Source organism: Aliiglaciecola sp. 2_MG-2023, from assembly GCF_030548145.1.
GTDB lineage: Bacteria > Pseudomonadota > Gammaproteobacteria > Enterobacterales > Alteromonadaceae > Aliiglaciecola > Aliiglaciecola lipolytica_A.
In genome coordinates this window covers 1-57,671 of the sequence record NZ_JAUORY010000001.1, presented here as the reverse complement: position 1 = coordinate 57,671, position 57,671 = coordinate 1, and the positions used below count along the sequence as shown (strand labels likewise).

General features: G+C 37.4%; 46 protein-coding genes (1 of these 46 running past the window's edge). 5 read left to right on the top strand and 41 right to left on the bottom strand.

What is annotated here, in order from left to right:
• The 38 genes from Q4567_RS00230 to wecA form a co-directional block, all read right to left on the bottom strand.
• Window positions 1-281, bottom strand: partial view of a hypothetical protein gene (locus Q4567_RS00230; RefSeq protein WP_303498860.1) — the 5' end (the start) only. 664 nt of this gene lie to the left of the window's left edge; the window shows 281 of its 945 coding nt (coding positions 1-281); the start codon lies at window positions 279-281; its stop codon lies off the left edge, out of view.
• Between the two features lie 91 nt (window positions 282-372).
• A complete protein-coding gene (locus tag Q4567_RS00225) occupies window positions 373-1,341 on the bottom strand; it encodes a hypothetical protein (protein WP_303498858.1) in 969 nt (322 codons plus the stop codon).
• 473 nt (window positions 1,342-1,814) lie between these two features.
• Window positions 1,815-3,056, bottom strand: coding sequence for a glycosyltransferase family 4 protein (locus Q4567_RS00220; RefSeq protein ID WP_303498856.1), 1,242 nt, complete (start codon window positions 3,054-3,056; stop codon window positions 1,815-1,817).
• On the bottom strand, window positions 3,053-4,504 hold the full coding sequence (locus tag Q4567_RS00215) for a glycosyltransferase family 2 protein (protein ID WP_303498855.1): 1,452 nt from the start codon (window positions 4,502-4,504) through the stop codon (window positions 3,053-3,055). The genes Q4567_RS00220 and Q4567_RS00215 overlap by 4 nt, the downstream gene beginning before the upstream one ends.
• A 49-nt stretch (window positions 4,505-4,553) precedes the next feature.
• Window positions 4,554-6,410, bottom strand: coding sequence for a hypothetical protein (locus tag Q4567_RS00210; RefSeq protein WP_303498853.1), 1,857 nt, complete (start codon window positions 6,408-6,410; stop codon window positions 4,554-4,556).
• A 39-nt stretch (window positions 6,411-6,449) separates the two neighbouring features.
• On the bottom strand, window positions 6,450-7,379 hold the full coding sequence (locus Q4567_RS00205; protein WP_303498852.1) for a hypothetical protein: 930 nt from the start codon (window positions 7,377-7,379) through the stop codon (window positions 6,450-6,452).
• A 121-nt stretch (window positions 7,380-7,500) separates the two neighbouring features.
• Complete coding sequence (locus tag Q4567_RS00200; protein WP_303498850.1) at window positions 7,501-8,196, bottom strand: acyltransferase; 696 nt, start codon at window positions 8,194-8,196, stop codon at window positions 7,501-7,503.
• Window positions 8,197-8,201: 5 nt separating this feature from the next.
• Window positions 8,202-9,407: a glycosyltransferase family 4 protein gene (locus Q4567_RS00195; protein WP_303498849.1), complete on the bottom strand. Its 1,206-nt coding sequence runs from the start codon at window positions 9,405-9,407 to the stop codon at window positions 8,202-8,204.
• A gap of 10 nt (window positions 9,408-9,417) precedes the next feature.
• Entirely contained in the window at window positions 9,418-11,418 is a 2,001-nt protein-coding gene (locus tag Q4567_RS00190) for a glycosyltransferase family 2 protein (protein WP_303498848.1), read from the bottom strand.
• Window positions 11,411-12,463, bottom strand: a complete 1,053-nt coding sequence (locus Q4567_RS00185; RefSeq protein WP_303498847.1) for a glycosyltransferase family A protein — start codon at window positions 12,461-12,463, stop codon at window positions 11,411-11,413. The genes Q4567_RS00190 and Q4567_RS00185 overlap by 8 nt, the downstream gene beginning before the upstream one ends.
• Before the next feature lie 100 nt (window positions 12,464-12,563).
• Window positions 12,564-15,341, bottom strand: coding sequence for a glycosyltransferase (locus tag Q4567_RS00180; protein ID WP_303498846.1), 2,778 nt, complete (start codon window positions 15,339-15,341; stop codon window positions 12,564-12,566).
• Window position 15,342: 1 nt separating this feature from the next.
• Window positions 15,343-17,415, bottom strand: a complete 2,073-nt coding sequence (locus Q4567_RS00175; RefSeq protein ID WP_303498845.1) for a glycosyltransferase family A protein — start codon at window positions 17,413-17,415, stop codon at window positions 15,343-15,345.
• Window positions 17,412-18,290, bottom strand: coding sequence for a hypothetical protein (locus tag Q4567_RS00170; protein ID WP_303498843.1), 879 nt, complete (start codon window positions 18,288-18,290; stop codon window positions 17,412-17,414). The genes Q4567_RS00175 and Q4567_RS00170 overlap by 4 nt, the downstream gene beginning before the upstream one ends.
• Before the next feature lie 212 nt (window positions 18,291-18,502).
• Window positions 18,503-20,173: a hypothetical protein gene (locus Q4567_RS00165; protein ID WP_303498842.1), complete on the bottom strand. Its 1,671-nt coding sequence runs from the start codon at window positions 20,171-20,173 to the stop codon at window positions 18,503-18,505.
• A gap of 192 nt (window positions 20,174-20,365) precedes the next feature.
• Complete coding sequence (locus tag Q4567_RS00160; protein ID WP_303498840.1) at window positions 20,366-21,307, bottom strand: hypothetical protein; 942 nt, start codon at window positions 21,305-21,307, stop codon at window positions 20,366-20,368.
• Window positions 21,308-21,332: 25 nt separating this feature from the next.
• Window positions 21,333-21,989, bottom strand: a complete 657-nt coding sequence (locus Q4567_RS00155) for an acetyltransferase (RefSeq protein WP_303498839.1) — start codon at window positions 21,987-21,989, stop codon at window positions 21,333-21,335.
• Window positions 21,982-22,671, bottom strand: coding sequence for a WbqC family protein (locus tag Q4567_RS00150; RefSeq protein WP_303498838.1), 690 nt, complete (start codon window positions 22,669-22,671; stop codon window positions 21,982-21,984). Before Q4567_RS00150 ends, Q4567_RS00155 begins: the two co-directional genes overlap by 8 nt.
• A gap of 16 nt (window positions 22,672-22,687) precedes the next feature.
• On the bottom strand, window positions 22,688-23,809 hold the full coding sequence (locus tag Q4567_RS00145; RefSeq protein ID WP_303498837.1) for a DegT/DnrJ/EryC1/StrS aminotransferase family protein: 1,122 nt from the start codon (window positions 23,807-23,809) through the stop codon (window positions 22,688-22,690).
• 314 nt (window positions 23,810-24,123) lie between these two features.
• Window positions 24,124-24,315, bottom strand: a complete 192-nt coding sequence (locus Q4567_RS00140) for a hypothetical protein (protein WP_303498836.1) — start codon at window positions 24,313-24,315, stop codon at window positions 24,124-24,126.
• 198 nt (window positions 24,316-24,513) lie between these two features.
• Window positions 24,514-25,428, bottom strand: coding sequence for a hypothetical protein (locus tag Q4567_RS00135; RefSeq protein WP_303498835.1), 915 nt, complete (start codon window positions 25,426-25,428; stop codon window positions 24,514-24,516).
• 185 nt (window positions 25,429-25,613) lie between these two features.
• Window positions 25,614-27,521 carry a right-handed parallel beta-helix repeat-containing protein gene (locus Q4567_RS00130; protein ID WP_303498833.1) on the bottom strand — a complete coding sequence of 636 codons (1,908 nt, stop codon included), beginning with the start codon at window positions 27,519-27,521 and terminating at the stop codon, window positions 25,614-25,616.
• Window positions 27,522-27,847: 326 nt separating this feature from the next.
• Window positions 27,848-28,723, bottom strand: a complete 876-nt coding sequence (locus tag Q4567_RS00125; protein WP_303498832.1) for a hypothetical protein — start codon at window positions 28,721-28,723, stop codon at window positions 27,848-27,850.
• The gene (locus Q4567_RS00120) at window positions 28,716-29,762 is read right to left on the bottom strand and encodes a lipopolysaccharide assembly protein LapB (protein WP_303498830.1); all 1,047 of its coding nucleotides are present in this window, start codon (window positions 29,760-29,762) and stop codon (window positions 28,716-28,718) included. The genes Q4567_RS00125 and Q4567_RS00120 overlap by 8 nt, the downstream gene beginning before the upstream one ends.
• Window positions 29,763-29,777: 15 nt before the next feature.
• Window positions 29,778-30,719 carry a hypothetical protein gene (locus Q4567_RS00115; protein ID WP_303498828.1) on the bottom strand — a complete coding sequence of 314 codons (942 nt, stop codon included), beginning with the start codon at window positions 30,717-30,719 and terminating at the stop codon, window positions 29,778-29,780.
• On the bottom strand, window positions 30,720-31,559 hold the full coding sequence (locus tag Q4567_RS00110) for a hypothetical protein (protein ID WP_303498827.1): 840 nt from the start codon (window positions 31,557-31,559) through the stop codon (window positions 30,720-30,722). It lies immediately after the preceding gene.
• Between the two features lie 28 nt (window positions 31,560-31,587).
• Window positions 31,588-32,535, bottom strand: coding sequence for a hypothetical protein (locus tag Q4567_RS00105; protein ID WP_303498825.1), 948 nt, complete (start codon window positions 32,533-32,535; stop codon window positions 31,588-31,590).
• Window positions 32,532-34,568: a hypothetical protein gene (locus Q4567_RS00100; protein ID WP_303498824.1), complete on the bottom strand. Its 2,037-nt coding sequence runs from the start codon at window positions 34,566-34,568 to the stop codon at window positions 32,532-32,534. The genes Q4567_RS00105 and Q4567_RS00100 overlap by 4 nt, the downstream gene beginning before the upstream one ends.
• Before the next feature lie 97 nt (window positions 34,569-34,665).
• Window positions 34,666-36,423: a hypothetical protein gene (locus Q4567_RS00095; protein ID WP_303498823.1), complete on the bottom strand. Its 1,758-nt coding sequence runs from the start codon at window positions 36,421-36,423 to the stop codon at window positions 34,666-34,668.
• A 75-nt stretch (window positions 36,424-36,498) separates the two neighbouring features.
• A complete protein-coding gene (rfbB, locus tag Q4567_RS00090) occupies window positions 36,499-37,593 on the bottom strand; it encodes a dTDP-glucose 4,6-dehydratase (RefSeq protein ID WP_303498821.1) in 1,095 nt (364 codons plus the stop codon).
• 16 nt (window positions 37,594-37,609) lie between these two features.
• Window positions 37,610-38,473: a dTDP-4-dehydrorhamnose reductase gene (gene rfbD, locus Q4567_RS00085; RefSeq protein ID WP_303498819.1), complete on the bottom strand. Its 864-nt coding sequence runs from the start codon at window positions 38,471-38,473 to the stop codon at window positions 37,610-37,612.
• Window positions 38,474-38,501: 28 nt separating this feature from the next.
• Window positions 38,502-39,050 carry a dTDP-4-dehydrorhamnose 3,5-epimerase gene (gene rfbC, locus Q4567_RS00080; RefSeq protein ID WP_303498818.1) on the bottom strand — a complete coding sequence of 183 codons (549 nt, stop codon included), beginning with the start codon at window positions 39,048-39,050 and terminating at the stop codon, window positions 38,502-38,504.
• Entirely contained in the window at window positions 39,050-39,931 is an 882-nt protein-coding gene (rfbA, locus tag Q4567_RS00075; RefSeq protein WP_303498817.1) for a glucose-1-phosphate thymidylyltransferase RfbA, read from the bottom strand. Before rfbA ends, rfbC begins: the two co-directional genes overlap by 1 nt.
• Window positions 39,932-40,016: 85 nt before the next feature.
• Window positions 40,017-41,471, bottom strand: coding sequence for a lipopolysaccharide biosynthesis protein (locus tag Q4567_RS00070; protein WP_303498816.1), 1,455 nt, complete (start codon window positions 41,469-41,471; stop codon window positions 40,017-40,019).
• A gap of 2 nt (window positions 41,472-41,473) precedes the next feature.
• On the bottom strand, window positions 41,474-42,124 hold the full coding sequence (locus Q4567_RS00065; protein WP_303498813.1) for an ABC transporter ATP-binding protein: 651 nt from the start codon (window positions 42,122-42,124) through the stop codon (window positions 41,474-41,476).
• Complete coding sequence (locus Q4567_RS00060) at window positions 42,121-42,906, bottom strand: ABC transporter permease (RefSeq protein ID WP_303498811.1); 786 nt, start codon at window positions 42,904-42,906, stop codon at window positions 42,121-42,123. Before Q4567_RS00060 ends, Q4567_RS00065 begins: the two co-directional genes overlap by 4 nt.
• 22 nt (window positions 42,907-42,928) lie before the next feature.
• Window positions 42,929-44,698: a polysaccharide biosynthesis/export family protein gene (locus Q4567_RS00055; RefSeq protein ID WP_303498809.1), complete on the bottom strand. Its 1,770-nt coding sequence runs from the start codon at window positions 44,696-44,698 to the stop codon at window positions 42,929-42,931.
• A complete protein-coding gene (locus Q4567_RS00050) occupies window positions 44,698-45,057 on the bottom strand; it encodes a DVU3141 family protein (RefSeq protein ID WP_303498808.1) in 360 nt (119 codons plus the stop codon). The genes Q4567_RS00055 and Q4567_RS00050 overlap by 1 nt, the downstream gene beginning before the upstream one ends.
• A gap of 123 nt (window positions 45,058-45,180) precedes the next feature.
• The gene (gene wecA, locus Q4567_RS00045; RefSeq protein ID WP_216048035.1) at window positions 45,181-46,251 is read right to left on the bottom strand and encodes a UDP-N-acetylglucosamine--undecaprenyl-phosphate N-acetylglucosaminephosphotransferase; all 1,071 of its coding nucleotides are present in this window, start codon (window positions 46,249-46,251) and stop codon (window positions 45,181-45,183) included.
• Between the two features lie 778 nt (window positions 46,252-47,029).
• On the opposite strand from wecA, the gene Q4567_RS00040 reads away from it, so the two are divergent.
• The 3 genes from Q4567_RS00040 to galE all read left to right on the top strand — a co-directional run bounded on the left by Q4567_RS00040 (window position 47,030) and on the right by galE (window position 50,020).
• The gene (locus tag Q4567_RS00040) at window positions 47,030-48,547 is read left to right on the top strand and encodes a peptide MFS transporter (protein ID WP_216048034.1); all 1,518 of its coding nucleotides are present in this window, start codon (window positions 47,030-47,032) and stop codon (window positions 48,545-48,547) included.
• A 149-nt stretch (window positions 48,548-48,696) separates the two neighbouring features.
• Window positions 48,697-49,002 (top strand): DUF6170 family protein, encoded by a 306-nt coding sequence (locus tag Q4567_RS00035; RefSeq protein ID WP_216048033.1) that lies wholly within the window; start codon window positions 48,697-48,699, stop codon window positions 49,000-49,002.
• Between the two features lies 1 nt (window position 49,003).
• Window positions 49,004-50,020, top strand: coding sequence for a UDP-glucose 4-epimerase GalE (gene galE / locus Q4567_RS00030; RefSeq protein WP_216048032.1), 1,017 nt, complete (start codon window positions 49,004-49,006; stop codon window positions 50,018-50,020).
• A 471-nt stretch (window positions 50,021-50,491) separates the two neighbouring features.
• On the opposite strand, the gene Q4567_RS00025 is transcribed toward galE, so the two are convergent.
• Window positions 50,492-50,698, bottom strand: coding sequence for a cold-shock protein (locus tag Q4567_RS00025; RefSeq protein ID WP_216048031.1), 207 nt, complete (start codon window positions 50,696-50,698; stop codon window positions 50,492-50,494).
• Window positions 50,699-51,257: 559 nt separating this feature from the next.
• Here Q4567_RS00025 and pulA point away from each other — a divergent pair.
• Both pulA and Q4567_RS00015 read left to right on the top strand, forming a co-directional pair.
• Window positions 51,258-54,086: a pullulanase-type alpha-1,6-glucosidase gene (gene pulA, locus Q4567_RS00020; protein ID WP_303498804.1), complete on the top strand. Its 2,829-nt coding sequence runs from the start codon at window positions 51,258-51,260 to the stop codon at window positions 54,084-54,086.
• Window positions 54,087-54,114: 28 nt separating this feature from the next.
• Window positions 54,115-54,777, top strand: coding sequence for a YceH family protein (locus tag Q4567_RS00015; RefSeq protein WP_303498802.1), 663 nt, complete (start codon window positions 54,115-54,117; stop codon window positions 54,775-54,777).
• Window positions 54,778-55,087: 310 nt separating this feature from the next.
• Here the strand turns inward: Q4567_RS00015 and Q4567_RS00010 are convergent, their stop codons facing one another.
• On the bottom strand, window positions 55,088-56,185 hold the full coding sequence (locus Q4567_RS00010) for a glutathione S-transferase family protein (protein WP_303498801.1): 1,098 nt from the start codon (window positions 56,183-56,185) through the stop codon (window positions 55,088-55,090).
• 7 nt (window positions 56,186-56,192) lie between these two features.
• Window positions 56,193-57,218 (bottom strand): carboxylesterase, encoded by a 1,026-nt coding sequence (locus tag Q4567_RS00005; protein WP_303498800.1) that lies wholly within the window; start codon window positions 57,216-57,218, stop codon window positions 56,193-56,195.
• Between the last annotated feature and the right edge of the window lie 453 nt (window positions 57,219-57,671).

The following is a 57,671-nucleotide window of genomic DNA, read 5'->3' as shown; positions in this document are numbered from 1 at the left end:
TAATTAGCTTGTTTTGTTTGGGTAAAGTTTTCGGACGAAATAATTACTTGGTTAACGTCATCCTTGGCTAGTTCTGAACGCACGAAGTCTGCCACCATTTTCACCTGATGAGGCTGTTTATTCTTGATCATCGCTGGAACCCAGTGGACTCCCGCCTTACCTTTTCGGGTATAAACTGCGGTTCCCTGTTCTTTTAGTATCTCAATATTCTTCATTAGGAAAGATTGAATGGAAGATGTTCCGGTTTTATGTAAACCGACATGTAAGATTAATTGTTTCATTGAAAACTCGATTATTGGCGAGTGCGAAACGCACTTCTCGCAGAAAAAGGCTAGCGAATGAATGTGTCGCTAGCAATGAATATGAAAAAGACTAATAATTAGGCACTAACCTTAAAAACCTTTCTATTGATTGCCCAATGACAATATCAGGTTGAAATTTATCGATAAGTTTATTGTTAAAATCACCAGACCACACAAATTGACATTCTGAGAAATATTGTGAAAACCACCAAGTTAAGTGATGTTGTTTAGTTCCCATTTCACAAAATGAGTTTCCAAAAATCAACACCTTTTTTTCAAAAAGGGCATCTGGATTAACCCAATGTATATGTCTTCCCATATGGGCTTTGTTAGCAGGAATAAATTTATATTTCACTTGGCGATCAAACTTTGGTACATCACTAGTTGTCTCAAACTTCTCCCAAAATGTAACAGGATAGTACTTTCTACCTAAGTCACCACTAAGTTGCTTTACAACATTAAACTGAGGTTCAAAATCTAAAGACAACCCAAAGTAATTAACAAGCTCTTTGAACAGATAATACGTACCTTTTGCATTTAAGTGGCTATCTGTTTTAAAAAACAGATCGCTTGCTTCGTATTTTGAAAAAGCGTCTAAGATAGAAAAATAAAAACTGCGATCTGATTCTTCTATTGTTTTAAGCAATTGAGATGGGCCGTCAATATTTCGATAATAATGCTGGGCCAATAAAGTTTGTTTTTCAGGGATGACAAATTGAACATATCGATAATTATTGCTTATTGCTCTTTCTTTTCTTGCAGAAAATAACGCTAACCACTTAGGCACTTTTTCTAAGTGAATGTCATTATTGTGAAACAACTCATCAACCTTGTTAGAGCCACCATGAAGGAAAAGGTGACCTGACTTCCCCGTGATCGCAATACCACTTTTAGATTTTAAACCAGCTTGCAGATGAAAAGCTGAAATATCATCACAAAGCAATTCCGTCATCTTTTCTTCGATGTTTTCTTTAGCGCCCGATTCTAACGAACTTAGAAGATTAACCGCGTCCTTAGAAGGCAAAGGTTCGCCATTCACTTTCTTCTGAGAGATCATTTGGTTAAGGAAATAAATTGAAGTTGACGGCTCAGATAAGCTAACGTTAACCTGAGGAAGTAAATTAGGCTCCTGTCGATTTAGGCCATCAATGTAGAAAAAATTAGTTGCAGATAAATCCATAAGTTGTTGTTTGAAATTTATTCTAAAACCAAACAAGTTATGGGCACTCTGCACAGCAAAGTTAGCTCGATGAAACAATCGCACATTTATATCGATTACCTGACCACTTTCTATAACCTGAAAATTACACTCCTTTGGGTTTCCACCATTCAACGGAACTATCCAGCCCGATATCTGATTGCAATCTAGTCTTTCAACAATAAAACCTGAATTTATTTGAGTCGTAAACTTGTTTACGATTGCTTTTTTAATTTTTTGAAGCATTGTGCTCTAGAACCCTAAAATACATACATAATCCATTAAAATGCAAAACACTTCTAATAACGATCCAACTATTCATATAATGACAAATGCTTCTCAACACATTCTTGGATACTCATTGGAGCGTTAATATTTGCAGCAAGTGTATTCCGTAAGCTTCGATCACTTACACACAGGCTTATTTTATCGGCTAAATCAAATGCGCTACCATGCCTGAAGTGCAATCCATCAATGCCATTTCTAACTTTCTCTTGCATGCCACCAATATCACTAACAATAAGAGGTACGCCGTTATTGAACGCCTCTTGAATCACCATAGGAGAGTTTTCCCACCAAACCGATGGAACAACAGCCCAATCGACCGACGCTAAAATAGAGGGCATTTCCTGAGGTTCATAGGCGCCATGAAAATGTACTCGTGCACCGTACTTTTTCATCAGTTCCTGAACTTTCTCTTGGTAACTACCTGTTTGATGTTCTAAGTTAGCGCCATGGATTTCTATCATTACCTGTCGCTTTACGTTTTTAGACAAGCCAGCCAAGGCGCCAATCAAAACATCAATGCCTTTATAAGGGTTTATCTGACCAAAAAATGCAAATCTAACTGCTCGAAATTCACTATCATTCAGGTTTGTAACAACATTTCTTTCGAAGTAATTTTGACCATTTTCAATCACGGAAATTTTTTGCTCATCGATTCCCCATTCTACGTATCGTTTAGCTAAAAATGCTGAAGGCGATACAAAATAGTCAACATTTTCAAACATACGCTTAATGTATTGCTCTCGAAGGAAAAAATCCCCTGGCTGCTTTTCGGGGAAACAGCTATGACAATCACGAGCAGTGGCTTGGTAACATAGTTTTCCGCTGGTTTTGACCATCAAACCTTTGTTGTGACAAATCGCTAAATACTCATGCAGAGTGAGAACAACTCTAGCGTTAGGTAAAGATCGTTTTATTTCTTCAAGAATCTCAATACCTAATAAAAAGTAATGATGCAAATGAACCACATCGGGTTTTATAAGTAGCAACAGGTCTCGAAACTCTTGCCACATATGTCTGGTTTTTATATTTGAAAATAAAAAGCCATCATCCATAGTAGTATGAAATAAGATTTCACGAGAACTATTGCGCTGCGAAAAAGCAGCTCCACCATGGGGAGTCTGAGCAGTACGAGCGAGGAAATATGCATCGACACCTTGATTCAAGTTTTCTTTAAACATATTGTAGGCGGCCATCTCAGCACCGCCTTTATTCAGGTCTGGGTGACCATGAGAGACAATTAATAGGCGTTTACCCTCTAAACTACTCATGCAGACACCTCCTGAATCAAATTACGCCACTTATTTGCTTGGTATGCACCATTAGCCAAGGTCAGTTTAAATTTCCAATCACCACTATCAACTAAATCTTGAGATAAACGTTCTAAATGGTAGAGCCTAATTTTTCCCGAGACATACACTTTGAAGCCGCGATCTATCACTTTTAAACATAGATCTGAATCCTCAAAATCCCCCAACACATACATTGGGTCAAACCCTTCCAATTCTCTGTATAGTTTTGCTGTCATCAGCATACAAGCCCCCGTTGTAATTGGAGCTTGAAATGCATCATCCAAAGGCACTAAATCCACAGGTACGCCTTTGTAGGGATGATGATTCATCCAAATCCCTGGATAGTGCGAATCTTCTCTAAATTCCATACCTGCGTGTTGTATCGTTTCATCTTCATAGGTAAGTGTTGCTCCCATAATCCCGACATCTTCTAAAGAAGTGAACTGTTCAAGATAAACACCAAGCCAACCGTTTTCTTTAGGCAAAATATCAGAGTTAAGTAACAGTAAATGCTCAGATGTCGCAAATTCCACACCTAAATTATTGGCACCAGCAAAGCCTCTATTACGTTCAGATAAGACCAATTTAAATGGATATCTAAAGGTTTTGAATAAACCATGAGCGGTAATTAATACTTCTCGTTGTAACGCGGGATCATCTAACACATAAATGACTTCGACTTCATGCATAAAAGGATCAGCAGAGAAATCAGCTAACTGATGCTGCATAAAATCGTAACGACCATAAAGAGGTATTATGATGCTTACTTTCGGCACTTCAATTTCATTACCAAATACTTTTAGTTCACGATTATTATTCTTAGATTGTTTGGATTTCCAAATACGATGAATCTCTGGTAACGCCTCAGCATGTAAAATCTCTAGTGCACCGACTTTAGCAATATCAACACCTTGCAATATGCCTTTAATTTTCTCAACGTCTTTGTCCTTGTTTCTAATAACCACTTGGCTAGGTATACTTGAACCGGCTAAACTAATTCCGTGCTGCTCAACGAATTTTCTAGACTCATCTTGACGCTCAGGCACATGGCTAAGAATTTCCGCTACATTAGAAGCTTGCCTAAAACGTTGCTTGGCTAACTCAAATTTAGTTCCGGAAACGTTGATAGAAATATCATCTAAGGTACCTGAAAAACCATCTACAACTAATAGAAAACCGAAACAGTATGCTTCGTTTTGAAGCTGGTGTCGTTGGATTACATCTGGCCGGCTAAAGCTAAAAATAGAATGGGATAAATTTACGCCTTTCAAATGTACGTCAATAGAGGACGAATCTATTTTCCTATTTTGGTTAGCCACCCAGCCAAATAAAATGACATTTGTTCCTTGAATAGATACTAAATCAATATTTAGTAATTCATCTTTTGATAAAAATTTTTTTAATTGTCTTTTGAGTTTGTAAAACAAGCCACTCTCCAATTCTTCCACAGATTATTCAATTCGTTAAAATTGCTGCTCAGTGGCTATTCTTATGATTTAAATTTTCAAACGCACTAAAGTATTCCTGTTCATTCTCATTAGCATTTGCAGATTTTTTTTCACTAAACATACTTTTAAACCACAAAAATTTTTTCTGTTTAAAAGATTTAATAGCATTAATAAATGAACTTTCATCGGTTACTCGAATTATGTTTTCTCCACTCATGTCTACTCCAGGAAGCGTCAAGACAACAGTAGGCAATTGCATAACCTCGTACATTAAAACTTTAAGAGGGTTCATATATCTCGAAACTGAATCAACTTTATGCGGCACTATTGCTAAATCGTGATTCTGCATAAGTTTTAGGCAATCCATTTCAGTCAGAGGCCCCCAATATTTTACATTACCAAATTTCAATAACTGTTCAATTTTATCAGATACCTCAGCAGCGTTGCCTACTATTGAGAACTCAGCGAAACCAATATTAGATTGAATAATAGTAGATAATAAGCGCCAATCTATCCTGTCATTCAGATTGCCAGAATAGAATACTTTCGTTTTAGCGTTTTTTCTTAGTTTAGTTTTCTGTTTAAAATCAGGCGGTAGTGTGTACCAGTTTTCAATAACCAAATGCTTATTAGAGTCGCACAACCCACTTTCAATAAAACTATTCGCGTTGTCTTTTGAATTGAAAAAGCAGGTTTTAGATTTTAAACACAAGGCTTTATACTGCGCAATATATTCAATTTTTAAACCATCATCCCGACACCAAGATAGCTCATTGTCAACGATATCAGCGTAACACTCATAATCGCCGAACGAGCTTAGGAATATATGCCAAAAAGGTAGAATGGGAAAAAATACAATTTGGGCGGCATCTGACTTTATCTCTTTTTCTATAATAAAAGTATTAAGCTGACTCTCCAGTTCTCTATCATCAATTGCATCAATCGCTAAATACTCAATACCAGAAACAATACAATTTGCTTGCTTAGCATTGAAGGATTCTAAAATTAAAGAGGCATCTGAATTTTTATTAGAAAGGTTTTCATTATAAATTTGATTCAACGCCGGAGTCATAACTTCAACGATAAAAATGCGGTGATTTGGATACAGACGCCTGTATGACCTAGCAACTTGATCGATTCTTCTGCCATAGACACCAGCGTCAGGCATTTTCCATATTAAAACCAATGTATTCTGGATTGCAGCCTCATGAGAATTAATAGACAAACTATCGATAAGCTCGTTACTGTCAGAACCTATCCCTTTAACAGTAGAAAATCCGACGCACTCTGCATTTAATTTAAAACAAAAGTTCTCCCACTTTTCTTTGTTTACAAATCGTAAGTTGGTTTTAGCTAGATCATCAAAACCGGCTAGAAGAGAATTAGACTCATCTCCAATAACAAAAGTAATCAATTTATTCGATAAAAAGCTACCGTTGACTTTAGAAGTTGTAATTTCTCGCTCGGTTGCAGAGTCCAAATCGATGATTTGAGCGGCAAGTTTTGGTCGTTCTGGAGTCCGCTTAGTAAGCTCTAAAATTTCAGAAACATTAGCTTTGGTCATCAAATTTAAACTATGCCAACTCTTATAGACGTCAATGACACCTAACGGCGTAATCGCATAAAGCTCTACATAATTATTACTATCTAAAGTTGACAAAGACATAGGCACACTAAAACCGAAATGTCCCTCAACGTTGACAAACTTATTTACGTCATCTCTTAGAATAGAAGATTCATTGCCAAAGAAGGCTTTTCCATTAACCACAACTAAGGGTCTGAAAAATTCATGATTTACATAAAGCCAACCATTAACGGAGTTGCTATCAACGCTGTCAATTTGTCCTTGAGCATGCAGTTCAGCAACTGACGTATCAGATGTCATATATATCTCTTAATAAAGTGACAGGCGTTGCAATTTACTTTATTTTTTCAATAAAGCCTCAAGGCGCGCTATTTTAACATTCGCTTCTGCTAATTTTTCGATCAATACGTTACAGATACCAGCATAACTCTCAGCAGGTAAGCCTTGTTCAATGTTTTTAGCTCTAATTTGTTGGCTAATAGCGTCTATTTCTTTCCCTGCTTGAATAACAAACTGCTCCTGGGAAACTTGGTTATTGGCCGCCTGTATTTCATTAGCCGATAGCTTAAAATCATGTATCGACGAGTCTACTTTTAAATTATTTACAAATAATTCAAGCTGAACATCTTGAGTTGGAAGAAGAGCCACATCATATTGAATATTGTAAGCGACGCGGCCATCCTTGATTCCTGCTTCAGCAAGATCATGCCTGTATTGATCAGACTTTACTTCTGATAATGTCACGCCATTCAACTTTAACACCACAACTGGAGCAGGACTAGATTCATCTAAAGGTTGAATCCATCCCAAAACCTCACCGGGTTGAAAAACATCAACAACTACATTGTAATTATCAGCTAAAGTTGGGGAAGCCTGAGCTGTTACAGGAATAGATTCAGATTGCTTTGTGGATTCATAGAAGTCGGTGTTGCTTGATAAAACAATACTATCATCATTTAATTTCACACCATCCACAAAGATATCAAACGATTTTGAACCACCATTTGGCAACAATTCAGATGTTTCAATGTGAAAACCATGGCAACCACTACCAATATTTGCATCTAAAAGATCTTGACGAAACCCACTCGCTTCAATCCTGTAGATCAGTTTATCGTTAGATTTAACGTCCACAAAAAGTAATCTTGATGGGTGTTTGTTATCAATCACCCATCCTGCCAAAGCTTCGCTATCACTTTTGTCTATCGAAAACTTATAGGGTAAGTTTTTTAATTTTTTTGCTACTTTATTTAAAATTCCTGAAGACATTATTTCACTCGTTAAACATTCAAATATTATTTTTAGGTGGTCCAGACATTAACTTAATGGCAATTTTATCACACATAATATAGTTATTTTGTCGCTTCATTTAGTTGATAGAGCATTTTGCTCAACTAATCAACCTAATGACGGAATCCATTTCTGACTCGGTACATAAAGCGCTTCGGCACCAAGATGTATCATTTTTTATTAATTTAGCAGGGTTTCCTGCAATCGCTACTGATTTAGGAAAACTCTTAGTGACAACACTAGAAACACCAACAATACTTCCATCACCTATGCTAGTGTTCTTACAGATAACACTGCGTCTACCTAACCAAACATGATTTCCAATACAAATTTCGGGTGATTTTAAATTAATTTGCTTTTTAGTACTAATTTCAAAAATTCCATGCATATCGCCACACATAATGACTACATCATGGGCGAACATACAATCAGCCCCAACTTCGACAGACCCATTTTCTTGCACCCAAATTTCAGTAAAATTTGAAGTTGTACGTTCATTAAGGTTGAGGCTTGTGTTTCCCCACAACTTTACTAAGTATGCGCCACGAACTTTCTGCCCAATGGTAACATCGCAGTTATCTTCATGAATATGAAGCACCAACCTTGATTCGATCTTACCTTTTATTTTTATAACAATATTATTAACTTCGGGTTTATTGTCAGGAACTCTAATTTTCAGACCCGATAGATTCTCTAATGAAGCATCACCTTCTAGTATCAACTTTCCAAATAACGCACTATTAGAATGGTCATTTTCGAAAATCTGAGCTTGTAGTGTATTCAACTCAAATTCCATTTCAATTAACCTCCCTTTCTTTTAGATTTAAGGTTTTCGAATAAGTTGGAATAATGCTCAATCATGACTTTATCCGAAAGTAATCCTTTTTTTGATGGCATAGCCTGTTCTAAAACTGTATTTTTTTCACCAACAATTTGGTTGATAGATTCAGCAAGCTTTTCAGGCTCACCAACAGAAAAACAAGACATTCGATTGTTAATTTTATTAAAGTTATGTTCTTCTAAAAACGCTGAATACTGAGGGAGATCAGAAACCAACACCTTCGTATTTGCGGCTAAAGACTCCAATATGGTTAAATCGAAACCGGACAACCTAATCGTTGGGTTAATAAACAGATCCATCAACTTGTAGGCTGAAGGCATTTGTTTGTGATCTAATCTTAATTTAGTGACCTTTTGTGAAACATCATCATACAAAGCGGCTTCAGAGCCAGCGCCAACTAACAAGACTTCATACTTTTCCGAATCTAACAAACTTAATGCTTTGACAAAGATTTTATGACCTTTTTCGGGAATCGCTCTACCTACAACACCTAAAACAATTTTCTCCGATTTCACAAAATTGATATTTTCTTTTGTAGGAGAATTATGATTTTCAAAAAAATTATCACTAATCGAATTAGGAATTGTCGTTATGTTACTTTGAGGTACTCCGTACAACGTTAAAATATCTGACATATAATTAGATATGCCAACATGATGAGTATAAGAACAATAATGCTTACGTGTTTTATTTAATTTAGGCAATATTGTCGAAATAATTAATCGCTCAACATTTGTTGCTCGAATCTGCTTGCCATCCAAATATTGATACTTATAAACTTTGTCTAACTCTTGCTCTAAAGCTGTACCATGCCACGTTACAACAATGGGAATCTCTTTTTCGAATTTGCAAAGGCCTGATGCACCCGCACTACTAGAGTGAATTACATCTGTAGAACTTAGTAAATTTTTTTCAAAGTAGTCAGACATAAGTAGGTGATACTCGTCTGAATATTTTTGCAAAGTCGACGTTGGTAAAAACACATACTCGACTCCACACTCATATTTAACTATAGGCTTGACTTGATTTTTTTTTAGGGCTGACGTTAATACCGTAACTTTTATATCGCTTTTGGCTAGTCCTTCATACAATTTTTTGGCAGCTAATTCCATTCCACCTAGTGAACCGTGTAATGTAGTCCCTCTGATACATCCAACAACATTCATTTCAATTACTCTACTTATTTTTTGAAGAACTTAGCAGTTTATACAAATCTAAAACGTCAAAGACTCTTCGCATTTGTTCTCTGTTGCCGCCTTCTCCATGATTGTCGTGTCTTAGGGCTTCTTGCTGAGTACCTGTTAAACAATGATGCATAGGATTAATTCCTAAATTGGTTACTACAACAGGAGTTTTATTTAAAATCCCCATGGCTTTGAACCATATGTCATCTTCTTTAGGACATAGCTGTCTAAATGCAGCTACGTCAAATACACGAGGATGCAATGAATGAGGCGGATAAAGGACACCTGACGTACCATATGGAAAAGCAAGTAAGTTAGGAACACCTTCGTATCTGTTCGGCTGTTCTATTTCTAATTCTAATGTCGGTGGTGTCAATAACTTACCATCTCTAATCCCTAATACTTGCCCACTAGCATCAAACGCAAGTTCCCGCCCCCAGTTGCATATGATTGCTAGTGGGTGTTTATTGTGTTGTGCCCAAAGACTCTGAATCATATTGTTTGGATAAACAATATCATCATCAAAAGTAACAATTGATTTGTCAGGATACTCTTTTAACGCGTACAAGAGCTTGGTATGAGGACCAACATCAGGTACGTTTTTAATGCTTACCCCTCGCTTTTGTAACGCTTTCAGCTCAGGTGTAATCATTGAATCTGTTGCTTTGTCTGTTAACCACAATACAACTTTTTCGGGTTTAACTGTTTGCGCTAAAATGGATTCAATAGCAAGGTGAACCATGGGAAGTCTATGGGGCAACGTAGTAACACTCGCGATTAAACCTTTAACGCCGTATTTAGTGCTTGCAGCTGAGCTGTGAATTGATGAAGTGAGTTGTATTGTGGCGTTATTCAGTGAATTCGCCACTAGATCGACTTTTCCACGAATTAAGCGCATATCCCACTTTAATTGGTCCAGCTTTTGGTTATCAATATTATTATTTACGATTACCGGTTGTTGCGAATCAACTTTTTTGCTTGGCTGAAATGCTTCTATATTGTATTTACATATATATAAAGCATCTTTAGATATGTTGTGTCCTCGAGGATAGGCTGGAGTTAATTTCTTACCTACAAACTCTTTTTCATAATTTTGAACCAACTCATCAACAGACGATGTAGCCAATTTAATTACGGCAGGATGAACAACCACATCGGTTTGATTCAAATCTAAATTAGCTAATGCTCGCTCTGCTACCATTGAAAGTGTAGTAAAGGCCATGACCTTCTGAGCTTCATTTAGATAAGGTAAATGCGGTTCAAGTCGATTCCTCAACGATTCATCAGAAATAAACCAAAGTAATCTTAGTGCATTCTTTTGCCATAAATTATGTTTGTCGTAATGTGACATAATTGCAGCGTAGTGCTGCTTAATTAATTCAGGCACTAAATGGTGCTTTTTGAGATGGGCAGCAAACGTCGAACCGTCTCGAGCATGAGTGTAAAAAAACGATGCATCTGATGTCATCCCAATTCGCTTACAATGGCACAGTACCAAATGACTAAATACGCCATCTTGCCCGCTACGAATATCAGGTTGCAAAATATCAAAATCGTTAAGAATTGAAGCGCGGATAAACTGTGATTTACACGGCACACAAGGCACATATTCAAGAGGTTTTTCGAAATAGTGCGATGGCACGCCAGGAGAACAAATATCAAGGCTGTGTTTTTCAGCAGTTCTAAACAACTTGCCTAAAGTATCACTTCCCAAATAATCATCACTATCAACAAAATAGACGTATTTAGCATCTGCGAGCTTTATGCCGATATTTCGTGCAACACCCTGCCCACCATTGGATTTGTTTATAACGGTGACGCGCTTGTCTTTTTCTTGATAAGATTTCGCAATTTTAGCCGACTCATCAGTACTTCCATCATCAATTAAAAATAATTGAATACTCACATCTTTTTGTTGCAATACACTATCAACACAACGTGCCAAGAATTCTTGTGTATTATAAACTGGGGTAATTACTGCGACATCATACATTGTTATTACTCTTACAAATTGAAAACAACCCTTCACCTAATGAACAGAAGAAACTCTCAATATTCTTAATAGCAATATCATTAGTTCCTCTCGCGTTATATGTATGAAACAAACCTCGCTTATCTGTAGGAGCGGTTTCAGCGAAATCTAGGCTAGGATCATAGGCTGCATTCGGTTCTAGAATTAAGGTTGGTACTTTGAGCAACGTTGTAGCCCATTTGCACCATATATCATCGGCTGTAGGGGCTAATATTGGTCCAACAAACAATGACTTGTCTTCAGGAAAATCTTTTAGTTTATACACCATTCCATTTTTACCCGTTCCCATATTTAATAAATTAGGGGTTTTGTCTGGAATGGGAAACGAACTGTAGTTATCTATTTTGTTAGCACCCAACACAATTTTCCGTCCTCGGTGGGCCACTACCGCATCCGTTGTTAGCATTTCAGTGACTAAATCCTCTAAAATCGTTTCAGGATATATAACATCATCATCAATAGTAACTACTGGGGTTAATTCACTCGCTCCAGCATTTCTAAGCTGATGTATGACAGGGTACTGCTTCCGATACGGTCCTATATTCTGAGTGTGATAAATATTCACACCCAAGGCAGCGATTTTTTCAAGTTCGGGGTGGTTTGCAGGTATTCCTTCATCAACTAGATACGGATCAGGTGATACATATAAATTAATACTATGGGCTGGCAATGTTTGTTTTGCAATGCTCTCAACGGTTTTGGCAACTCGTTCTATTCGCGTACTGATCGCGGTAAACGAGACTACAGGATTCGGTATTCCATCTGAGATTACATAGTTATTGGGATTATTCTTATGTTCAAAAATTTTTTTTGAAGAGAAATCTAATGAGAATGCCTGTTTAGATGCATTTATCGCCACTTGCTTGATGGCAAAGAGTAATGAATCGGTGAGTTCTTTTGACTCTTTATACCGCTCTTTAGCTTGCACATATTCCTGCATTGCTTCATTTAATTTCCCTTTGCGAAATAAATCATTCGCCACGCTAAAAAGTAATGTGTTAGACATATCTTCTTTTTTTCACCCAATTACAATGAACTCAAGCCGTATTCCTCCGGCAAACAGCCGAGAAATATACACTAATTTTAGGCAAAGAGCAGCCTCAGTTTTACCTCGGCCATTGGATTAGCTGAGCACTTTGTAAAGCATTCTGAGAAAATAGGTGAAGGCTATGTAAATTTGCCATTTGAACCTGATTCAATATATGTTCAAAGTCATCAAATTCTTTGTAAACAAATCCATTGAAACCATCAACAATATAAGGTGGTATCGTTCCTAAATACGGGGCGATAACTGGCCGAGCATAACTATAAGCTTGGAAAAGGCTGCCCGACGTCAAAATATCTTCATAGGAAAGTACAACAAAATCAGTGGCACTATAATATTCAGCTAATACATTATTAGAAATAAAGTTGTTATCAATAATTGTTAACTGTTTAGGATAAAGTGCAATGATTTTTTTAGTTTTATCACACATTTGTTGGCCAGCAATAATAACTTTAAAGCGCTTACCTGAAGTTACTATGGGCAGTAAATGAGAAAGCAGTTTATCAAGGGCTTTATAAGGCTTTATTTTACCAAAGAAACCTAAAACCACGTCTGTCTTTTCGATTCCCAAACGAACTCTTACTTTCTTGCGCTCCTGTTGAGAAAGTATATTGGCGGGATATGCTCCGTGCTCTTGAAACTCAATATGTGCCGAATGACTTAACCAATCATTAAGAATCGGAACCGCAGAAGGGTGATGCAAAAGCACTTTGTCGGCTAAATCGGAGAGTCGATACCGAAGGCTCTTTTCTACCACCTTAAACACACTTGAATGACTATATTTGTTATGTACCGTCCAAAACACTTTCCAGCCTTGTGTTTTCAGTTTTTGAATGGTTTGCAAAAATAATTCAGACCGCGTCTTCAAGTCCGCTTCAGAGACTCTATCAAAAATAGCGTTTAACCAATGTATGTGGAGCAAACCTGCTTCTTTTTGTTGCGTCAAACTAACCAACTCATCAAATGCATTCAATCCGGTTACGCTGCATCCGGCCTCAACAGAGCTTCTATACAATTCTCGCTGATATTGATTACCCTTTGAATAATCGGGAAAATAAAAAATGGGTTGGTTCTGCCTAAAGCTTTCAGAATTAAAATATTGAGCTGAGAGACCCAAGTCACTAAATAATTGGGGGAGAGGTTTGGTGAATCGGTATACTCTATTGAATAATCTCCAAAACTTATCCCTATCCAATTCGATACAACGTTTTAGAAATAGAGATTCTTGTTCATGCTTCGATAAAAGGCGACTTATTCTTGCTGCTAACAAAAAAGCTTCCGTATCATAACCTAAGCGCTGCAACTCGAAAGCACACAACCAATATCCATTTAGTTGCTTTTCGTCAACTTTTAACTGTTCCAGTTCAGTTAAAAACTGTGCAAGTAGATCAATTAATACCCCCCCCCGTTCCTGTAAAATATAGTTTTTATCAGTTATATAGGTTTCAATTTTCCTACTGAATTTATCCGCTAAAGCAAACTCATTCTTTAAAATATAATCCACGACTGCCGAGAAGTTTTTACCGGTAAGAAATCGTCGATATTGTTGATTACAACATTCATTAATAACATCCAGTAGTTTCAAAGGGCTTTTAACATTTGACACGAGCTCATCAACTAACTGGTAGGCTCTAGTTTTATTTTTCGTTTTTTTAAATTGACAATTCTCATCAATGTAATGCGCCATAATAGTTGCATTATAATCGTTATCAGTACCCTTTGTTTTGCGCCGCCAGTAAGATTCAGGAGCTTTATAGTGCACACCTAGTGTCTCACCCTGCTTGATGAATTTGCTGTTGTTTTGGGCGCATCGCATCCAAAACTCCCAATCAGCGGATGGTCCAGCAAATGCCTCATCAAAATACCCGTAAAATACATGTAGTTCGGCTCGCCATACAGGCATGCAGTGTAAAAAGTTATGAGCAACCAACTTTTTATCTAACTTTTTAATAATACTCTGACCATCGACTAACTCAGGTTCAGAGGTTTCGTACCAAACAGGTAAATCACAATTTTTTGAAAATACTTCATTTGGACTATTCGATATATATAATGCGGAAGCTGCTGCTACAGCATCGGAGTTTAAATCCAACTCAGCAACTAATTTTCGAACATGCTCAGGTGCACGGAAGTCATCAACATTTGCATTGGTTATGTAAGGTGAATTGCTTAGCCTAATCGCCATATTCCAAACAGCATACAAGCCTGGATCCTGATTTAAATATAAAAATAAAACATTCTGATGCTTGGTTGCGTAGTTTAATAGCGCAGGGAATTCATTGCCTGGCGAATTAGGTAATACTATGAAATGTTCAAACCTGTTGTAGTTATCCAGCTTTTCTGTACTTTCCAAAAAAGCATCCATATACAGATCGCCATCATAAACTGAAGTAATTATGCTGCATTGTGTTTCGTACCAACTCAAATCATGTAAATTGTAATTGAATTTAACATCTAAGCTTTGGAAGTTGCGAAAATAAAGACTTTTATGAATCGTCAAATCTAATTCTGTGATACGAACCCAAATCACATCAAAACGATTGATGACTTCATAAGATAAACTAGCAATAGATGAAACAATCAAAAAGTCCTGCTGACTGTTCAGCAATTTTTGTTCTATGTTTTCTAAATAAGGGCATAACGGCTGCAATTTGGTCACTGACTTGCGGTTTGAGTGGAACTGGGGAGCCTTCCCTACCAACGCACAAACATCGTGCAATAATAGTATATACTGGTTTTCATTTTCGAGCTTACTGCCACCCACGAAATCCAAGTATATTTCTATTGAATTTGCACTTGGTATAGATGAAATTAAGTTGCTCTGCAATTGACTTGTCACTCTATATTTCTATATTGCCGCGTTGATTTGGTTTTAAAAACCGAACAGTTGAAGAGTTGGGCTCGGAAATACCCTCTTCACAAAATAAAATTTTTTCAGTAATTATTTGTCCATCAATTTCTGTTTTCACATGCCCAAGAGAATCTAACTCAGCTTCTTCAGGTTTATAAACCCAAGCATCGCAAGATTTGGTTTTGCAAAACAATTCCAATGAACGAGACAACGAAAAATCGAACGAAGCTTGATTATCGTCTTTGTCGTAAACAATTACGATCCCGTCTTTTTCCTTTACAATATAGTCGAACAACTCAAACCACTTTTTGCGCTCTTGAAAATGGATATCTCTTTCAACGACTAAAAACAAATGTTCAATACGTTGATACATAGGTAAAACATAGTCGTCTAATTGATCAGCCTCTACAGAATTGATCGACGATTCAGGAAATCGATACTTACAAGGGAGGTTCTCTAGTTTTAGTCGCTTATGTTTGTCATTGAATGTAGCAACATGAGCTGAGCGGTTGCTATCACGTTTGTTTAATTTGCCCTGTGTGGTTAATGAATAAATATCACTTGTTAGGTTATTACCATCAAATGTTTGAAAAAGAGTGGGATATCGAACCCACTCAACTCGATGGGATATGCAAAATGTTTTCACTCTAACAATGAACTCTGTATCGGCATCTTTCTTAATATTTTCGTAATATCCAGCTATTTTATGATCTGCGAAGTGACAACATAAAGAAGCAGTCCCATATCGCTCCACATCACCGCCCATGGTCAGAAGCTCAAAATCTTTATTAGTCCGAATAATATCCGCGAATAAAACCATATTTGGGTGTGTTTTCTTTTTCTGTAAAGATGCTAACTGCAAACTCGCTCTTTGAACACTGCTGTAGTCATCAGAGTCATTTACAAAATACACGGATGGACTATTAATATATTTATGAATAATTGAATTTCTTATCCAATACGTCCCCATAGAGCGTGGATTCTTTGATACTTCAATGATTTCAGGGTTAGTTAATAATGTTTTAAATTGCTTTACCCGCTTGAGCGAGATGTCGGTACTGCAATCATCAACAATTTCAATCTTGATGTTCTCGTATGTCTGCGAAATGATACTAAAAAGTGAATTTTGTATATAATCACTCTTATTGAAATTTGACATGATAAAGAGCGCATCTTTATCCTTATTAGAAACGAGATCTTGATAAGTGCAATGACTGATTTTACGAATGGTTAATATGGTTCGTTGAAAATTACACTCTTCTTTATCAACGTGATGCTCATTTTTCACGGGATTGATGTCAAACAAAAGTATCGATTTGCCTAAATCAACTTGTGAAGGAATCCTGTATTGCAACTGTCTATTGGCACCTTCTATCGTTCTAACTACAGTGCAACTATCATCGATTAACGCAATAGCGCTAAAATCACTTATATCCACACTATCAAACTTTAGATGATTACGCTCTATAGTTTCTATACCACCTAGCCTAGCGATACCATTCGTTGTAGCAAAAAGCGTTTTTTGTCTATCAATTGTTTCTATCTGTATTGTTTTTTGGGCTGCGGTGTTACCAATAAGCCTATTGAACAAGTCTAGATAAGTTGACTCATTATCGACAAAAACTGTATCGCGAAGGTAATTTATAGAACAGTATAAAAATGTTTTGTCTGGCTGCTGAATCAGCTCAGATGAAGAGTTTATATGGCAATTAATAAACTTAATTGCATTTAACAAGTCGTCACATAAATCATCCAAGTTCATAATGACTAAGTTACTTGTGGCAAATCGTTTGGCAAAGTTTATCGCATCATAAATAAAGAGATTTTTATCATTTGATACCATAGCCAGATCAAGTTGCGAGTTATCGTCTAAGGCTACAGACTGGTAAGACTCAAAAACAGATAAATCGCAAAAACCAAAGGCCAGCACTAGATTAAAACGGCTCTTAATTATTTTAAGAGCCTCTTGTAAACACTCTGAATTGTGACCAAACGGCTTATCAACCAACAGGTAAAGGGTCAAGTTGGCATTCGACTGCCGATTCTTAATACTCCCCTTCATATGCAAAGCTCTTTTGTGAGACGATACAAAGATGAAACACTAAATCCATACATTTCCATCATTATCCTCTCTAAAGACTCTACTATTTCTACGGGGTATTTCACCTGATTATCTTTTTCTGATGGTATATCAAAAAATTCCAGGTTTTTGATACCTACACCATTGGAAAGCACGTTCCATGTTAACCATAAATCAGGGCCTATACTTTCAATGTTGTCCACATCATCGAATTTGCAAACTTCAGGATTAAAAAACTCAGTACTAAACAAAACGCCATATTGAAAACTCGGTATTCCCTCGATGGGAAAATCAAAAGTTAAATCAGAAAAAGAAATCCAATTAGCAGCAACTACGTTGTTAGCAACCAGATAATTGGAATATAACGTTTCAATAAAATGATGAGGATAAATTTGATTATCAGAAACGCACAAAAACAATTTGTCTTCGGTAACGTCACAGTGAAAATGATTTGATAAAAATGAATCAAAAATAAGAAATTGACTTTGCTTTTCACACCATACAATACGAACGTTAGGCAACTTTTTTACGGCCTCAACGTCTACAGAATTCATTGCCACGCCGTCATCTGTACTGCTTTTTTTCGGTAAGTATAAAATAACTTCTTTTGGCGCTAGTGACTGATTGAGTAAAGAATATAAGGTGGGTAAAATACCTTTAACTCCCTCAGCATCACTTGTAACTAACACATTTATTTCTGGAGCTATTTTGAGCTTTTGATGAACTATTTTTTGTTGGCATCGCTTAATATTAAACGCCACCAATTCTTCGCCAAAGATTTTACCCGCTAATTGATAAAAAGATAACGCAGTTGAGTAATCCCCTGCATCGGTTGCTTGCTTAGCTTTTTTAAACAACTCAATAGACATCTTTCTTTCTCTTAGCTAATAATGACTTAAACATTAAACTCATTTAGCTGCTATCTAACACTAACAGCTTAGAATTTTAAACAACATAACTATTTTTACTTAGCCACTTGTAAACCCCATAACAAGTTGTTGATACTAGGATTAGTTAGATGGCTATTGTAAGTAATTTTTTCAATTCCAAGTAATATTTTTAGCAAGAATCAACTAAAATGCTTGTCATAAAAAGTCTTTAGTTTTTCTTTATTTTTTTTACAAACAACAGAGTTATTTTTCTCAGGAATTAAATTGTGCTTTACGGTAATATTTGAAATCACTTTATACTTTTTCTCGAAAATTTCAGTAATGATGCTATGCGGGGATTTCACAAATTCTTCGTACTTGATAGTGTCAGTTGTTTTGCATTGCAAATTTTCGATATAGTATTTTTTTTCACTTTGCAAAGAATTATATGCTTTTTCGAACGACTCTTGACTGACCAACACTTTAAAATTTTCGTTAAAGTTAAGCGCACTAATTATTTCGCTTCCCCACAAGCCTGATTCTGAAGCGACGGCTAATGAGTAAGCCTGCTCAAATAGATTATCCCTTTCAATATACACGACATGATCGAAGTCGAACGTGTCGAAAATATCTATATCATAATTTTTCTTCCAGGCACTTACTTGGTTTACGTGAAAATGCATACCCAAAAAATCACTATCATTAAATGCATTGCCTTTTAAAAAATCTAAATACATTGCTGGACTTTTATTAGGTTCATCTTCGACAAACCCATTAATGAACCGATCGTGCAGCCACGCCCTTCTGATGCTCTCTCCAAAATAAGGGTACAACAAAGAACTTAACAATGTTGACCCTACTCTAGGTGTAGATAAAATTGCAACTTTGCATGATTTAGAACGAAGCCCAGTAGCATGAACTTTTAAGTTTTTTAGATCCTGTATGAACAATCGATTGACATAATTAAGCGCTATTTCTTTAGACTGTTTTTGATTAAAAAGAGTTCTGTGTACTTCGTATTCCCCACTAAAAGAACGAAAGTCTTGCTGCTCTTTTTTGATGCGAGAATCTACACTTAAATTTTTAGAAAATAAAAAACCTTTAGTTTTATCCCAAAGAACATCATGATGAAATCGCTTCGTTTTTCCACAATGGAAACCTGAGCCATCATGGCCATGATTTTGAACAAGTGAAACACGAGGATAGATAGTAGCTGTTTTATTTATGGCTTGCTGAAACATACATCGCACATCCGCTGCATCGATTAGACCATCCACTTCTTTTTCTACCATATTGAGAACATCGTCACCAAATTCACATAAAACTTGCTTTTCTTCTACATCATCAAATTCCTTTTGAGTGATTTTTTTCGAAAACGCGCTTACTGTACGCTCGTATACACCTGACCCCCACCCACAGAACCTATTCATTACATAAAAATCATTATCAACATATTCATTGATCTTTAAGGGAGGGCTATATCCTGAAATACTGATTACGTCATAATTATCTTTGTAAAAATCTAATGCAGTATTCATGAATGTCAAAAATCCAGGAGCAACTTCAATATCATCTTCAATAAAGATTGCTCGTTTGAAAACTCGAACTACTTGGAGTAAACCTTTGTAGGCATTTTTGCTACCACCAAAGTTAAAGGGCCTCTCAATAACGGTAACTGATCTAAATCCATTGATCTGTTTCGCTTTGTCACGAACATTCGCTACTAACTCAACATCTTCATCACAGCTTGCTGCGTCGCTATAAACAATTAAGTTTGATTTAATAGCTAGAGCATTTTTTTGAAGTGCCTCTATAGCTCGGTTGAAATGAGTTAATCGTGTATAAACCGAGATTACTACTGGTGCTAACATCCACCTACCTTTTTGTTTGTAGCTTTTTTTAAAAATATTTTGTTAACGCGAGAGTAAAAGTAATTCACCACTACTCGCAACTGGCATGCAAACACAACTACAGCTATTCATTTCCTAACTCATTGGTCTAAATTAATACTACTAAAACCCAAAATTTAAAAACCATAATCTAAATCAAGTGGCTACCGTTTATTACTCTTTTACTGCAAAGCCAAAACCAGTTGCCCCAAAGCCATTACCGTTGTATAGCATCATTAGCTTTTCTTTTACTCGAAATACATGTGGATATTCAACCATTAACGAATCCCACCCATCTTTACTAACATCAAGGGTATTGGAGTTAGTAGTATCAAATCTCTGCCAATTAATACCATCTTTAGATTCTGCATAGCCTATGCGGTAACTAGCATTGATATTTTCTCTATAACCATCAAATTTACGAAAGGAAAACCACATTTTATATATACTGTCTTCTTTCAAGACAGATGCTTTAACTATTCCAGCCTCATTGTCATCGAGATAATCGATAGCTACCAAACCTTTCCTTTTCCATACAATGCCATCTAAAGATTCTGCATATTTAATATGATATCTAGGCTCAACAATCCCATTAATTTTCCGCCACTCCGTACATGATAAATACCAATTTTTCCACACACCATTTTCAATCAAAACACAAGATGTTCCAGAATAATGCGGTTCAATATAGTCACGATCCCAAAGTGGTCCTGTCGAATACTTCTTGAATGTTTGACAATTATCCTCACTAATCGCTAACCCGACAGCGTTATGGTAAGGAATTGTATTTCTCACATTCCAACCAATATAATACATATAATGTATGTCATTGTACTCGACTATCCAAGATGGCATTACACCGCAATCATCGAAAGTACCTAGAGCACCCAACTCTAAAATAGGCTTATCTGCCAATTTTAGTATTTTTTTAGGGTTTTCATCGTCAACATCAATATAAAATGGTCTGCTTCTTGATTGACTATCACGGCAAGAGAAGAAAATTCTTATTCTATTTTCTTCGGGAAAGTGAACAGGTACAGGTACTTGGGCATGAGTAATCGCTAAACTATTGTGGCCATCGGGCACAAATATTCTACCTTTCTTAAGCCATTCCATTTAAGCGTTTATCACTAAATTCATATCAATAAACCTCATAGCTTGGTTTAATTTTTTTCTTCGCTGGATTTCCAATGTAAACCCCCCACTCTTCACTATCACGAGTTAAACTCGAGCCCATTCCTAATAGAGTGCCCTGTGCGACATGGGTATAATCTCTAATAGTAGAATTGACACCAAAAAAGCAATAGTCGTCTACTATACAATGCCCGGAAAGAACAACGTGTGAGGTAAAAAAAATGTGATTATTTATTTTGCTGTGATGGCCAATATGATTGCCGCTCCACAAAACAACATTATTGCCAATAGTGGTGAAAGGCTGAATAGTGTTGTCTTCCAGAATAAAACAATTATCACCAATTTCAGAGTTTAAAAAGATAGTAGCCTTGCTACTAACATAAGAAATCAACTTGTAGCCTTTAACCTTTATTTCTGTATAAATCTGCTCTCGTAGCCGATTCATTTGTTTACCCGTCATTGGCGCAAAAAATTTATACTCTGAAGGTGGATACTTTTCCTCTACTGATTCAAAAGGGACAACATTCAAGCCCTTAAAGGTAGAAGAAGTAATGTATTTTTTGTGAACACTGAACGCTACTACTTCATGCTCAGTATCGCTTTCCAAATAAAAATGGGCCAGCTCCGCGGTATCCATTATTCCAAAAATTACTACTTTAGCCATTGATCAACTCATAATTTTTTACTATTTTCATAGCTTCGCCAGGAGAATTAAACATTAATACATCAATTATTGAAAGATAAGGAATATGAACTCCTGAAAATTGACGATAATTAGATCCCTTATGTTTTAAAAACTGAAGCACCAGACCTTGAGTTTGAAAACATGACCCAGAGTATAATTCCATTCCACCAATCGAATTAATGTAATTTTTTGCATTTAAAGCTTTCGCGATATCAATAATCCTATCTTGACCAGCCAGCCCAACACCTAATTGCATTTTAGAACTGCATATAATGTCGACGGTAATACCTAAATATTTATTAATGCAAGTCAAAGCATTTACCAAAAAGTCCGTTAATGCCACTGTTTCACACTCAAAGATACCTTCTAACATCGCCATCACGGTTTTGTAGTATGGTGCCCTAGCGTACGCATGACATAAGGTTTTAAAAAGAGCTAGTTTACTTTTTTCTAGCGATTGTAATTTCAAACTACAAATTTTGATATTTTGGCTAGCTTTACTAATTGGCAGCGTAAACCTCTGAGGTCCAGATTGGCTGAAAAAGTAATTTCTATTTACCCAGCCTTTTTTTATGTAATTAACATCGTCATATATAACAAAAATATCAGCAGCCTCGAACAGACTAAAATAGCCCACATAGGGAAAGAAATAGGGTTGCATTATAACCAAGTTCATATTAACTAAGTTTACTTTTCAATAAAGTCACAAGTTCATAGATACTGGTTAATTCTAAATCTGGATAGATAGGTAAACAAAGCACCTCTTCAGCACATTTTGTTGATTGAGAAAGATCATGTCTAAGTGCGGTTTCTTCGATTTCACGTATGCCAAAATCACAAGTTAATGGATAAAAATAACGGCGCACCATAAAACCGTGTTCCCGTAAAAAGCTATAAAGGGTATCTCGATCAGTTTTAGCATCTTGCTGAACAAAAATAGGAAAATAAGAATAATTAACCTGCGTATCAACAGGTTCTGTGGGTATAAAAACCCCCTTCAAACTAGATAACTCTTTCACGTAATAATTCGCAATGGTTTTTCTGCCTAAAAACATATTATCTATATGTTTTAATTGAACTAGTCCAAGCGCAGCATTAAATTCTGACATTTTTGCATTAAGACCAAGTGACGAAATAGTCGTTTCGTTTTGAAAACCGAAATTGGCAAAATTTATTAATTTATCCCTAAGAACAGCAGAATGACAAGCCACGGCCCCACCTTCAAAGGTGTTGAACGTCTTTGTGGCATGAAAACTCGCCACACTCATATCTCCAAATTGAAATACGCTTTGCCCATTGCATTCAACCCCAAAAGCATGAGCAGCGTCATAAACTAAAGGAATCCCATGGCGTTTAGACAATTTTTTCAGCCCACTAACTTCACAAGGATTTCCGTAACAATGCACAGCTAAAATAGCAACAGTTTCAGAAGTAATTGCTTTTTCAATTTCTGAAACATCAATATTTAAGTTCTCAGGATCTATATCAACAAAAACTGGTTTGTGACCAGTCCAAATTATTGCGTTTGTAGTGGCGATAAAGGTAAATGGTGTAGTAATCACCTCACCTTTTTTATCACTTATCAGGCAGCTTAATGCAGCAAGTAATGCTTGGGTACCATTGGTAAAGGTTACAACGTGTTTTACCCCCCATAACTTTTCTAGTTCGCGACAAAACTTTGTATTGTATTTACCGTTGTTAGTTAGCATTTTAGATTGCCATATATCTTCTAACAATGGCATAAACTCTTCGATTGGTGGCAAATATGGCTTAGTAACATTGATAACTTTTTTCTTCATTGAAATTAATTACCTAAAATTTCGAAAATCAGCAATTTTTTAAATCCCATTTTATAGTTTGAATTTACCTACCAGCCAAACCAAATGCTTTTATAAACGAATGTTGCCTGCGCCCTTCAGTCAACTTTGCATTCTTTCAACTTATATTGTTTAACTAAAAAAATTGACAATTATTCCTAATAAAAATCCCCGTAAACTAAAGCTTAACGAGGATTCGGCCTTTAAATTGAAATATTTAATACAATAGTTTTCAATTTTATATTTGTGTCACGAACGCATAATTGAGTCAGTTTAAAACTATGCATAGAATTGGTCTATTTGATCAATGCACTTCTTAAATTGGATATTTTATCTCTCTCAATCTTTAATTCCTCAACAACCCCTTGCCTTATTGCTTTTAGCTCTTCTAATTGAACAGTAATCTCATTACGTTTTATCTTAAGCTTATCGATCACCCCTTGACTAACTAGAATAGCTTCTCGTTTCTCTTTGTTTGTATTCGACATAATTAATTCCTAAGTAGTATATTGTCTTAAGTCGAAGATTAACACTCTGTTTGTGAACAACATAGCACAATTTACTTAAATCGAGATCCATAACTATTTGACTACTTTTTATTGAGATAAATGTCTAAACAAAGCGATGTAAATTATAAAAAACTAGTAATAATTAATTTGTTCACACTCTGGTTAACCGAATTAGGTTTACCAATCATTTATAAGTTCTTGAGCCAACCTCTCAATAAACTGATTATCAGAAGTATTTATAATTTTATTTTTATAACAATTTAAGTTTGGAGGAGTAAACTCAATCCCAAACTTTTCTTTCAAAAAACGAATATGCTTCTCAGACTTTGATTTAACCTTATCTAACACCTCTATTGGCAAGAAAAACTTTTCACCTTCAACTAATGCTAATTTTTCCTTCAAAAATTGACTATGCTTTGGGTAGTCCTTGTAGTTTTTATAAATATAATTAGCTATCAACACTGCTTCTAGTGATAGAGACTCATTTATAGAATCCACCTCAAAATGTGATAAATTAGTCTGTTCTACACCAAGTTTCAACAAGAAGTCTTTTTGTACATCATTAGCAAATAATTTTGTTTTTTCAAATATTCTTACATCAAGAGCTTTTTTACCAAAAACGGAACTAAGTTTATTTAGATTGTGTTCAGCTCGAAATACAAATGGATTATTGATGAAATCATCTAAATCTATTTGGCCATTTTTAACTAGTGTTTGACAAAGGCTCACGCTAAAAGTGAAAGGGTGTCTTACATACATAATCACTTCTATTTGATCTGATAAATTTTCAGCGAACTCTTTTAATCTAGTTAAAGCTTCAGTTGAATAACCAGGAATATTCTCACTCGATATTAATAGGCACTCTTCATTTTCAGATTTCTTAGCCAACGATTCTAATTCTTCTAAAGATTGGGTATTTTCATTACAGAAAGCATTTTTTAAAAGCGCGTGTATATCAGATCTCTTCGTTATTAGAGGTAAGATATTATTTTTTATATAAACGTCCTTTCTTTGCCTCATGCTTTTTTGAATAGTAGATGACCCCGTTTTCCCATGACCGGTGTGTATACAAACTTTTCTAAATAACTTCATTTTTTTACCTAACGTTGAGAGCATCGTTACTTAATTAATATTATATTTCTCACATAAAAATATCAAAGCGTACATTTTACAAATATCGTTTTATTTTATGTTCATTGTTTTATACCTTTTTGAAAAATTCACCTAAATTCTTATATAAGCTAGTTCCCATTAATTAATTCAAATTTTAATCACTATTAATGATCTGATACCCCAGGCTTCCAATAGGGTAGTCCAAACTCATAAGCACCTATATCAATTTTATTTCCGCTTTTAATCATGGGGATATATTTAAAGTGACAGCCAGAGTCAACTAATGGACTATCACTAATAGGCGAAAATTTATTTTCATCAAGGTCAAAATACCCATCTACGGAGCTATGATAATTACCACATATCTTATCGGTCGTATCTAGACGAGCCCCTTTTCTATTTGCTGCCATTGACGAAGTTATATTATTGGCAATTAAGCTATGAAGATTCTGCCACGGAGTTAGATTAAAATCGGGCCGGTTAAGTTTAAAAGTCTCTTTACCTTTAGGAACCAACAGGCCAACCTCTTTTTCATAACCCAAACCGCCAATGGATAAAATCGTATTGTTATAAATTTTATTGTAGTCACCCTTAATAACAATCCCTGCATGGCCACAATTCCAAACAACATTATTATGGATACTTAAACCGCGTGTTAAATCATCTCCCCTTATACAGATCCCTTCCCCCGCTTCAACTTGAACATCATGCACCCAATTGTACCTCACGACACTTCCATAGGTCTCGGGTCGTTGAGTATAAACTAAGGCGACATCTTTACTCAGCAAACCTCCGCGATAAATGTCGTTAAACTCGATAATATTCGCGCCATCATTAAATTTTACTAACACACTTCCAGCGTCAAATAATTCACTTTTATTCAGATTGTTTTTATTCCCGGAAAAAGAAACTGTGGGTTGCCTAAGCGTTCCGAACCAAGAAGTATCATTAACAATAATCTCGCTAATTATATTTTCGTCGCCAACTATACTAATCGCTCCTCCAGGAACATGTGAAAACGTAGATTTTAAAATTTTATTAAAATTACCGGAAATGAATGTTGCGCTTTTGGACTCAGGATTTTTAGTGAATGAAGGATATAGGAATTTGCTCTTAGAAATTTGGCATCCATAACAGTTTTTAATACTTACAGTAGTTGCAAAATATTCGAACCCTTCTAGATGAATAAACTGGCTATCTTTAACAATAAAAGCAAATTCTCGTACTTTTGATTTTAAAGTGGAGCCTAATGTTACATCAGAATTAGGTGGATAAAAAAACAACTTGGAAGTGGTTTTGTCGTAGTACCATTCTGAAGGAGCATCCAACAATCCTAGAGAACCAGTCAAATAATAATAATCATCTTCCCACTTTTCAGGCTTAACATCGTTTAAGAAAAACTGCTCTAACCCTTTTAAATTCTGGTCATAACCAAATACACCATGGTTAACTCCAAGAGTAATAGCAGGCCGTTTCCAAGTGTAGAATTGATGTGCAACATTTAGAATTACATTTGCACCAGTCCAGTCAACGCCGGATTCAGCAAGTTCACGATCAACAATTTTACCATAAGCACTCCCCTTATCAGTAGACGCCCAAACAACACGACTGAGCAGTTGTTCTGCTTTTGCATTGGGCCAGCGGGCTTCAAGCATCATCTCATTATTAAAAAAGAGTTGCTCAACTGAACTTACATTTTCAATAACGTAAGTACCATTTTGACTTTTCTCCCACTTACCTTTAACAGTTTCCCTTCCATCAAGAATGACTTTTTCACCTGGCATAGCAACAAAACGAATTGGGAGATCATTTTCTCCTTTTCTTTTTATTACCACGGTTTCCTTGTAGACACCTGAACGGACGAAACACACATCCCCAGCAATAACAGCATCAGCAGCCATTTGTATAGTTTTAAAAGGCTCTTCAATGGTCCCTGCATTATCATCGTTGCCATCTTTGGCAACGTAGTATTCCCTGGACAATGTTGTGCACGAAAAGGTGATACTCAACCCAATTAACAAAACCTTAATCGAGCATGAGTTGCCAAGAATTAATTTTACCAACTTATTCATTTTTGATTGCCTAAAGAAAGATGTCATGCAAGGAAATAGAAGCCGAATTTTTATTACACCCAGTGCTAAATGAGATTAAGTGTAGTTGGAATTGAAAACTAATTATAAGCCCCCTAAATTTTTGCCATCAGAATCTGTTTTACTTCTATATAGGGTAAAAATCTCAATCAACAATACTTACATTAAAGGCAATTTAAATATTAGGGCTGATAATGTATTGCTTGTAAGATGATTTTCCAACTAACAAGGGTATTTAGAACCCCAAAAAACTAGTTTTCTAATTAGCTTACACTATGGAATTGATGAAATCCCTTCCCTCTTAAATATTAAACATGAGCTTTTAAAATTATGTTTAATATTTCGTCCACTTCAAGCTCTATAACAACAAACTCCTGAGGCTTCATTCTCATACAATCACCTTGATATTTTTCGTTTATATAAATTTCAGAACTTACACTTGAAATGGAAAGTGAGTTTAAAATGACTTTTAATGCTCCCAAACCGCTTTTATTAAAACATTCAAATGGAATAACGATGTCTGCTTGTCGGCTAGATATTCTATTGATCCAACTTACGATAAAATAGAGCTCGAAATAATATCCTCTTCCAAACGGCAATGATAAATCATAGCTACAGTTTAACTGATTATAAATATCATTCACGTTCCAGAAATTTAGATTGTTGCTTTTATAATTTAAAAAAATGCCACCTTTTTCTGCAATCTTTTGTAGTGATAAGAATATACTAAAAGGATCACGTGTAATCAGAACAGTTGTAAAATCGGGAAACTTTTCAGAAAGCCAAGGTAAACAATAGTTAAACCTATTTGCTTGTAGAAATGGAATTTTATTTTTATTAACACTGTGTTCTATTAGAAAGTTAATATAATTTTCTAAATCTGGCTTTATGGAGAAGGAACACAAAACAGGATGATTAACTGTCCTGCGAGAAGATGCGAATACCTCTGTCATTTTCCCTAAATTAATGTCTGCGTATTCCGCAAAATAATCGTCTTCGACGGTATGACCTAGGTAATTTTTATCAGCAGCAACTAAGCCAGCTTGAGTATCAGCAACATACTGAATAATATCAGGATGGTAAGGTTCGTAAAACCCCATTATCTCTTCACATTTTCGCAATGCAGAGAACATAAAAGTACTGCCAGTTCGGAAAAAACCTGTAGCTATTATTCCTTTAGCCATTTTTAGCTTGCATCCCAAATCTAGTGTAATTTGTAAATAGAAAAACATTTAGATCACAAGCGGTTTTTAAATACTTTTTAGCTAATTTTATATTTCCAATTGCGGCATAAGCTTTCGATAATTCATAAAAAGAACTATAAGTTGGGTTTACCTTTATCACTTCAAGTTTATTATTAATAAAGTCGTTAATGTCATTTTCTGAAAAATAACTATAACCAAGTGATTTTCTTTTATCGGTATTGTTTATAGTATTTAAACGGCGAAATTCTAAAATTTCAGAAGCTTCCTTTAGTAACTTAGAAACTTGATCATTAAAATCAATATTATCAGGTAATGAAGCTATCAAAGTATCGATTTTTGATTGATTGAGATCAGTCAATATTTGACATTTTATCGCCTTTGACAAACCAGTTTGAATGGCTTGACTGTTCTGTTTATCTATCGCAACTTGTAAAAAATTATTAAAACATTCAAGTGCCGACGATAAATCATTTAATTTTTCAAACTGCTCTCCTTTAAACAACCAATCCCAAAATGGACTATGCATTCTCTTTAGAACGATATCTACAACATCGCAAGCTAATTCGTGCTCACCCAAACTATCAAGGTATTTTGAAAAATCCCTTACTTGATCAATATTCAAGTCGCTAATATCGGCCTTAAAAGCCTCGCCAAGCAACACAAAAACTCTATTTTTTAAAACTAGTTCCAGTGAATTTAAATTGTCTTCCAAACCAACGAATTTTTTTACAATATCTAACTCTATCTTTTTCTTTTTATCAGTCAGTTTTCTACAAAGATAACTAAAATCTCCTACCAACACTTTATTTGGTATTTCTTGGAGAATTATTTCAATTTTACTACAACAATACGAATCGACCTTAAGAGAGCTGCCAGTAAACTCAGAGTTCAACGTTTCCAAGAAAAATAATATTTCACAATCTAATTTTTCTACACTTTGGTCGACGACTTTCTCAACCATGCTCAGTGCAGCATAAAATCTGTTGTTTATCATCAGGCTACGAATTAGTTTATACATATATATTTCCAGGTGTTACAACGAACTTTTGAGTGTTTTAAGAAAGCTCTGAATTGTCAATTTATAACGGACGCCACTTTCAAGAAGATAGTGATGAGCTGCCATGAGTTTATCTCTACTCATTAGAATATTTTGAGCTTCTTCATAAGAATTAAAATATAGGGGATATTCAGTACCTAGATAATCGACAATAGCACGGTTTGGTGGACACAGAACGGGAGTAGCTCTAGCGATACATTCTATAATAGCGTTGTTAGCACTTGTGTCGTAAAAATCGATAAAAACTATGGATTTTGATAGCAGATTATCGTATTCATCATTTGACATAAAACCAATATTTTCAACACTGTCATCAATATAGTCGATATCAAAAACTTGCTTTTCGATATTTATCAGTCTTTGCTGATGGACTTGAGATATTCCTACAGTGTATTTTTTAAAGTCACCACTCGGTAGTTTCAACTTATGGATTGCATGAAGCTTTCGGAGCCAAAATCCAAGTTGAACGATTTTTATTGGGTTATTAGCAGATAATATGGAATTATCGAATAAATTATCTACAAGTTCTGTGGGATGTAATACAGTGTTAACTGGGCCATCAAATTGAGTGCTAACCCAGTCAGACAGAGGCGAGGACAATGTATAAATCCCTTCGCATACTGTTAAGGCTTCTTGAAAATCTCCCCTTTTGAATAATTCCACTGGAGAATAATGTCTATTGAACCAATGAGGTACATTTACAGGCACATGTAGAAAACCAACCCAAGGTTTTGTGAGTGGTTCAAATTTATTATTGAAGTCCCCTTTTCCACCACCAAAAATAAATTTTTTTTCTATAAAACTTACTAGTTCCGGGGCGTTGTTGGAATGGAGAGGTTCCATTCCATTTACAACATAAGACCACCCTGAACGATGCTTTCCGTAATTCTTAGCTAATTCTTCTTTTAAATTAAACATCTATATATTCCAATTTAAAAAATTGAATTTAAAAAACTTTTTTAGCCAACTAAGCTTAGGATCATCTTCAGTGAGGTCTGCAAACAAATTTTTATTACTATCAAAAACGTTGATCAATAACTCTTTATTGTGTTCTAAGTAATCATTGTATTTTTCATTTTTCCAATCCATATCATCGCCGTAATGAAAGGTGAGGTATGCGTCGTCAAATTCATGAAAACTCTTAGAATGGATAATACAATTTAAAAGAAATGGTCTGAATACAAACCCTATTCCTAATATATGTTCACGAATATCAAATAGTTTAAGATGTTGGTAAGGGAAAACAAAACAGTCATGTCCGATATGCTTGTCACCGTCTGCTAAATAAGCTTGTTCGATCGGTAAGTCAATTAATTCTTTTGCAATAGTGCGTCTATTAATAACAAAAACATCCCTACCTTCATTTTGAATTTTAGCAACTTCAGCATAAAAGTATGGCTGCAAGCAAATATCCATATTTGTTACAACTATAAGGTCTTCATCTTCGATTTGAAGATTTTCTAATTGCTCCACCTTGAGAAGATCATTCAGTATTGGAAGCTCTCTTTTAACTTGAAACTGTCTTTCAAGTTTACTTGAATCTGATTTTAACGTATCAAAATGAAAATAGCTTTGAGTAAAGCTGTTTTTAAAATAATCTAAATCTGTTGGACTTACTTTCATTAAAATATGAACATCTACCAATCCTTCAGCATAATCAACAGAGTTGATAATAGACTCCAGAGTTCTCTTTTGAACTAAATTAGCTTCACTTTCTTTTGGCACTGAATACGGGTTTATTATGTGTATAATTTTCATTATGGATACAACTTTAATAGCTAATTATTTAGGTTTTAAAAATTTTATGTTTATTTACTATTTGTCTATAAAATTTGGAATTTTCAATTTCTAACATGGTTTTATCATCAATAGTCCTTCGAGGCTTCGTTTCTATTTCGCCCGAAGATCGACCACTATCACCTGTTATTTTCCGTAGGTCAAAATAATCCTGAAAATTATCGATGTAAGGTATTTTGAGGGTTTTACAAATAGTTTTCATGAATTTTTGGGGTGAAGTTACAAATTTTTCGTAATAAATAATCTTTGATTTTTTATTCTGTTCAAGAAATAGTAAAACTCGCCGACAGTATTCATCAAAATTAGCTGGCTCAAATTGTACCCACCCATTCTTTTTTAAAGACAAATATGAGTCAATAGGGTTTCTGAGAGTAACAAGGGACAATACATCATATTCTTTTGAGAGAAGTCTAGTAACGGCATTAGAATTTAGAGCTCGATTGCCAACACAAAAGTCAGTATGGGAATGCTCTCGCAACACTAAATGAGCACCATAGTTGTCTAATGCATTAATTGTTACTTTAATAGAACTTGCAAAAATTTCTTCGGAAAGATTATTTATATTCGGAATGTTTGCATAGTAAGCACAAGAAATAATATCAGAAGGAGTAAACTTGTGCCCTTTATCACCTAAATGTTTACGAGCCAATGGGTGTACTTCACTCATTAAATATACATTTGGCATAGCATCTATGCATTTAGAAATCATAGACCCACCGCTGCAAGCCATATGACGAACTATTCTCAACTTAGGCTTCAAAGCTTCAGTCTGTTCTACAATTTTTTGGCACCTAAGTAAAAGACTATCGGATGCCATTGTTGGTATAGAAAGCTTCTTATTTTGCTCGTTGCTTTGAATGAAATTTTTCTGATTTATTAGCTCCAATGCTTTATCTAGCTCGGTTCTTAAGTTTTGTATATTATTTGATTCGCTCATAAACCACGGTGTTCCAAAACAAGTTCAGGGTGCTCTTTCTCTAGCTGTTGGTAAAAATTCGCAGCCATTTCAAGCTTTTCATGAAGTTCTCCAATCAATTGCCTTAGTTCATTCTCTGAAGATATTTTTTCAGCATATTGTTTACTTAGATACTCATTTTCTGATTGCATTTTACTTAACAATTTTGTTGTTAATTCAATACTTCTAGACTGCTGTTCTTCTCGCTTCTGACTTTCCTTTTTGTCAATCTCTAATGATTCTAATTGAGATCTGTAACTGTTAAACTCTTTTTGCAATGAATTGAGTTCATTCTCAGTTTTTTCTAATTTTTGGTTTAATTCATTATTCTTATGTATTGAATTTTCTGCCCGTGTTTTTTGCTCTTTATGAGATTGAATTTGTTTTTCTAAATTTTCTCGAACGCTTTTAAGTTTAGCGGTGTTCTCTCGTTCCATTTCCTTAACTGTATTACTATGTTGTATATTGCTTTGTTCTAACTTGGATTTTAAAGAACTAACTTCAGTAGTTAATCTGCCTATCTCGTCTTTATCTTTGGCTTTATCACTATTTAGTTGGTCTATTGTGCTAGCTAATTCTTGTTGTTTAAAGTTAATTTCCTTTAGACGTTGATCTTTCACTTCTAAATCCGCATTTAAGCGTTTAACGTCATTTTGCGCTCGAACGTTGTCTTCTAATATTGATTTTTGAGATACCTGCAATTCTGCTAATTCGTTTACAGCGTTACTACATTGCGATTCTTTATTTTTTAAATTAAGTTTTAAAGTGCTAACTTCATTAGTTAATCTGACTATCTCGTCTTCATCTTTTGATTTTTCTTCATTTAATCGAATTATTGTTTGACTCAATTCTTCATATTTTGCTTGAGATTCAACTGCGCGTTGTTTCGTTTCATTTAGCTCTTCAGTAACGTTTATTAGTTCATTTTGCACACTGATTTTGTCTTCATTAACTTTACTGATTGATACTTGTAACTCTTCAATACTTTTATTGGCTTCTTTAATCCTTTCTTTAAGTACTTTAGATTCTAATTGTACTTGATTAGAATCTTCACGAAGCTGCTCTATTAAATGAGAGGCACTTTCGTTTTTTTCGATTTCAGTATCCAAGTTTTGTCTTGTTTTGTTAGATTCTGCTATAAGTTTTTCTATTTCACTTTGGTAATCTGCTTTTTGCTGTTTCATTGAGCTTTCTAAACTCTTTTGATGAACAGTTAATTGTTCTATAGTCTGAAAGTTTTCATTTAACTTTTTAGCGGTTTCCTTATTTTGTTCTAAAATGTGTTCTTGATTCAAACACTTTTCTTGCCACTTTTCTAATTCGCTTTTTAAAATTACGTTTTCATTTTCTCTTTCAGCAAGTATTTGTTTTTGCTCTTCTATCAATACTGCTTGTAAATTTCTTTTAAAAACATACTCAGTGTATAAGATATCCGGTGTAGACTTTTTAACTAAGTCGAAACTTAATGTTTGAAGCAAATTAACCACATCACCTATTTTATAATCAGCTGCATATAATTCGTTATTAGCAACTTTTATACGAATCATTTCAAAATTTTGTAGCGCTCTTTGAGTTTCTTCATCAGCACTAAAAAACTGAAGAGATGCATTCATACCGACTAAGAGACCATTGTTTTTCTCTTTAATTACCCCCAAATAAACACAACTTTCTGAAAGTGTTTTTACAAGAATATTGTCAACTTCCTTGGCAACATGATTCCTATATATTCTTGCTAACCCCTTAGGTTTCATCGTAGAACTTAATCTTGCAGGTTTAAATAAATAGAACTTTGTTAAGCCATTGTTGTTGCCTAGAGTCCAATTGTGTATTGTCCAATTTGCATCCATTTTTTTTCTTGTCTTTAATGCATATTGAGTTGGATCAGGCTCTAACAGACTCACTTTACATGCAAGGGCTTGAGATAACTCATCAATGGATTCATTCTCCCAATATCCTGCAACTAGCAGAATACCTTCTTTGTTATTATGGTCCAGTTGGCTGCTTTGTTCTGTCACGACATAATCCTATAATTTTATATTCTTATCTAAAATAACTGTTTGGAAGAGCGTTTTGTATTTACACTTAATTATATAAATGTGCTTTTAAAAGGTTTTACATTTTATGCGTTTTGTAAGTGTCACCATGAAGCAAAGGTATCGACATTACATTTCGTTCCAAATATACACGCTCTAAGCGTTCTTGAAGCAATTGAATTTCGGCCATAAGTTCACTGTCATTACTTGCAGTATTTGAATCAACCAACATACGTTGCAGCTCTTCAATTTTATTTTGTTTAACACTATTGGCTTTTTGTAAGTCAACTAATTGAAGTTTTAGGTCATTAATCTCTTTTTCCATATCTACAAACTGATATTTTTGAGATTTGTCGGTTTTCTCCAAATTTATTAATTGAAGTTTTTGCTCACTAACCATTTTATCTAAACTTTCTATTTGAGTTTTCTCAGTTTTAATTAGTTTTTCTAAACCACTAATTTTACCTAGTCTAAACTCCGCTTTTTCAGTCACTTCTGATAACTTAGCGTAAACCTCTTCCAACTCTTCCTGTAATTGCCCAACTTGCAGAGTAAGCAGTTTATTATCATCATTTACAACTAAATTATCTTTAACGACGTTTTTAAGTTCATCAATTTCTAAATTAAGCCGTTCATTTGTCTTTTTTAACTCCATATTTTCTGAACGCAACTTAGCTTCAGATGCGGAAGTAACTTCTGCGCTTTCCAATTCTTCTTCTAACTGCCCAACTTGCAACGTTAATAACTTACACTCAGCGTCTAATTCATCTAATTGCTGTTTAGATTCCTTAACACCTTGACCTAACTTGCTGTTTTCCTGTGTCAACGTCGATACAATTTCTTTTTGTTTTTCACATTCTAGCTGTAATTTATCTAGGCTTTGCTGATTAGTTTTTTTAGCCTCATTCAACTCGCTTTCTAATTTTTGTATTTCTTCTGACTTTTGTTTTTCTAAATCTAGTTTTTGATTTCCAAATGCAGTTTGCAATTCACAATTAGCTTCTAATGCATCGGATAATTCTACTTTTAAATGCTCGTTTTCTTTGATTTGGTTTTCAAGAGTGATATTACGATTTTCAACCTTATCAAATGCATCTTTCATGTCTGTTACGGCACTTGCTAACGATTTAAGAGAGTCAATACATAAATTCGGAATGTTACCAATTGAAGCATTTGATTCAGCTTCAACATTAGCTAAAACTGAAATCATATCCAAATCTTCAAGTAAATTGTTGATCTCACTGCTGACTCTTGCATCTTCAAAATATTCAAGCCGTAACAATTGAACAGCAAGTTCATCAATATGATTATCAATGGTAACCGAGTCACTAGCACCTTTTTCGCAAACAATTAAATTGTCTGAATACTCACCTAATAATTCACTCCAAAACTTTGTGGGGGAAGTATCTATGGTATCTAAACTGGTCACATGCACACTTTCTGGATTTGACAGATAAGCATTCCAAATCGTCTTTGTATCAGCGGCCCATTTATTAAGGAGTCTGGTTATTTGTTGACTATCAATGGTTCCGCTTTGCTTAGCGGCACGAGCTAACGCATATTCAGGAGGGGAATATATCAACAGTACTTTATCATCGACTTTCAATTGTTCAGTGAAAGATAAATTATCAAGTAACCGCTCTGAGAACACCAAATTTACTTTTGATTCAGAGCCTTTATTGGTTGATTTTTTCGACTCAACCACCTCTACCAAATTAATATTCTTAAGCGCAATATTATTCGGTAAAGTGTATATTGCCTCTTCAACCACAGTATTGATAATTTTATCTTTCCAGTCGATGTTGCTTATCCCACCAACCACTACAGTACAATTCATCTGACGCCCCTATTTTGGCTCAATTTCTTACTTACAATATGTAATTCTTTGTTATTAGAGCTACAGTAAATAATGTTAGCTTGTTTTAGTCAAACAAGTCTTTACCCAATCTGAGTTTGATAAGTACCAATCAATGGTTTTACTGATACCCGTTTCAAATGACTCTATTGGTTCATAACCTAGTTCATTTTGTGTTTTGGTTGCATCTATCGCGTAACGTCTATCATGCCCAGCTCTGTCGGTGACAAAAATTATCAACTCTTCAGCATTACCTTTAGCCACTGATGTTGCCAAAGGATATTTTTCCTTTAATTGTTTTTTGCTAGCAAACAGCTCATTCATTTTTGCGCAAACCAATTTCACAATATCTATATTGGCCCACTCATTGTGGCCGCCAATATTGTAATTTTCGCCAATACGGCCTTTTTTAAGCACAAGCTCAATGCCTCTAGCATGATCTTCAACATATAACCAATCACGAATTTGTTGCCCATCACCATACACGGGTAAAGGTTTATCATTCAAAATATTGGTAATGATGAGCGGTATCAGTTTTTCTGGGAAGTGGTAAGGACCATAATTGTTTGAGCAATTACTGGTGGTTACCTCTAAGCCATAGGTATGATGGTAAGCTCTCACCAGGTGATCACTGGCCGCCTTACTCGCTGAATATGGAGAATTAGGAGCATATGGCGTATCTTCTGTAAAAGCAGGATCGTTTGTTTCCAAAGAGCCATAGACTTCATCGGTACTAACATGATGAAAACGGTGTTGCAAAGGTTCCTTTCCTTCAGCTTTGGGAAGGTCTACCCACACTTTTTTAGCTGCTTTAAGCAGGCTGTAAGTACCAATAATATTGGTTTCTATGAAGGCGTCTGGCCCGGTTATAGAGCGGTCAACATGAGATTCAGCGGCAAAATGCACGATAGTATCAATTTGATGATTTTGTAACAGTGACTCTACTAAACTTGTGTCACAAATGTCGCCTTTTACAAATTCAAAGAGCTTGTTTGACTCAACTGATGCTAGATTTGCACGATTACCAGCGTAAGTTAGTGCATCTAAAACCACTACTTTATCGTTAGGGTTATTTTGCATCCAATAAAGTACGAAGTTCGCACCGATAAATCCGGCACCGCCGGTCACAAGTAACGCTTTATTTTTAGTCATTTTTAATATCTTTTATTCATTTAGTTGAAGCTATTTGTTGCATAACTTCACTCAATTCGACCCGCCAATGTTTGGGTTGAAGTCCGTTAAAAGCCATCTTAAGGGAGGCTTTATCTAATACACTATAGCTCGGTCTCTTTGCCGGAGTGGGATACGCTGAGGTTGGAATTGGTTTAACCGGAATGGATTTATTTAATAGCCCATACTTAATACCTAACTCTTGAATTGCCAGTGCAAAATCGTACCAACTACATACACCTGAATCAGTAAAGTGATGGTATCCGGTTACTTTATTTTTCACTGCATACAAACATGCTTTAGCCAGCGCGCCAGCTGATGTCGGTGAGCCTATTTGATCATCGATAATGCCAAGCTCGGGCTTTTCAGCCATCAATTTCAGCATTGTTTTCACAAAATTATTGCCAAATTGTGAGTACACCCAACTGGTTCTAATAATACACCCTTGGCTAGGCGCGAATTGTTGAACAGCCTTTTCCCCTGCCGCTTTACTCGCACCGTAAACACCGATGGGCGCATGCACATCATCAATCTGGTAAGGTGAACCTTTATCGCCAGAAAACACATAATCGGTAGATACATGCACTAATGGCACAACCTTTTTATTTGAGTACTTGGCTAAATTCTCCACTGCCGTAGCATTGATCTCAAAAGCCTGCTGTTGTTCTGATTCAGCTTTATCTACTGCGGTATAAGCGGAAGCATTAATAATGCCTGCCACGTCATACTTGTTTAGGGTGGAGTTCAGACTCTTCGGATCGGTGATATTAATATCGCTACGGCCTAAACAAACTACATTGTCATCTAGTAGTTTTAATTCTTGGGCTAACTGGCCAGTTTTTCCGATTACAATAATTGTCATTTAAATCTCGTATTGAATGCGCGATATATTAATCGAAACTGGGAGCTGATTCAAAATCTAAACCGGCTTCATCTTTTGCAGATAAGCTCGGCTTTTTCCCGTTCACCAATGGCCAGTCAATACCAAGCGTAGTATCATTGTATCGTATAGAAACTTCTGACTCAGGGTCATAATAATCAGTACAGCGATAAACAAACTCGGCAAATTCGGAAGTCACATAAAAACCATGGGCAAAACCGGCAGGTACCCACAATTGCTTTTTATTTTCTGCTGACAGCAACATACCGAAGCTATGACCAAACGTAGCAGATGATCTGCGCATATCCACCACCACATCAAAAACCTCACCACTTATCACTCGCACTAACTTTCCTTGAGTGTGTTGCAGTTGATAATGTAAACCTCGAAGAATGCCATGCTTAGATTTACTATGATTATCTTGTACAAACTCTACGTCAGCTACATTTTCTTTGAACCAGTCATCACGGAAAGTTTCCATAAAAAAACCACGTTCATCACCAAACACTTTAGGTTCGATAATTTTTACGTCAGGAATACTAGTCTCTACTACTTTCATTATGACTTCACTTTCTCAGTTAACAATTTAGATAGGTACTTGCCGTATCCGCTTTTAATAAGTGGTTTTGCTAACTTTTTAAGTTGCTCCGCATCAATAAACCCTTTGCGAAACGCAATTTCTTCCGGGCAGCAAATTTTTAACCCCTGGCGTTTTTCAATAGCAGCAATGAAATTTGACGCATCCAATAAGCTATCAATGGTGCCAGTATCTAGCCAGGCTGATCCTCGGCCCATTAACTCTACTCTTAGATTACCTTGTTCTAAGTAAAGATTATTGAGATCGGTTATCTCTAATTCACCGCGATGGGAAGGCTTCACTTGTTTCGCTAACTCAACAACATGGTTATCGTAGAAATACAAACCTGTTACTGCATAATTTGATTTGGGTTTTTGGGGTTTTTCTTCGATGGACAACGCCTTCCAGTCATCGTCAAAATCCACTACCCCATATCGCTCGGGGTCGGTAACATGATAACCGAATACAGTTGCTCCTGAGGTTTGCTTATTCGCATTAGTCAAAGACAAAGGTAAATCATGGCCATAATACAAATTATCTCCAAGGACCAGGGCACAATGGTCATCACCAATAAATTCTTCACCTAATATAAACGCTTGTGCAAGGCCATCAGGTGAAGGTTGTTCAACGTAACTAAAATTCACTCCCCAGGCTTCACCTGTACCCAATAATGATTGGAATCTAGGTAACTCTAAAGGTGTAGAGATAATAAGAATATCTTTAATCCCAGCTAACATTAGAGTAGAAATAGGATAATAAATCATCGGTTTATCATACACTGGCATTAATTGTTTGCTGATCACCGATGTCAAGGGATGGAGGCGCGTACCTGAGCCACCAGCTAAAACGATTCCTTTTCTCACATTTATTACCTTATAAAATTTAAATTTTTTGGGTTTAAAACGATTAAATTTGCTCTACAACTTAATGTAAAATCGCCACTATGGTTTATCTTAATTCCGCAACAGTAGCGATAACAATTCGCCCAATACCAAACAGCATTAAGGTGATGGCTAAAAACAAGCTTAGATTATAAAACACTTCCGGGTACTTGGCATCTTGAGGCGACGTCGGAGACTCTACCGTAACCAAGTATTTAAGTTGACGATAAGCTTCAATTCGCGATTTTTCCAAAGAAACTTGAGATGAAGTATAAGCCTGTAAAGCTAGCTCCATATTAATTTTGTAATCACTAAATTTTGCCATTATTTGCGAAACACTTAAGTTTTGTTCGTCTTCAGGCAAAGAATTGTTATCTGATTTATCACTGGTAAGCCTAGACCTTTCATTTTCAAGCTGTTCCAACATACTTTCCAATTGTGACCTAGCTTGTATAACTTGAGGTGCATTCTCACTCATACTATTTCTTAGGGCGTTCAGTTCTGTGCGCTTAGCCGCCACTTGTCCTTCCATCTGGTATGTTATCTGCTGCAACGCCATTCCTTCAGCTTGCGGATCTAACAGGTTATGGCGACGTTGAAAGGCTAATAGTTCTGTTTTGGCTTTTTGCAATCTTTTCTCAACCAACTGGTGTTCCAACATCACAAATTCCAGTTGTTTTTTAGCCAGATTATGACCAATTTCGTTTATATACCACTCAGCCCTATCCACAATAGTCTTGCTCATCAAATGAGCAAAATCAGGTTCAAAGGCCTGTACATAAATATTAATAACTTGGGATTTTTCATCCAATTCAACTAGAACCCGATCCAAATAATATTTCAGGGTGGTTTCTCTGCTAGCATCACCGTCCAAACGGCTAAACATATCGTAAGTGTTATTGCTGTAGTGAGATGAAATATCCAGAGTATTTTCTAAATAAGTTAACATGTCATTTGAATAAATAAAGGCTTTAACCAATTCCGTATCTAAGCTAGCAGAACCTACACCAAATCCAGACATTAACGCCATTGCTGGATCTAAAGTGGCCATTCCATCCGGCTCTTTTACTATCAATTTAGCCTGACTTTCGTACCTTGGGCTTGCCCATATCACTTGATAAAAAGCAAATAACACAAAGGGTAAAAATACGCATAAAACCAACGGACGTTTAAACTTTTGTAGTTGAGGATGGGCAAACACAACTGCAATTTGTTCTTTTAGACTTAACGCATTCTGTAACATCGTTTTTCGATTATTAGATTCCGTTGAAGATAAGGTCGCCAGTTCAGGTACCTCTTGCAACGCTTTACCCCGCAATTCCTTTAATTTGTTTTGATTAGTTTCACTAGGATCCAAATTTTTTACTCGCTGCATTAATCGGAATGCTAAAGCAACATCGGTAAATTCTAACTCTTCAACCTTTTTATTTAAAAAGTCAGCATCAGACCATTGTTCATTAGATAGCAAAGCTTTGAGTTCTTCGAAGCGTTGTTCCAATTCTAATTGAGCTTGTTTAGTCATGTTTATAAAGCCTGATATTGTTCGATCCCTTGCTCGAGATCGTTATAAAACGTTAATTCACCTTTGTGCAGCACAATTGCACTATCACAAAATTGCCTGATCTCATCCATTTCATGACTGACCATTATGACATTTGCCTTTTCACTGCGCTCCAAAAGCGCTTCTTTGGCTTTCCTTCTGAATTTTGCATCCCCTACTGAAGTAACTTCATCAATAAGATACACATCAAAGTCGATTGCAATAGAACATGCAAAGGCTAGCCTTGGTTTCATTCCGCTGGAATAACTGCGAACAGGTAAATCAAATTTTTTGCCTAATTCAGCAAATGCTCTTACTCTTTGTTCATATTTATCGAGATCAGCAATACCATTCACTTTGCCAATAAATCGAGTGTTTTCTCTGCCGGTCATCTGTTGATGAATCCCGGTAGTTAGTGCGACAGGCCAAGATAGGCTTAAATCGGTTATGATTCGCCCTTTGTTAGGATATTCACTTCCCGCAAGCAACCTAAACAGCGTCGATTTCCCCGCACCATTAGAGCCTAATATACCGATATTGTGGCCTGTTGGAATATCAAAAGTTACATCTCGAAAAATGTACTGATTCCCTAACCTAGACGGATAATATTTCGTTATATTTTCTAAACGAATCATCGACTTATCGCCTGCTTCCAGGAAACGTGGTAAATCGCAAAAGACATAAATGTAAAAACTAACACTATACTGGCTAAAAATCCTAAACTCACACCTTCGTGCCCATAGGTAGAGTGCACCGAATAGCGAGTCAATTCGATGGCATGCAATATCGGATTCCAATTTAAGAAGTGCCAATATTCTCTCGGGAAATCTTGCAGTGAGAAAAAAACGCCAGATACAAAAAATAATGGTCTAGTAAACAGCTCTCTTAGCTTGCCGATTTCTTTAACAAAAAGTTCCGCGATTCCAAATAAAAGTCCTAACGAAACCGCTAAAGCCCAAAGCAGGAAGAAACAGACTAAAAACAAGAGAGGATCGGATATGTGTAAATCCATCCCCATGAAATACATGATGATGATAATGCCAACTATTACAAATAACTTAATTAAAAGTTCGAATAAAGCACTAGCAAAAACAGCACTAATTGGCTGGACCTGTCGGAACGCAAAAAGCGCTTTGTTTTTACCAATTGACCTAGCAGAGCTGGACAAGGTTTGCAAAAAACTTTGAATAAACAATATGCCAATGGCCATAAAGGTAAAAGTAGGAATAGTGTGGGTTTCGCCGCCAGATAATCGACCTCTTAAAAACGATAATACAAAAATAAAAATTACAGGGTTTATCACCGCCCAACTCAAACCAAACTTATCATTAAACCCTGTGCGTATTTCGCGGGCAAATAGGGCGAATATGACGTCTCGCCATATTTCCCATTTGTTGCGTTTAATAACTGTTGTCATGAATTAGTACTTAGCTTGATGATTAGGTTGCTGCATTGGCTGCAACGGCTATTTGATAGATGATTTGGGTGACATCTTTGATAGATTGCATGACTTTAGCGTCAACCTTAGGCAGCACCAGAATTTGGTCTCCGGCTTGTAAAGTGGCATTTTGCTCATCAGAATACCAATGTTGCCCAGCATCAGATGAAACAAAGCTGGTGATACCGTTAGCGTGAACTATGGCAATACGATCATCGTCTGCTCGTTCGCTAAATCCACCTGCCCATGCGATGTAATCGGATACTGTCGCCTCAGGATTATAAACCACGGCTTGAGGCATAAGCACTTCGCCAGCAATCTGAATCAAGTCAGTTTGGGCTGGAATAACAATTTCATCCCCTTGCTCTAGGCGAATATTCGCGACTTTGCCATTTTCAGACACTATCACTTTGCCTAGCGGCTCGATCCTTCTGGCGCGGGCAATAAATTGTGAGACTAACTGTGCTTCTTGAGCGCGGATCGACGCTTCACCGCTTGATGATGCAGGCGCTGTAAATAAGCTTCGCTCTAGGCGGTCTAAAGATTCGTTGATCAGCATTTTTTGCTGTTCCATGACGCTTTCACGCTTGATGTAGATGGAACCATAGTTGGCTTGTTCTGGGTCAATCTCAATGTAGCTTAACAAGTCCAACAAGCGCGTATCTTTTTCTACAGCATAATAAGAAGGTCCTTCGTAGCTGCCGGAGATTTGCACGCTGATCACTTGCGGTCTAATGTCATCATTAAATAACACGGTATCACCATCGGCCATGGTGAACTGGTCGAATTCATTAACTGGCAAGTAAACCGAAATAGGGCCTGATTCACGATTGCCGGTTATCGCCACATGACTGGTTTTCGACAATGGTCGAGCATAGTTCATTAATGCAGTGCCAGAGCGTTTTGATTTTTCTAATTCAAATCTAAACGGATACCTTGCAGCACCTTCAACATTAACCATTGCGCCCTGCTCGCCAACAAAAATGACATCTTCATCTTTAAATGAGAAAGCCGGTAATTTACCTAATTTCAAGAAATCATATAAATCGTAGTTAAGTACAGTTTCACCTTGTCTAATTACCGTAATGTTTCGGTAACTGCCGCGATGGGGATCAATCCCACCAGCTCGTTTTAGATAAAACAACACTGAATCTGACGCCAAACCGGCGTACTGACCAGGTCTTAGCACCGGACCTGCCACAAACACACTCACTGGCGTTGCCGTAAGCAGATTGACATACACACTCACGTTGTTGGTGTATATTGATTTTATACCTTGCGTCACTACGCTGTTGACGCGACTAGCGGGCACATCTTGCACTTTAATCGGGCCGATATCTGGAATGAATATATTGCCTTGATTATCCACGGTAACCACTTCTGAACTGTTCACCGTGCCCCACATTTGAATCGCAATTTTATCGCCAGGGGCAACTAAATAAGACGAATTTAATCCATCACTACGTTCCGTTTCAAAACCACCTTTGAACAGGTTAGCGCCATACGGCGGCGGCAGCCCTTCTTCGCCAGCAGGCATAGGGCCAGAATCCGAAGGTAAATTGATACTCCCTCCTCTACCGGTACTATTGCCACCTGATTGAATATATTGCGACAAGTCAACTCGTTGACTTTGGCTAGCCTGTTGAGCTTGTTGCAGTTGTTCTTGGGTTGGTGCTTGTTGCGCAAATATGGAACCTACAAACATTGAGCTTGCGATGAAAAGTACTGTTCTAGATAGGAAAGCAGAAACGACACGATAATTTAATAACATTATTGGTTTCCTCCTGTTGTAGCTTCACTGTAGCTGGCTAAAACAGGGCTAACTGCGTACCAATCACCGTCACCGGTTTTACAATACACACGTTGACCATCAAGCATAAACTGCACTTTACGACAGGTTTTACCGCTGGCCGCGAAAAAAGGTTTGCCTAAAACCGCAGGTTTACCGTCGATTTTCACATTTGTAGACATAGAAGACTGCGACAAAATAGCTTGCTGCGCAGATGACACAGGCTTAGCGTCTGAAACAAATTCATGCTCTACAAGTGCTCGACTAGCAATGGGTTGGTCAATCGAAGTACAGCCTTGAAGAAGGATGCTTAGTAAAAAGAAACTACTCAGTTTTTTCATAAATTATTATTAGCTTTTGTCCACAACAGTTCATACTAACGCGTCACCTTGATTTTGCAAAGAATGCGTTTGCAAAGTAACACTAAAAGTAAGGGCAACCTGTTGGTTGCCCTTGATGCTATTCTAGCGAGCTATTTTTCGTTTACCACGAACAAAGCGTAAAATAGTCCAGATATTTTGAATTACGTAACTGTATATAAATAGCGACACTATGAAACCATAGAACATGATATATTCGGCAACTTCATACAGTTCACACAAAATTCCTACCGCGGCATAACAACATCCCATTAGCAAGATTGCGGCTAACGAGCGACGCGAAGAGAAGCCGGCTCGCATAAAGATATTGTGCAGATGTTGGCGGTCAGGCTTCAATACTGACTGACCTTTTTTTGCCCGTCGGTACATAATTGCAGCCATGTCCATTAATGGTAAACCGATAATCCACACCGCGGTCATTGGACGCATAGCCGCCTCTGCACCTTGGGTAAAATCGACCATCAACCAAACAATGGTTAGTCCAACGAACATGCTGCCGCTGTCACCCATAAATATTTTATTACCTTTGAACCCTTTCCAGCTCAAGTTAAATGCCATGAAAGGTACGATGGCTGCAATAACCATCATAGGTGCCATAATGGCGTTGCCATTATTGGAAATTAATAACAAAAAGACCACGGCAAGCAGCACTATCAAGCTCATACCGCCGGCGAGCCCATCGATACCATCAATCATATTGAACGCATTGATAACACCAACCACACAAATTAATGTGAAGAAATAGCCAAATAAACCAAAAGAGGTGTCACCGAAGCCAAAAATATCGCCTAGCGAGGTGATATAATTCTGCGCAGCCCACGCCATTATTGCGGCCACACCGAACTGACACATAAGTCGCCCTTTAGCGCTTAAGTCGAACTTGTCGTCCAGCATACCTAGCAAAATAATGAAAAAAGATGCGGTAAAAAATAGAGAACCGTTTTTAAACCAGACATCGGTTAAGATACTAGTAATTAAAACTGCACCAAAAATGGCCACACCACCGGTGAGCGGAACCATACCATTGTGCTGTTTTCTTGCAGTAGGATGATCAACCAAACCAAGTTGATGAGCAAAGGGAGTCATTACAATCAACAATATTACCGCTACAAAAAACGCAGTAAAAAGTGGTACAAACTCCAAATAGGCAAACATATATTACACGATTCCTTGTTAATTCGTTAAAGCTGCAGAAGCAATAATCGAGCCTGTATGCAGCATAGCGTTCCAGCAGAACTTGTATTTTCAATGAGAATCAAGTTATACCCTCTTGATATTTATAAGAAAATCGTATTTTCCTTCGTATTCCTAATAAATAGGTAACGCCGCTACTTCGAAAATTCGCGGGGATGATACCAAATATCAGTTGCTGAAAACCAGTAAAATCGTGTTACTAAATGCAATCGACGTATTATCCGTTGGTATAATATACAGGAAAAACATTTACCCATCAAAAAACTGTATGTTTTTCGCAACACAGAATAAAAAACGCTTAGAATCGCTTGTTTTTTAAGCGCAATTTTATTCTCTAATTGTTACCAAAAAATGAGCTACTACCATTTTGGAATGCATGCACCAAATTTGATGCACCGAGTCTGTGCACGAATATATTTAATTTAGAGCAATCTCGTTGTTAAAATGCACATTAATCGTACAGCACTGCTCGGTGGGAAATTAGATTTTTAATAACCTGCTTAGCCTGTAAATGAAAATCTCCTTTAAATTCGTTTAAATAAAGCACAATAAAAACCGACAATCTTGTTTTCAGACAAGAGCTCTAGTATAAACAATGGGTTTACAAGTTTTCATCTCGGTGATTTGATGCAAGCAATGGATCAATCTATGAGAAAAACAACAATAATTAAAATAAAGCAGTTCACATGCAAAGTTAGCGTTAACGCATCTGATGAACTCACCTAAAGGCAGCGACACAATGAATTCAAAAACACCCGATTTTTTCGGTCACCCAGGTGGCCTACAAACACTATTTTATACTGAAATGTGGGAACGAATGAGCTACTACGGCATGCGTGCTTTGTTAGTTTTGTTCATGACCGCCAGTATTCAAGAAGAAGGAATGGCAATTACAGTGGCATCCGCTACTGCAATATATGGATTGTACACAGGTGCAGTGTATTTCATGGGTTTACCCGGCGGTTGGATAGCCGACCGACTAATAGGCAGCCAAAAAGCAGTTTGGTACGGTGGTATCGTGATCATGTGTGGTCACATTGTGCTTGCCATTCCAGCCAGCTGGAGTTTCTTTATTGGTTTAATCCTAGTGGTGATAGGAACTGGACTGTTAAAACCCAATGTAGGTATTTTGGTTGGTCAGCTTTATGCCCCTGAAGATCAAAGACGTGATGCGGGATATACCATTTATTACATGGGCATCAATCTAGGTTCGTTAATTGGTTATTTTGTTTGTGGTTGGTTGCAGGTCAATGCAGGCTACCATTACGCTTTCGGTGCTGCTGCCGTAGGTATGGCAATTGGTCTACTGCAATATCGTGCCACCATAGGCCGATTAGGTGGCGTAGGCGCTGAACCTCTGCTTAAAATGACACCATCTGGGGAAAAGAAAAGCTGGACAGTAATCGCTGTGTTTTTAGTGGGTATTGCAGTGTTAACGTTTGCGATGATGACGGGAATGCTGAGTATTGACCCGGTCACCCTTGCTCAATATGTAGCAGTAGCCATTACGGTTGTCTTCTTAGCTTATTACGCTGGCATCTATGCGTTTGGTAACTTGTCATCAGACGAAAAACGAACCTTAGGTGCGCTCTTTGTGGTGTGTTTAGCCTCAATATTCTTCTGGTCCGGCTTTGAACAAGCAGGCTCTTCATTAAACTTATTCGGTCGTGACTACACAGAACGCATGATAGGTTCATTTGAGATCCCACCAGCTTGGTTCCAATCAGCTAATTCATTTTTCATCATTACTTTATCCCCGTTCTTTGCCGCCTTATGGGTAAATCTGGGTAAGCGCATGATAACGCCTTCATACGGAATCAAGTGCGCCATTGGTTTGGTGATAATGGCCACTGGCTTTATCGTAATGTTCTTTGCTGCACAAATTGCCGCAAGTGGACTTAAAGCGGCGCCTTATTTCTTAGTTGCTACTTACTTTTTGCATACGGTGGGCGAGCTTTGTTTAAGCCCAGTCGCGCTGGCTGCTGTGAGTAAATTGTCGCCTAAACGTTTTGCCGGTCAGATGATGGGCGTGTTTGTACTTACTTACTCAATCGGTAATGTGACAGCGGGCTTATTAGCCGGTGGACTAGACCCAGATAATTTGAGTGATATGCCAAATCTGTTTTGGGGTATTGGACAAATTACCGTTGCCGCAGCGCTTGTTGTTGGGCTATTAACCCTGAAAACACGTAAGTGGGAAAAGTTAGCTGAAAAGAAAACCTTTAATCATGACGAAGAAAAGCCAACGATTTTGTAGTGTTAGAAACACCATAAATTTTTAGCTAAAACATTTATTTAAAAGACTGAATCACGCCCCGAAACAAAAAACATTATTTCGGGGCGTTTTTGATCCAAATAGTTTGTATAATGTCGCCATTATAATTCGAAGATCTCAAGGTAGTGCTTTTGAAATTCTATTTTTCGACACGTCAAATTCCTCAACTACAAAACTTAAGCCTTAAAGAGCGCTTTGTAGAAATTCGTGCAGCTGAAAGCAAGCTGACTGCGCCTGAGAAGTTATTTCTTAACGTTATAAAACTGCTTATTATGGTGCCTTTTTTTGTTTTTGTACTGCGCACTTTTCAAGATTGGTCTTCGTTACTTTGGGCCGCACTGATAATCATTGCTTACCCACTAATTTTGAAGCCCTTTCAATACAGCTTATCGGCGAAATATTTGAAACAACCTGATGATTCACAAATAAAGGAATAACATGTCTACTATACTCGTTACTGGCGGTGCTGGTTATATCGGCAGCCACACAGTGTTGCAATTATTGGAAAATGGCGATCAAGTCGTAGTGCTAGATAACCTATGTAACTCTTCTCCAGAATCTTTAAAAAGAGTATCTGAATTAACCGGGAAAGAAATTGCGTTTGTAGAAGGTGATATTCAAGATTCAAACATTCTTGATAAGGTATTCACTGAAAATAAGATTGACTCTGTTATCCATTTCGCAGGTTTAAAAGCTGTTGGCGAGTCGGTTGAAAAACCATTACTTTATTATCGAAATAATGTGTATGGCACACTGAATTTGTGTGAAGCCATGGCCAAACATAATGTCAAAAATATTGTGTTTAGTTCATCTGCCACCGTATACGGCGACCCAACTACCCTGCCGCTGCATGAAAACTTGCCAACCGGTCAGCCGACAAATCCTTATGGCCAATCTAAACTGATGGTTGAATTAGTATTGCAAGATTTGTTTAAGTCAGACAACAGTTGGAATATTGCAATTTTGCGCTACTTCAACCCAGCAGGCGCTCATCCATCAGGCCGAATAGGCGAAGATCCTAATGGTATTCCGAATAACTTAATGCCGTTCATCACACAAGTTGCCACTAAAAAACGCGAAGCATTATCGGTTTTTGGTGACGATTATGACACCCCAGATGGCACCGGTGTGCGCGATTATATTCACGTTGAAGATTTGGCCAATGGCCATTTAAAGGCGCTGGATAAACTCACTGAAAACGCAGGATTAGTGACCTATAATTTGGGAACTGGCCAAGGTTATAGCGTGTTGGATATGGTTAAAGAATTCGAGAAACAAAGTGGACAGTCCATTCCGTACAATATTGTGCCCAGACGCAGTGGCGATGTAGCAGCTTGTTATGCAGATCCAAAGCTGGCCAAAGAAGAACTAAACTGGACTGCAAAAAAAGGCCTAGCGGAAATGTGTCGCGACTCATGGAATTGGCAATCCAATAATCCCAACGGATTTAAATAAGAATACCAACAATCCATGTAGCATGGCCTTTAGGCCATGGAATCTTGCATGTTCCCGCGGGGCTAAAGCCACCGCCTACAAAAAATCCGTAGCATGGCCTTTAGACCATAGAATCTCGCATATTCCCGCGGGGCTAAAGCCACCGCCTACAAAAAAATCCGTAACATGGCCTTTAGGCCATGGAATCTCGCATGTTCCCGCGGGGCTAAAGCAACCGCCTACAAAAAATCCGTAGCATGGCCCATCAAACCAATATTCTCGAGGCTGAATAACCCCCTGTAAGACGGGATTCATCCCGTGGGAATGTTCGTATTGCGTTTCGGGGCTAAAGCCACCGACTACAGGTGATAACCCCCAATATTTGTAGCATGGCCTTTAGGCCATGGGGTTCATCAAACCAACATTGCCGGGCCCAAAAACCAAAAACGTCAGCTTAAGCTGACGTTTTTCATATGGACTCGCAGTGATGTTTTAAACAGTCACGTTTGCCGCTTGAGGACCTTTTTGGCCTTGCTCAATATCGAAGGTTACTTGCTGACCTTCGTCTAGCGTTTTGTAGCCATCGCTAGCGATAGCACGGAAATGTACAAACACATCAGCTCCGCCATTATCGGGAGTAATAAAGCCGAAGCCTTTCTCTGCGTTGAACCACTTAACAATTCCAGTTGATTTAGACATAGTCTTTTCCTAATTTTTGTCAATAAATAGCGCATGCACGCCGGTTTAGCTGTGTAGAACGATGGAAATAATGCATGTTACTAACAGAAATTATTCAATAACTAACTGGTAAAACAGATGTAAAGATATTCTTAAGTAAAATGTAATTCACGTTTATGTTACACGCTGATTATTAGGTTAACAGATAATAATTAGGTGTATATAAAATTCATGTTTTTTACGACTAAAAGCTTATAAAATCAGCTCGTTAACCTAATCGTTTTGCACAGCTTAATGGGCGATGCTACTCAGTATTTATGACCCTAAAATGACAGATAAACTAAATATTTTGCCTAATCTTATAAGTTTGCTCTTACCCATAAAGGCGAGTAAAACGAGCTCTAAACCTACCAATTCATTTATTTACAAACAACATACGTATGTAATTCGCGCCTAAGCAAATGAACTTATAGACTAGGTGCTTGACCAAATAGACATTGGCAAATCGAATCAATTATTCAAAAAGCCAACGCCCGTTCATAACGCCCATAGAAGCGTTGAGAGTGAGACAGGATTTAACATGAAACCTACTATTTATACTTGTACTATTAGCTTAGTCATGCTGCTCATCTTGACAGCCTGCGGCTCGACAAAAACTAACCGTAGTGTTGGCGAACCAATAGCACTTAATTATGACAACAGCACAATGCAGGTCGATTTTTCCGCCCACTGGATTCGCGCCGATTTAATTTTATTAGCGAATAAAAAATCCCACCCAGCTTTGGTCTTTTCGAAAAATGGCAGTATAGATGACAAGAAAAAAGCAGACAGACTGTTCAATTTAGTAGCGGTGGAAACACCTCAGTGGGTGTCGCAATCCTACCCACATTTAAGCCACTTTTATGCCTACAAAGTGGACATTCCCCGTTCTGAGTTAAAATCGCTACTGAAACAGCAAGCCGCTGTAGTCAGCGTTAATCACCACACAAAAAAACCAAACTTGGCAGATATCGAAAGTCTATCTTATCTACAAAATGCAAAACTACTCGACGCGTTATATACCTCAAAACAGGACGATGCAGATGAAATTGATAATTTTGGCGCGCAACTATTAGGAAGCTCTACGCGTTTCACGATTTGGGCTCCCACCGCACTGAACGTCAAAGTTCGCCTGTTCGATGAACATAAAAACCCGTTGGAAAGTGGCATATTAGAGCTCACTGAAGATCCCCAAACTGGCGCTTGGAGTGGCATTACTAGTCATGCTCCGCAAGGAACCTTCTATCGCTATCAAGTTCAGGTTTATCACCCTGAATCGAAACAGATTGAAGTATTACAGGTGACAGATCCCTACTCCTTAAGCTTATCCACCAATAGTGTCTATTCCCAAGTGGTGGATTTAAGCTCACCGCAAACTCAACCAGAAAATTGGCAACAACAAAATATCCCTGTGGTCGATTCACCGGAAAGTTTAATTTTATATGAAACAAGCATTAAAGATTTTAGCGCGTCAGACCAAAACCTCTCTAACCCAAATCTAGCTGGAAAATACGCGGCATTCAGTCAATCCAATAGTGACTCAATCAATCACTTGAAAGCGCTTAGAAAGGCGGGACTAAATACAATCCACTTGCTCCCCACCTATGATTTAAGCACCATAGATGAAATCCCTAACAACGTCATTTCCATGCACGACAGCTTAGAAAAAGTGTGCGTTTTAGCCTCTGAATTGGAAATTTGTCATACCGACTATAACCCTGAATTGTCCTTGCAAAGTCTTTTACTTAGCTATACGCCCTCATCCTCCGAGGCACAAAAAGTAATTGAGCTAATCCGCAGTAAAGATGATTACAACTGGGGCTATGATCCTTATCATTACACTGTGCCAGAGGGTAGCTACGCGTTAAATCCAGAAGGCATTCCACGACTTATAGAATTCAGAAAAATGATCATGGACATCCACCAATTGGGCTTCCGCGTAATAATGGACGTTGTGTATAACCACACCTTTGCCGCTGGATTGGCTGAAAAATCAGTCCTAGACAAAATTGTGCCTAATTACTATCACCGTCTAGACCCAATTTCAGGGGCCATTGAACAATCAACCTGTTGTGAAAACTCTGCGACTGAGAATGTCATGATGGCCAAATTGATGACAGACTCATTAGTCACCTGGGCGAAACACTATAAAATCGATGGTTTTCGCTTCGACCTCATGGGACATCAACCTAAAAGCGCCATGTTGCATGCCAGAGAAGCGGTCAGAGCGGTAGATCCTGACACCTACTTCTATGGTGAAGGATGGAACTTTGGTGAAGTTGCTAACAATTCACAGTTCATTCAAGCCAGTCAGATTGAAATGGCAGGCACCGAAATAGGCACCTTCACAGACAGATTAAGGGATGCAGTAAGAGGCGGTTCGTCATTCTTATCAGGTCAAGATATTCGTAAAGGCCAAGGCTTAGGAAACGGCTTATTGGTGTTCCAAAATGAGTTGCAAAGCCAAATTGATACGCAATCCTTGCAGCAGGAATACCAGCTTTCCATGGACCAAGCCCGTATTGGACTTGCCGCTAACTTAGCGAACTTTCCGCTGGAAAATGCCCAAGGAGAGCATGTATTTGGCCGTGATATAGATTATGGGGGTGCGCCTACCGGGTATGCACTAGATCCGGCGGATACCATAAACTATGTGTCGAAACACGATAATCAAACCTTATGGGACAACAATCAGTATCGCACTGCACATCAGGCTACCTCCGGACAACGGGTGCGAATGCACATCATGTCCCTCGCCTATCCCTTGATGGCACAAGGCATACCTTTTTTACATATGGGTAGCGAGTTGTTGCGCTCTAAATCGTTTTTGCGCGACAGTTATGATTACGGCGATTGGTTCAACAAGGTAGACTTCGGGAAAAAGTCGAATAATTATAATGTGGGATTACCCCCTGCCGAAAAAGACCAAAGCAATTGGGAAGTAATTACTCAAACAATTGCGCAAAACCAAGGCAGAGACGTTGTTTCAACTCAACAAATTCAATTTGCCTCACAGGTATTTAGAGACTTTCTAAAAATTCGCACTTCAACGCCGCTTTTCAATCTGCAAACCGCAGATGAAATTATTCAGCAAGTTAAGTTTCTGAACACCGGCACTAATCAAAAAACAGGTTTGATAGTGATGTCCATTAATTCTGCCAATACAGAAAATATTGACTCTAATTTCAAACAGGTCATAGTTATTTTTAATCACAATACACATTCTGTAAAATTTGACATGCCGCAGGCTCAGCAATTCAGTTTGCATCCTGCACAACAAACAGGAAGCGACCCATTAGTTAAGACCGCAACAACAGATGAATATGGTTTTAATTTGCCTGAATTAACAGTTGCAGTATTCGTTCGATAAAAAAGAACAAGAAATAGAAGGAAATAAAATGTTAGTGCAATTAACCCCTCTTCAGTGCCGTGTTATTGGAGTACTCCTTGAAAAAGAAGTCACCACACCGGATCAGTACCCACTATCAATTAATGGACTAACCTTAGGTTGTAACCAAAAAAGTAATCGTGATCCAGTAATGAACTTAACTGAAAGTGATGTTCAGCGCACGGTTGACGAACTCAGAGAACTAAAACAAATCAACGAGCACAGCGGTTTTGGTAGTCGCGTGGTGAAATACCAACATCGGTTCTGCAATACCGAGTTTGGCGACCTAAAACTCACTCGACAACAATTTGCCATAATATGTGTATTGCTTTTGCGCGGCCCTCAGACGCCAGGGGAATTACGCAGTCGCACTAACCGCCTGGCAGAATTTAAAAATGTAGACGAAGTGGAAGAAAATCTTGAATACATGAAAAATCTTAATGGCGAATGCCTTGTAACCAAGCTTCCCAGAGAACCCGGCAAACGAGAATCAAGATACATGCACTTGTTTTCAGGAGAGCCTGACATTAGTGAATTTGAATCGCGACCAGAGAGCACCGCATCGTCATCAACACCACAAAATTCGTTATCACAAAGAGTCGACACATTAGAAGCCGAACTTGCCGAATTAAAAGAACAGTTCAAACAATTTAAACAAGAACTAGGCATGTAGTCGGTGGCTTTAGCCCCGAGATGGATAGGTTAAACCCCGAGAGGAACCCATGGCCTGAAGGCCATGCTACAACCCCGAAATTGGGTTGGGTTAAACCCCGAGAGGAACCCATGGCCTGAAGGCCATGCTACAACCTGTAGTCGGTAGCTTTAGCCCCGAGATGGATAGGTTAAACCCCGAGAGGAACCCATGGCCTAAAGGCCATGCTACACCTGTAGTCGGTGGCTTTAGCCCCGAGATGGATCGTTTCAACACCGAGATTGACGAGAGAAAACCCCATGGCCTAAAGGCCATGCTACACCGCCATTTTCTATGCAACGACCAATTTATTATTTTTACGCTGCAACCTTTTAGACATCGGCAAAGCCTCAATCTTTAGGCCAAATGATGCGTTTATAAAGTTATCAACGTTTGCCTTTTGTTCGACATCAAACTTGTTATAAACATCCACTACCCTTTGCAATTTCCATTGTTGAAACGGCATAATCGCGCGTTTTTCTGATATACCACCAATGGTAAACTGGTGAAAACCAATGGATCTAGGAATTTTTTCAACATCTGGATTTTCAACAATCCATTTTTGTACACTCTCAACGCTATGCATCAAAACAGGCCAAAATTCTTTAAAAATGCGGGATAACAATGGTATCAAAGTATCCGGTATCGCATCACCTTCAAGCCAAATTCCGTCATTTTTAGGGGGATTTCGTAACCGTTCTACCCATTTAGCAACATGTGGGGCTCTTTCCCTTAAAATTGCGCCAGGTACAGGATCACGATAAAGATGCGCATATAAGGGTCCGAATAATCCAAAATCACCAGCGCACGGCCGGCTACCTAGCAGAAATTCGTGAGTAGAAAAGTGCTTGTTTAATTCCACTAAAACGTGATTTTCGAACCAGTCTTCGATTGCTGGAATGGTTTTTTCAGTAATGCCTAAAACAGGCACAAACCCTTTGAATCTGCTCGCCAATTTTTTACCAAAAAAACGACGCACAAATGCAGGCATGTTAGGCGTTGCTACTCGCCCAAACTCTTCATATATAAACGGAAAATTATTTTTGTTCCAACGATAATGCATAGCTGGAATGACTAACCATTCATCGCCCCATAATTGAAATATTTCTGACACCAACTGTTGCTTGGGAGTGGCCGGATAAATGCTATGCGCCTCAAAACGCTTTTCCAATTCGTCAATAATGTGCACTGTATCTTGGATAAATTCGCCCTCAGGCGTTTCAACAACAGGGATAAATCGAACCCCAGTTTTGGGTTCTATAATGGATTTGTAAACCTTGACTGACGAAAATACCTCTCGAAAAGGAATTTTTTTGTAGGTTAGATAAGCTCTAGCCTTCCCCGTGTAAAGTGACATTTGGGCGCCGTACAAGGTAAACATTTTAGACATAAATTAACTACTTATTGTTATTTAGAAAGTGAATTAAAGCCGCTATCATTTCTGCATGCTTAGGGTTTGCTTTGGGAACTTTGCAAGACTCAGACTCATCAACTTTAGATGCATCATATTGCATATCATTCAATTGCGATTCACTTACCACTAAATCAGCATGGCAAACTTGGTAGGAGGCATCGATAAAAAATGTTTCACTTTGTCCGGCATTTTGTTTGATAAAGTCTTTTACACCTCGAATTGGCGTGGTTGCATCAGCCTCTGAATGAACAGAAAAAATCGGTAGATTAAGGATATTTCCGTCAGCTAATTTATCGCGAACGTCAAAAATAATATCAGTTAACATAAATGCAGAGTGACGCGATACTTCAGGGTACTTGTAAGGGTTAGGTCCTTGCGTTTGATAACTCCAATCAAGCAACTTTGCTAAAGACTTAATTCCCCAAATCCCTGCCATTCCTTCAACAGATTCATCTAGTGCCAGAGCGCCAGAAAATAAAATTAATCCTTTTTGCTGATCAGGATGAGTCAACACGTGTTGCGCTGAAAGTGCACCTCCAGTTGAAAAGCCACCGATGTATACATTCGGGCTTAAAATGTGGGCAAATGCCATGACTTCGTCTACATGAGAGGTCCAGCGTTTTGCTAAATCGCCGTCCTCCATATCATCATCTGCATCTAATTTGCCGTGTCCAGGTAACAGCGGGACAATCACAGTGTAACCAAGTTGATGAATAGCAGGAGCAATGGATTCAAAAAAGAAAGGTGAATCACTCAAACCATGGAATAACACCACTGTTGTATCTGTGGGTTGATTGTGATGGTAAACGTATGCTCCGTTGCCGTCGTTTTTAAGAGCAGAAGAGCAGATTTTGTAGACAAAGGGCTTAGGACTTTTACAATCCGCGGTTGTACCAAGCTCTTCGGCATAAAAGGTTTTGAACGGAATTAGCCAATCAGGACTTTTAGCATGGCTAATTTGAACAACAAATAGCGACAGTCCGAGGACAATTAAGGATAATTTTGACATAGAAATGGGCCATAAACACTGTAGTTAAAATACTATAAACAGCCCAATCCCCCATTGCTACGTTTTTTTAACATTATAAACCCCATGGCCTAAAGACCATGCTACAACCCCGAAATTGGATTGGGAAAACCTTGAGAGGAACCCATGGCCTAAAGACCATGCTACAACCTGTAGTCGGTGGCTTTAGCCCCGAGATGGATCGTTTCAACACCGAGATTGGCGAGCAAGAAATCCATGGCCTGAAGGCCATGTTACGACCTGTAGTCGGTGGCTTTAGCCCCGAGATGGATCGTTTCAACACCGAGATTGACGAGAGAAAATCCCATGGCCTAAAGGCCATGCTACACCTGTAGTCGGTGGCTTTAGCCCCGAGATAGATCGTTTCAACACCGAGATTGACGAGAGAAAATCCCATGGCCTAAAGGCCATGCTACAATCTGTAGTCGGTGGCTT

Coding starts and splice junctions, on each gene's coding strand:
- Q4567_RS00220 (WP_303498856.1), bottom strand. CDS start 3,056: ATGAGTAGTTTAGAGGGTAAACGCCTATTAATTGTCTCTCATGGTCAC.
- Q4567_RS00210 (WP_303498853.1), bottom strand. CDS start 6,410: ATGACATCTGATACGTCAGTTGCTGAACTGCATGCTCAAGGACAAATT.
- Q4567_RS00205 (WP_303498852.1), bottom strand. CDS start 7,379: ATGTCTTCAGGAATTTTAAATAAAGTAGCAAAAAAATTAAAAAACTTA.
- Q4567_RS00200 (WP_303498850.1), bottom strand. CDS start 8,196: ATGGAATTTGAGTTGAATACACTACAAGCTCAGATTTTCGAAAATGAC.
- Q4567_RS00195 (WP_303498849.1), bottom strand. CDS start 9,407: ATGAATGTTGTTGGATGTATCAGAGGGACTACATTACACGGTTCACTA.
- Q4567_RS00190 (WP_303498848.1), bottom strand. CDS start 11,418: ATGTATGATGTCGCAGTAATTACCCCAGTTTATAATACACAAGAATTC.
- Q4567_RS00185 (WP_303498847.1), bottom strand. CDS start 12,463: ATGTCTAACACATTACTTTTTAGCGTGGCGAATGATTTATTTCGCAAA.
- Q4567_RS00175 (WP_303498845.1), bottom strand. CDS start 17,415: ATGAAGGGGAGTATTAAGAATCGGCAGTCGAATGCCAACTTGACCCTT.
- Q4567_RS00165 (WP_303498842.1), bottom strand. CDS start 20,173: ATGTTAGCACCAGTAGTAATCTCGGTTTATACACGATTAACTCATTTC.
- Q4567_RS00160 (WP_303498840.1), bottom strand. CDS start 21,307: ATGGAATGGCTTAAGAAAGGTAGAATATTTGTGCCCGATGGCCACAAT.
- Q4567_RS00155 (WP_303498839.1), bottom strand. CDS start 21,989: ATGGCTAAAGTAGTAATTTTTGGAATAATGGATACCGCGGAGCTGGCC.
- Q4567_RS00150 (WP_303498838.1), bottom strand. CDS start 22,671: ATGCAACCCTATTTCTTTCCCTATGTGGGCTATTTTAGTCTGTTCGAG.
- Q4567_RS00145 (WP_303498837.1), bottom strand. CDS start 23,809: ATGAAGAAAAAAGTTATCAATGTTACTAAGCCATATTTGCCACCAATC.
- Q4567_RS00140 (WP_303498836.1), bottom strand. CDS start 24,315: ATGTCGAATACAAACAAAGAGAAACGAGAAGCTATTCTAGTTAGTCAA.
- Q4567_RS00135 (WP_303498835.1), bottom strand. CDS start 25,428: ATGAAGTTATTTAGAAAAGTTTGTATACACACCGGTCATGGGAAAACG.
- Q4567_RS00130 (WP_303498833.1), bottom strand. CDS start 27,521: ATGAATAAGTTGGTAAAATTAATTCTTGGCAACTCATGCTCGATTAAG.
- Q4567_RS00125 (WP_303498832.1), bottom strand. CDS start 28,723: ATGGCTAAAGGAATAATAGCTACAGGTTTTTTCCGAACTGGCAGTACT.
- Q4567_RS00120 (WP_303498830.1), bottom strand. CDS start 29,762: ATGTATAAACTAATTCGTAGCCTGATGATAAACAACAGATTTTATGCT.
- Q4567_RS00115 (WP_303498828.1), bottom strand. CDS start 30,719: ATGTTTAATTTAAAAGAAGAATTAGCTAAGAATTACGGAAAGCATCGT.
- Q4567_RS00110 (WP_303498827.1), bottom strand. CDS start 31,559: ATGAAAATTATACACATAATAAACCCGTATTCAGTGCCAAAAGAAAGT.
- Q4567_RS00105 (WP_303498825.1), bottom strand. CDS start 32,535: ATGAGCGAATCAAATAATATACAAAACTTAAGAACCGAGCTAGATAAA.
- Q4567_RS00095 (WP_303498823.1), bottom strand. CDS start 36,423: ATGAATTGTACTGTAGTGGTTGGTGGGATAAGCAACATCGACTGGAAA.
- rfbB (WP_303498821.1), bottom strand. CDS start 37,593: ATGACTAAAAATAAAGCGTTACTTGTGACCGGCGGTGCCGGATTTATC.
- rfbD (WP_303498819.1), bottom strand. CDS start 38,473: ATGACAATTATTGTAATCGGAAAAACTGGCCAGTTAGCCCAAGAATTA.
- rfbC (WP_303498818.1), bottom strand. CDS start 39,050: ATGAAAGTAGTAGAGACTAGTATTCCTGACGTAAAAATTATCGAACCT.
- Q4567_RS00070 (WP_303498816.1), bottom strand. CDS start 41,471: ATGACTAAACAAGCTCAATTAGAATTGGAACAACGCTTCGAAGAACTC.
- Q4567_RS00065 (WP_303498813.1), bottom strand. CDS start 42,124: ATGATTCGTTTAGAAAATATAACGAAATATTATCCGTCTAGGTTAGGG.
- Q4567_RS00060 (WP_303498811.1), bottom strand. CDS start 42,906: ATGACAACAGTTATTAAACGCAACAAATGGGAAATATGGCGAGACGTC.
- Q4567_RS00055 (WP_303498809.1), bottom strand. CDS start 44,698: ATGTTATTAAATTATCGTGTCGTTTCTGCTTTCCTATCTAGAACAGTA.
- Q4567_RS00050 (WP_303498808.1), bottom strand. CDS start 45,057: ATGAAAAAACTGAGTAGTTTCTTTTTACTAAGCATCCTTCTTCAAGGC.
- wecA (WP_216048035.1), bottom strand. CDS start 46,251: ATGTTTGCCTATTTGGAGTTTGTACCACTTTTTACTGCGTTTTTTGTA.
- Q4567_RS00040 (WP_216048034.1), top strand. CDS start 47,030: ATGAATTCAAAAACACCCGATTTTTTCGGTCACCCAGGTGGCCTACAA.
- galE (WP_216048032.1), top strand. CDS start 49,004: ATGTCTACTATACTCGTTACTGGCGGTGCTGGTTATATCGGCAGCCAC.
- Q4567_RS00025 (WP_216048031.1), bottom strand. CDS start 50,698: ATGTCTAAATCAACTGGAATTGTTAAGTGGTTCAACGCAGAGAAAGGC.
- pulA (WP_303498804.1), top strand. CDS start 51,258: ATGAAACCTACTATTTATACTTGTACTATTAGCTTAGTCATGCTGCTC.
- Q4567_RS00015 (WP_303498802.1), top strand. CDS start 54,115: ATGTTAGTGCAATTAACCCCTCTTCAGTGCCGTGTTATTGGAGTACTC.
- Q4567_RS00010 (WP_303498801.1), bottom strand. CDS start 56,185: ATGTCTAAAATGTTTACCTTGTACGGCGCCCAAATGTCACTTTACACG.
- Q4567_RS00005 (WP_303498800.1), bottom strand. CDS start 57,218: ATGTCAAAATTATCCTTAATTGTCCTCGGACTGTCGCTATTTGTTGTT.